The organism is Bacteroides sp. 214 (assembly GCF_010501015.1).
Lineage (GTDB): Bacteria > Bacteroidota > Bacteroidia > Bacteroidales > Bacteroidaceae > Bacteroides.
On the sequence record NZ_QVML01000019.1, the window covers coordinates 57,672 to 115,342 of the forward strand.

A 57,671-nucleotide genomic window follows, 5' to 3' on the forward strand; every position below is an offset into this window, starting at 1 on the left:
TTACTGCATTAGTTTTGCATTCTTTTTAAAGAAGACTTTACTTTTTAAGGATTTTAACCATCTCACGTGCTGCTTTAGTGGGTGCTCCGGGTGCTCCGAGGGCATCTGCCATGTGACTGTATTCTTGCAACATGGAGGCACGATAATCTTCTTCGCGAAGAATACGGGTTAACTCTTGTCGCACATTCTCTACTTTCATGCCATCGGCAACCAGCTCTTTTACAATTTCCTTGCCGGCAATGAGATTTACCAAAGAGATGAATTTCACTTTGAGTACCATACGACGAAGGAGAGATACAAACCACCCCATGCCTGTATAGTAACATACGATTTGTGGCACACGAAATAGCGCTGTTTCCAGTGTAGCTGTGCCCGATGTTACTAGTGCCACGTCTGCTTGTTGCAGTAATGCGTATGTCTCACCAAAGACAATATTCACCTGATGCTGTCCAATGTACTCCTTGTAATATTCCGGGTCTATTCCCGGTGCGCCTGCCAATACCAGTGTATGTGAGGTGAATTCTGCAGCCGCACGTAGCATTAAAGGCAGGTTGTCCTTAATTTCTTGTTTACGGCTACCTGCCAGTAGCGCGATGATGGGTTTCCCGTTGAGGTTATGACGGTTGGCAAATTCCTCTACTGTTTCTTTATGCGTGGCTTGAAATGCTACGACCTCATCTACCGTGGGGTTACCTACGTAGTGTATGGGATAATTGTGCTTTTTGAAAAACTCTACTTCGAAAGGAAGAATAGAGAAAAGCTCATTTACATCACGTTTAATGTTCTTTATGCGATACTCTTTCCACGCCCAAATCTTGGGAGAGATATAATAGAATACAGGTATTTGCGTTTTGGCATGCACAAATTTGGCAATGTCTAAGTTAAATCCCGGATAATCTACCAGTATTACCACATCAGGATTCCATGTGGCTATATCTGCCTTACATAACCTCATGTTTCTGAAGATAGTGCGCAGGTGTAATAATACCGGAATGAAGCCCATATAGGCAAGCTCCCGGTAGTGTTTCACTAAAGTGCCACCTATCTTTTCCATGAGGTCTCCACCGTAGAAGCGGAATTCAGCTTGCGGGTCTTCTTCTCGCAAAGCAGCCATGAGGTGTGAGGCATGAAGATCGCCCGAGGCTTCGCCAACGATGAGGTAATACTTCATAATGTGTTTACTCTGTTATGGATAATCTACTTTGTAGTTCGGAAATAAACTCATAAGCAGTTACGTCTACTGTGGTAGGTGTAATAGCTACATATCCGTTGGCAAGTGCCCAGTTGTCGCTTTTCTCGTTGACTGGTGCGTCAGGAACAAATTCGCCCGTGAGCCAGAAGTATTTATCGTCGTGTCTACGTGGACAAGATTCAAATTCGTGCATCCAACGTCCTAAAGCTTGTTCGCAAACCTTTATGCCCTTAAATTGGGGGAGCTTTGGAAAGTTTACATTTAAGCACACTCGCTTTGGTAATCCTTTTTCGAGTACCATTGATGCTATTTCGCGAATGTAGGGCTCGCAGGGAGAGAAGTCGGCGTCGCAATCATGATCACAGAGTGAGAAGCCGATGGATGGGATGTAGTTTAAACAACCTTCGATAGCTACACCCATAGTACCCGAGTAATGCACATTCGTTCCTGAGTTATCACCGTGGTTGATACCGCCAACAACTAAATCGGGTGTGCGGTTTAATACTGTGTTTCGCGCCAGCTTCACGCAGTCGCTCGGTGTTCCCGAACAGGCGTAAATAGTTAGCCCTGGCTCTTGTTTAACTAGCCGGTAGTGTACAGGAACGGTAGGGGTAAGAGCACAGCCCGAACCAGATCGGGGTGAATCGGGAGCCATAACTACAACTTCGCCCAGCGGACGCAGATATTTGATAAGTTCGTTGATTCCTTTGGCGGTAAAACCGTCGTCGTTTGAAATGAGAATGAGAGGTTTGTTATTATTCATTTTTATATTGTTTATTTACTGTTCTTAATTCCATACTAGAAGATGTCTACGCTTGGAGTTGCGCTGTCGTTTCCAAATAGAAGAATAGTGCCATACCTATCATTATAAGCCCAAGTACTCCGTAGAATAATCGTGCTCTGCCTCTTCCTACATTGCGCACTATCATCTGTGCATTGCGAGCGGTAAAGAACCAGTTCCAGTTTAGTAGTGCTGCCAGTAAGGCTACTACCCCAGCCAACAGAAACAGGCCTTGAACAAAATAATGTGGTGACACTATTGCAAACCTTTTATTCGTTATCGAACTGTATGAGTCGTGAGCCATCTTCTTGCTCTTCGATGGTAACTTTTACAACGTTACCCGGTAGCAGTTCCTCTACCAATTCGGGCCATTCAATGAAGCAAAGCGCACCACTATAGAAATAATCTTCATAGCCCATGTCATACACCTCTTCGAGTTTCTTGATTCGGTAAAAATCGAAATGGTAAATGAGTTCTCCCGTTTCGTCCGAACGGTATTCGTTTACAATGGCGAAAGTTGGTGAAGTTATTACATCGCTTACCCCCAATACCTCGCACACAGCTTTGATAAAGGTTGTTTTCCCAGCTCCCATCTTTCCGTAGAGTGCAAAGACCGTGTTATCGCCCATTGCTTGTATAAATTCTTTGGCGGCTTCTTGTATCCGGTCTATGGCTTGAATTTGTATTTCCATAAATGTATTTAATGCAATTAGTGAAATGTAAAGTTATTAACTATCTCGGAGTTAGTGTTGCTAGCGGAATGATCATTTCTTCCATAGAAACTCCTCCATGTTGGAAGGTGTTTGTGTAGTAACTCACGTAGTAGTTGTAATTATTAGGATAAGCGAAGAAATCGCGTCCTGTCGCAAAAATATAGTTTGTACCCATACTAAGTGGTGGAAGTTCTGCCTGTTGTGGCTTGTTTATCTCAAATACTTGCTTGGCATTATAGGTCATGTTTCGTCCTAACTTATGTCGCAAACTAGTATTGAGGTCTTTAGTACCCACCACCTTGATAGGATTATCTACTTTGATACTACCATGATCGGTAGTTATGACTACTTTATATTTTTTCTCTGCCAGTATCTTTAATAGTTCCTTCAGTGGCGAGTGTCTGAACCACGATAATGCCAGACTACGATAGGCAGCTTCGTTGGTGGTTAGTTCCCGAATCATTTTACTCTCCGTACGGGCATGAGACAGCATGTCAATGAAGTTGAAAACAATCACGTTCAAATCGTGTTGATACAGCCGGTCGAGTTGTCCTAATAGTCGTTCGCCACTTGCTATATCATTTATTTTGGTGTATGTGAAACTGTCTTTACGTCTGTACCTGTCGATGTGAGTACCTACAAGTGGTGATTCGTTAATGTTCTTTCCTTCTTCCTCTTCTTCGTCCACCCAAAGGTCGGGAAACATTTCAGCAATTTTGTTAGGCATCAGTCCCGAGAAAATAGCGTTGCGTGCATACTGCGTAGTCGTAGGTAGAATACTGTAGTACAATTCCTCTTCTACAGTGAACCATGTAGCTATCTCTTTCTCTATCGCTTTCCATTGGTCGTAGCGGAAGTTGTCTACTACAATGAAGAACACTTTTTCTTTTTTATCAAGTAGCGGGAACACCGCGTGTTTTATTAAATCAGGGCTCATCAACGGACGGTTTTCTTTGTTATCCATCCAGTCGAGGTAGTTTCGTTTAATGAACTTGATAAACGCTGCATTTGCCTCTGTTTTCTGCATAGAAAGGAGTTCGTTCATGGAGCTTTCGCTCTCTTCCAGCTCTAATTCCCAATATACCAAGCGGCGATACACTTCTATCCAGTCGTTGAAGGTCAGTGAGTCGTTAATCTGCATTCCTATCTTACCAAAATTCTGTTGATAGCTGGTTTGGGTTGTTTCGGTAACAATTTCTTTGCGGTGCAAATTCTTTTTGATGGATAACAGTATTTGGTTCGGGTTGACAGGCTTTATCAGATAATCGGCTATTTTTGAACCGATAGCCTGATTCATAATGTCTTCTTCCTCGCTTTTGGTAATCATCACCACCGGGACAGTTGGGTTAATTTCCTTTATCATGGAGAGTGTTTGCAACCCACTCAACCCCGGCATGTTTTCATCTAAGAAAATAAGGTCGAAGGAGATATTTTTGCAGCAATCCAATGCATCACGACCGTTGCTCACGGTAGTGACTTTGTAGCCTTTGCTCTCTAAAAATATAATATGCGGACGAAGCAATTCTATTTCATCGTCTACCCAAAGAATATGCCCTAATGCTGTTTTATTCATCGAATTCTATATAATCTAAATTCAAAAGTTCTTCATAATCAGAGGCGAGCTGCTCTTGATAGAACATGTCGTATTCCTCAAAGCTATAGTATTTCATCAATAATTCGTAGTTCTCTTCAGAAATAATAACAGCCCGCATGTTTTTTAACAATTCGGCAATGCTTGCGTTAGCATATAGCTGTCGTTGATATTGTCGTGCTTCGTCTATGCTCATAAACGATCGTACTTGCAACATGCCGATACCACGTTCGTGTACAAAAGAGAGTTCAAAGTTCTTCACGATGAAATTGGAGAAGTTGTAGCGTGCTACTTCATACAACAGTTCGTTCTCATTGACTGTTCCTGTTTCGTATGCTAAGATAAATAACGAAGGTACTTGCTTATCTGCACTGAACGCTGATATTAGCGAGTCTCTTACTTGTTCATCCTGTGCTACTGTTTGCCGTCGTTCCCAAATTGAACCAAACGAACCCGTACCACCGGAAAGCGAACGACCTTCTTGTACTCCTTTTAATATATAAGCTGCCAATTCTGTAATTTCATTTTCGGGATAGTTTTGTACTAACTCTTTTAGCTCGGTCAGGAAGTCTGCTTGATTACCTTCTTGCAGTTGTGTAACTGCGTGTAGGAACATGAACTTCGGGCGATGCTTGCCTAACGGATATTTAGTGCGCGATATTTCGTTGTTTGCCGCTACCAACCGGTAATCTCCTTGTTGATACGCTGTATAGGTGTTGGCATAAAGCGAGTCCTCCAAGTGCTTGCCGTGCATAGCGTTGTATCTATATTCGGGGTCGCTCAACAATAAGGCGTACTTACTATCAGGGAATAACGCAATGAGTTCATCCTTGTATCGTTCGGATTCTGTAGGTTTCTCCCAACGGGCATAAAGCAAGTAAAGATTGTAATAGACGTAGTCCATCTCGGGATAGTCGGGGAAGTCTTGTATCAAACGCATCAAAGTACGCTCCGACAACGCAAACTCATCCAATTTATCTTTATACAACAATCCCAGTCCATAGAGCGCGTCGGAGAGTATCTTGTTTGATTCTGTCATTGCCTCTTCTGTTAGTGGTATTTGGCTGAGGTAGAACTCTATCTCGTTTTCCTCACCTCCGGCAGCCACAACATCCTCAGAGGAAGTGGCCACAGTGGTACTGTCGGTTGGGTTGGTGGTGGAGGCTACGGTAAGTGAGTCTTCTTGTTCGCTATAATCCACTTCAAAATCATCTAACGCCACTACGGTTTTGTTTTTTCTCCGCCAGTTATCTTCCAGTTTACGTTGCCCCCACTTTCGTTGAAAATCGGTTTTCCCTTGCGATACCAATTGCTGATTGTAGAAGTACCATTTAGTTTCTCCCATAGTTCCGGGTGTGCTAATGGGTGTGGCAGAGGGTAGATTATTCATCATATCGGCTGTTTTCTGTAGCCGTTCTTCTGCTTTACGCGCTTCTTCTTCCCGACGGGCTATCTCTTCTATAACACGCTCTACGGCTGCTATTCGCTCTGGCTCGCTCAGGGTAGCGAGGTGTTGCAGGCTATCTTGCAGGTGTATAGCAGTGGTGTAAGTAACCAGTTCATCCAGTACTTCGGAGCGTTTGTTTACTGTTTTATAGTCGGGGTGATCTTTCTCTATTAGGCTAATGGCGTCGGCATAGGCTTGTTGTGCTCCCACATAATCTTTCTGCACCCAGCATAGGTTACCCAACTTTAGTTGCAGTATTCCTTTTTCCACTCCGTTTCGTGTAGACTTTTCTACTCCTTCTTTGTATTCAACGAGGGCTTTCACGGTGTCTTTACGTGCCAGATAAATGTTGCCGAGAGCATAATGGAGTTGGTCGAGATAGGGGATGTTCTTGTAATCGCCTGCCATGCGTCGTAGTTTCTTTATTGTCTTATCTCCTTCCGAAGCCGATATTACTTCGGTCTGACGAATACGAGCGTTTAAACTAAGCTCGTACTCGGGGTTCATTTTTATCACTTTGCCATACGCCTCGAACGCGTTATTGTTTTCTTCCAGTTGCTGAAAAACCTGTCCTAATAGATAGTATTGACGTGCTTTTGCTTTTCTGTTCTTTTCTCCTTTTATTGTTTTCTGCAAATATGGGAGTGCTTCACGAAAACGCTCTTCCTCCAACAATATATTGCCGTATGTGGCTGTATAAAAAGCTATTTGTGAATCGGGTAAACTGTCGTTGTTTAGTTTGCGCATCACATCCTCCGCTTCGTAGTACCAATTAAGTTCGGTATAGCAGCGTGCTAACCAGATACCGGCTTCGGAAGTTATCTTTGGCTGACCTGCATACAACCGCATGATGTAGGAAAAAGTAGCTACTGCATCTATAAAGTCGCCCTTATGGAACTGCGCCTTTCCCATTAGCATCCATGCGTTGTGCAGAAATGGATTGAACTCTCCGCGTTTTAACCATTGTTTATACGCCTCGGTGTAGCGCGTTCCGGGTTTACGCACAGGACGGCGTTTAATGGAGTGCTGACTGATGGCTTTTTGTGACTTCTCTATAGCCCGTTCAAAGTTGCTTTTTCCTGTACCTACTGTCTTTGCATTTCCAATAGGGTAGAGTGGAATAAGACGCATATAGTTATCTTTGTTCTGCTGCTGAATGGCAAGTAATCCATCTTTGTATGCCTCGTTTCCATTAAAATAGACATTGTAGCGCGTGGTAAATGATTGGTAGAAACGACTTCCGGCTGTGTTCTTTTTAGTGGAACACCCCATAATCGTTGTCAGCAGCAACAAGAAAACAACAATATGTATTCCTTTTACTCTTTTCATATAGGTAGGTTTACTAATTGTTTTCCCAATTTGCTAATCGCATAAACTACGATTGAGAGAAAGATAATACTTGCTCCCGAAGGTATGTTCAGGTAATACGAAGCAATCAATCCGCCTACACAGCATAAACAGCCAATGCCGATGGATATCCAGATTATTTTCTTGAAGTTATTGGTGAAGAGGTTGGCTGTCATCTGAGGAATAGTTAGCAACGACATAACCAATACTATACCCACCATGCGTAAGCATCCTACAATGGTGAGCGCAATGAAGAACATTAGCATATACTCAAACCACACAACGGGAAGACCTTGCGAACGTGCAAACTCCCTGTCGAAAGCAATATAAATGATGGGGTTGATGAATACGGCAAAAAAGGCTATCAACAAAATAGAGATGACACCCAACACGAATAAGTCTGTAGTGGTGATTGTCAAAATATTGCCAAAGAGATAAGCAGATAAATCGGGTGTAAACCCCGGTGCCATAAAACTAAAGATGATACCCACTGCCATGCCGAATGCCCAAAACGTAGCTATCGCCGAATCTTCGCGCATATCGCTTCGCTTACTGAGCCACTCTACACCAAACGCGGAAAAGACCGAGAAGATTCCCGCTGTCAGAATAGGTGATACGCCCATGTATAGCCCGATGCCTACCCCGCCAAATGAAGCATGAGTAATTCCTCCGCTGATAAAGACCAATCGACGGGTAACGATGTATGTGCCTATAATACCACATGCGATGCTGGTAAGCAAAGCTCCCAGTAGCGCATGCTGGAAAAAAGCATATCGCAGTATATCCATAACTTTACTAATGTGTTTTTGTCGTTGCTGTCCGTCGTTCTCCTACGAGCAGAAAAACTTCATCTTTGATATCGTCGGGCAGACAAACACCTCTCAGTTGCAAACTTCTGACCCAGCCTGCTACTTCTACCTCCCTCATGGTGTAGAATACTTCTCTGAACGCTTCCGTTTGTTCTTCTGTATATTCATCGGGCAAAATACCGATGTATTGGTCGAGCTCTTCGTCGTCGTAATATTCTATTTGCTTGCTTACTGCAGCCAGCAGACTGTCTTTTTCGCAAGTGGAGTGCTGTCCGCAACATTCGCTATCTATTTCTACTATTTGGGGCATTTCTTTCAACTCACCACGGGCTATCTTCTTTTTCAATCGCACATGATGAATCATAGCAAAGGCAATGCCAAGCAGTAAAGCGTAAACTAATATCCACATACGTTTATTCTAATGATTCCCTGCAAAGTTAAGAAACTGTTTTGAATTTCCACAGAATAATTATTATGGGATGCTTTTGTTTTTTCTTTCGCACTCTTTTCGTCTGTTTCTTCTCTTTTTGTGGCTCAAATAGCCCGCTATTATCGCCTTAAAAAGAAAACAAACAACCAGAGAATAGCACTAAATAAAAGAACAAGCAAATTCAAAACAGTTTCTAAGATTAAAACCTTACATTTGCATCCTACGGGAGTTAAAAACATGAAACAGAACAGTCAAAGTACATACAAGTTTGGGCTGATAACTACCTCTGCGTTTGTTATCGCCAACATGATTGGTACGGGTGCGTTTACCTCTTTAGGGTTTCTGTTGTTGAATACTTCCAACTTCATAACTATCTTGCTGCTTTGGCTGCTGGGCGGTATCATCGCTCTTTGCGGAGCATTGGCATATGGAGAGTTGGGGGCAGCTATGCCACGTTCGGGTGGCGAGTATCATTACCTTAGCCAGATATACCATCCGTTTGTAGGCTTTTTGTCGGGTTGGGCTTCTTTGATTGTCGGTTTTGCCGCACCAATCGCATTGGCTTGTATGGCATTTAGCAACTATCTCTACAAAATGTTTCCCGCACTACCTTCGCCTGTGGTTATCGCTGTTTTGGTGCTTACGTTTATTACATTAATTCATGCGTATGACGTAAAAGCAGGTGGAGTGATTCAGCGATACTTTACCCTGTTTAAGGTACTTATCATACTTGCTTTCATTGTTTGCGGATTTTGCTTGTCGGATGCACAGCCCGATATTGCCCATTCGGTAAGCTCCTTTGCTTGGGATGAAGTGTTCTCTACCGGTTTTGCCGTTTCGTTGGTTTGGGTGTATTATTCGTATTCGGGCTGGAATGCTTCGGCATATATGGCAAGCGAGATTAAAAACCCGCAGCGGGTTATTCCCCGTTCACTTTGCATCAGTACCATATTGGTTACTGTTTTGTATATATTGCTCAACGCGGTGTTTCTGTTTTCTACCCCTGTTAATGCCATGAAAGGTGAAATAGAAGTTGCGTTAATCTCCGCACAACATATTTTTGGCGTTAATTTTGGTAATGTCATGGGGCTGTTGATTGCCATCTTGTTGTTGTCGAGTATTAGCTCGATGACTTTTCTCGGACCAAGGGTATCGCAGGTAATGGGCGAAGACACCTATATTCTTCGTGCTTTGTCGTATCGCTCCAAGAAAGGTACACCCTATGTGGCTATCTGGCTGCAATATGCGGTAAGCTTTTTGTTGATTATTACCGATTCGTTTGCATTGGTAACAAGATATACCGGTATCACCCTCTCACTCTTTGCGATGATAACCGTGGTGGGAGTTTTTGTACATCGCAAACGATTTCCACATGCCAGCCGACCTTACAAAACATGGGGATATCCCTTTGTTCCGCTTTTGTTTATTGTACTCATCCTTTGGTCTATTGTTTATTTAATATTCGATGATTTTGCAAAAGTGGCTACAGGCGAACAAACAACTGTATGGATGACACTGATGAGTTTGCTTACACTGTTCACCGGGGCAGTTGTCTATTTCTTGAATAAAATTGTACTAAAATATAAAGATAAAAACACGTGTATATGAAACCCAATTTCTTAATCATCTTATTGTTAACTGCTGGACTGATGATGCTTTATGCCTGTGATGCGAAGAAAAAGCCAGTATCGCCCAGTGAAGAAACTGATACAAACGAACAGATAAACGATTTGCCCGAAGAACAACTGGTAGCTAACGAAGCGCTAAACGATGCTGCCTATTTTGTGGCAGGATTACCTGTTACCAATACGCGTAGTAAACTCTATGGGCTAAGTCAAACCAGCGAATGGAAAGCGCATGCGCGCAACATGGATCAAATATGGAACTCCTTTCAACAGAATGCTCCCAAAATACTCTCTTTCACTCAAACAGAGCTGGAAGATATAAATAAACAATGCAAAACATTGTTCTATCCTTTTGGCGGACCGGATTTCCTCTTCTCCAATGCCTTCTTTCCGCAGGTAGACACTTACTTCTTAATAGGGTTGGAGCGTACCGGACAAGCTATTCGGGTTAAGCACCCTTCGGCAAAGACCTATCGCTTGTATCAGGATGCGGTTTCGGATGTGTTAAGTCTTAGTTTCTTTCAGACGCGGGATATGAATGTGGAAGAAGAAAATGATACGATAGACGGGGTAATCCCCATCATTTCTATGCTCATGGCACGCACCGACAAAGAAATTATCAGCATAGAGAACGTGCGTATTGATGAAAACGGAACGATTGTAACCTCAAATGGTGAACAAACGGGCTTGGTAGAAATGAAGTTCTTTCGCAAAGGAACCAGTAAGTTGCAACGTTTGTATTACTATGCTACCGACTTGAGCAATGATGGACTGAATAGCAACCAGCCACTTCTGAAGTATATTCGTAAACTCGACAAGAACACCACTGCTACTTTTGTAAAATCGGCTTCGTACCTCATGCACGAACCATCGTTCAGTATGGTACGCGATTTGATTCTTAGTTCCTCGAAAGCTGTGTTGCAAGATGACTCCAGTGTACCTTTTGCTGCATTTCAACCCAATTTGTGGAACATTACGTTGTACGGAACGTTTTACAAACCCGTTGCTGCATACGCACAGTATCCGCAGTTGGAGTTGCGTGATGCGTATCAACTGGGTGAGCCGAAACCGTTGAATTTCAGAATTGGGTATTCAAGACAATCCAACCTGCTGTTGGCGAGAAGAAGGTAGATTGCTTACGCTCATAACTTATTGGATTATGCTCATAACTCATTGACTTATGACTATAACTCATTGAGTTATCGTCGTAACTTATCTCTTTAACTGTGATATCTCTACTCCTGCTATCTTCAGGTCTTCCCAAAATAGAGGATACGATTTACTAACCACTTCCGGTTCTAGTATTCGCATTTGCGGAACATACATTGCTGCCGGTGCAAACGCCATCGCCATGCGGTGATCTTCGTATGTTTTAATCTCAGGGGTGGTTTGTGGTTCACATCGTTCGCCATTCCAATAGAGGATAGAGTCTTTTTCCTGATGAAGTATGTAACCAAGTTTACCCAATTCGCTGATGAGTGCACCTATACGGTCGGTCTCTTTTATCTTCAGACTTTGCAGTCCGCTGAAGTAGAACGGGATATTCTTTAAGGCACAGGTAACTACGAAAGTTTGTGCCAAATCAGGAATATCTACCAAGTCTTCTTCAAGGCGACTTACACAACTGTTGTTTTTGGTTAGTATCACTCCATCTTTCGTGAAGGATGTATCAACCCCGAGTTTGCGAAAAAGTTCAGCACCTCTTCTATCGCCCTGATAGCTGTTGGGTAACAGACCGGGCAGCGTAATTTCTGCTTCTTCGGCGAAGGCAGCCAACTGATACCAATAGGATGCAGCACTCCAATCGTTCTCTATAACATAAGAAGTAGGAGTGTAAGGTACCGGTTTAATTAAAATGTCATGCTCCGAATTCCAATCGACCACTGCTCCAAACTCTTTCATTAGCTGAATAGTGAGATTGATGTATGGTCGGGAGATAATCTCGCCTTTCAAAGATAGTTTTAACCCATTAGGCAAAACAGGAGCAATCATCAACAAGGCAGATATGTATTGCGAGCTGATGTTTCCGGGTAGGGAAATTTCGTTCTTTGTAAGCGCTTTTCCGGTGATGCGTAGCGGAGGAAATCCTTCGGACTTTATATATTCTATTTCTGCTCCCATACTACGCAATGCATTCACCAAAACATGGATAGGGCGTTGTTGCATGCGGGTTGTTCCGGTTATGGTATGTACGCCAGGGGTAATGCTAAGGTATGCCGTAAGAAATCTCATCGAGGTTCCTGCTGCCATAATGTCAATCACTTCGTGGTGACCTTGCAAGGCTTTTATCATCACTCGCGTGTCATCGCAATCGGACAAATTCTCCGGAACGAGTTTACTCTTTGCCAATGTGTTAATAATTAGCGCGCGGTTGCTGATGCTTTTAGATGCCGGAAGCTGAATCTTTGTTCGTATCCGGGTTGGGATGCTTAGCTGGTACATACTATTTTTTATATTTAACAGTATGCAAAGATACGGAATAGAGCACAAAACCCTATCTTTGCGAAAGTATTTATCCACTAAAAGAATAATTTTAATCACAAAAGCAATGGAAAAAAAGACAATTGTAGCTCGTGCGGAAGTAATCTCAGGTAAAGAATCCGCTTTTATTTTACTAGCCGAAGCATTGGTTAAAGCCACTCGCGAAGAAACAGGAAACATCAGTTATACACTTTATCAAAACCCTGCGAATCCTTCTTCATTTATTTTCTATGAAGAGTACCGAGACGACGCAGCAATTAAGAATCATGCGGACTCGCTGCATTTCAAAGCATTTGCGACGGGAATTGAAGGAATGTTGGCATCTAAATTGGTAATTGAGACGTTTTAGAATCTGTTTTGAATTTCCACAGAATAATTATTATATGATGCTTTTGTTTTTTCTTTAGCACTCTTTTCGTCTGTTTCTTCTCTTTTTCACGGCTCAAATAGCCCGCTATTATCGCCTTAAAAAGAAAACAAACAACCTGAAAATAGCACTAAACAAAAGAACAAGCAAATTCAAAACAGCTTCTTAATCTAAGAAACAGTTTCTTCAGAACACCTCAGGGTTCTGCCCTGAGGCTATTTGTTGTGGCGGTTTAGACCAATAAATGCTGTTTTACTAAATAAGCCTTCACATTCACATATCGCTGTAATCGAATGACAGTAAGTGAGTTACCTGTGAAGACCCCCTGTTTTTGCCTTCACAGGGTCTTCACGGCTAATTTTCTGACTGCTTTTGTGTTAAGAAAGCAGTCAGAAATAGTTTAAAAACAGTGAGAAATGGAGTGAAAATCAGTCAGAATAAGACAGCAAAGCACTTCTCAGCCATAGTCTCATGCGCCGTCTGCCTATGGTTCATGCACCGTCTGCCTATGGCTCATGACTCGTCTGCCTATGGCTCATGCATCGTCTGCTTATGGCTGACGGTTGGTCAGCTTATGGCTTGTCACCAACGGCTGTAAATATCACTTTATAGTTGCTTTTGCAGGTTCTTGACAGATAAAAAAAGCATGCCAACAAGTAAAATGTGATTTGCTTTTATGGATTAATTCTTAGATTTGTGTTTATGAAACACATTTTATACACCATATTACTATACATTTTCATTTTTTTCCTATCTGCATGTGCAGATCACAAAGTGAACACCCAGCTACGAGAAGCTGAGTTGTTGATTGAAAATCAGCCGGATAGTGCATTGACGTTACTGCTTTCTATAAATGATGCCAAGCAGTTGGAAGGCAAGGACCGTGCCGACTACGCATTGCTGCTCACCAAAGCAAATGATAAAAACTACATCCTCCATAATAGCGACTCGCTGATAAAAATAGCGGTAGATTATTATGCGGCGAGTAGAAATAAAGAACGAAAAGCAGAAGCTTACTTCTATCTGGGGAGTGTGTATCGAGACATGGATTTACGTCCTGAGGCAATTAAGGCTTTTCAGGAGGCCTTGCGTATAAATAACTACACCAGATGGTACATTTAGAAGTTTATATCCCATAAAATAGCCATGTGTACAGAGAAAATTATCGGAAAAGCAATTAAGAAAATACTCTTAGAATGGTTCTATTTCAATGAGCAACCTGAATCAATTGTTAGGTTATACATTGAGATAGATTCATATTTTGATATAACCTNTATCAGAGAACAAAAGGATGCTCCTATCAATGTTGTTTGTCAGCAATTTGCATATAAACCTATTGAAAAACATGTAGAATGGTTAAGCCAAAGCAGAGTAGTATCAATAAAATACTTAGCTGATTTCCAGTACATTAAGAGGGGTGTCTTGTTTGTATTCGACAATAATCATAATTTTGTTTTCTATAATGAAGGCTATGCTAACGGAGACAATGCTAAGTTTGAAATAGATGTAGACCTTAATAAAATCTTATTCCTAATAAGTGAAATGCCATGAATACAATTCAATTATTCATATTGACAAACCTATTGAATCAGAATACAAAAACATAGAAAAGGAGCGACAGCGCATGAAAAACAAGTATAGAAAAAGCTGTAAAGGTGCTCGACTATTGAATAAAATTCAGCATTTGTTGTTAACTCCTTAAATTAAATTTACAATGAAACGTATAATGCTTTTTATATTGCTAATAAGTACCTTGACCTCGTGCTATCCGCCAAGAATAATATATTCCATAAAAGATACTCAACCTTCTTGTTTGAGAGATTCGGTTGATGTACGATTAATTAAGGGCAGTACAATTACAACAGGCGGCTTGTCTCTTTTTCCAAATCTGTATTTAGAAATTTCAAACAACAAAGAGAACAGTATCTTTATCAATCAAAATTCTACTTTGGAATTGCGAACAGATTCAGCAATATTAAAATATGAAATATCTTCGGATTCTCTCGTTTATCAACTTGGCAAGAATGATAAACAACTATTGCATTTGAGTTTTCGAGCAACAGATTTTGAGCGCATTACATATAAAACGGTAGATATAGAACATAAACTTTATTTACTCTTGGATTTATACAATGACAATGGAGAAAAAATAGAGAAGTGTGTCATTTTGAAACCAACAGGAACAAAAAGGATGAAGTATGAAGAACCACCTTTTTAACTCTACCCGCCTTTGGCAATCGAAAAGGGGGGTATCCTTCCCCATTTTCATATCTTCTAAATTGTGACCTTAAAAATTTGCTGTTGGTGAAGTAAAATCATTGTTTTGCATTTATATAGATAAAGAATTATCAATCGAAAAGAGAACTTAGACTACAATATATATCAAGATTCAATGCAGTAATGGTTGAATGATTACATTTATCAATAAAACAACTAATATTATGGAACGACTATTATGCAACGTATCACTCCTTATAAGTGTGATGTTTTCTTTCTTTGAGTGTGCTATGGATTATATATATCCTGTAGAGATCTATAATAATTCTTCGCAAGATATAATTTGTAATATATGCACAGGATATCCTGAAGAATCTTTATTCCCAGATACAACTTTATCTGAATTTTTTGAATATAAAGTTTATGCTAAAAAGAGTCGTTCTATCGGTTCTAGTGTAAAGTGGAGTGATAAGTATGAATACTTACAAACAGACACACTATGTATGTTTCTGTTATCTGCTGACACATTGGAAAAATACGGTTGGGAAAAAGTTTCAAAAGAGTATATGATTTTGCAACGATACGACCTAAGTTTGGAAGACTTGCGCTTACATGATTATAAATTCTATTATCCACCTACAGTGAAGATGAAAGATATAAAAATGTTTCCGCCATACAAAAGAGAATAATCAAGGCTCAATGCAATCATCATAATATCAATTGCTGGTTGCTTCAATGTACCCGTTGGTTGAAACCAACGGTAATGGAGATGGCTTCTCAGATTATATAGATTATAACGACCCCAACCAAATGTCAATGGTAAATGCTCTAAAAATAAGCTCTAAGGTTTGGGATTATGCAGGCACTTTAGGTTATTTCTCTAGTGTTGCTATGGGAATCGGGAATCATTTATATTATAATAAGAACAAATTTAGAATTCGATGATTATGAAAAAGAGAAAAATGCTTTTATTACATCCTTTGTTAGCTTTCTTGCTTGTCATTTTATGTATTTCCTGTAAGGGAGGACAGCATGAACTCTACTTTATCAATAAATCTGAGGATGTAATATATGTTGGCTTTAATTTTACAAAAGAGTTTGCTGAAGCTGATATTATTTATGATCGTAGAGGCGGACAAACAAAAATAGAGAAAGGAGATACTTGCATCTATACTGCGTGGCCAAGTACATGGGAATCAAGGTTTAAAAGAGGCCCTTATATGCATTTTCATGTATTCCCACGAAATACTTATGATTACGATTCTGATGAAGAGGCTAGTGCAAATAAACTAATGCACTATCAATTCACTCAAGAAGATTTAGAAAAGATGAATTGGACGATTGTATATAAGCCATGAAAAAGCATAACCAGGCGCATATTTGGATTTATTATTATAACTAATGAGTTGATAGTCTAGGATAAATGCTCAACTATTGAATAGAATTCAACATTTGTTGTATTGATAAAGTAAGGTCTAATCTGCATGGTATCAATTGCCGGTTGCTTCAATGTACCTGTTGGTTGAAACCAACGGGTACATTGATAACTGATATATTTCAGGCTTTCAACAACAACATAATACGACTAACATGCAACATATAACTCTTAATTATTCAGATTGTTAAAGCTCTAATTCCATGAAAAATTGTATTTATACTATAGTGTTGTCTATTTTTTGTTTGGCTTCTTGCATTACAGCAAAGTGCCCGGGTTATGATTTGAGTGACTTCCAACAAATTTCTTTTCGAAAAGGAGATACATTGACTTATGTCTCAAATCAATTAGACACAATTCGATTAAATGTTAGTGATTTTCACACCAAAGGTCCTTATGAGTTTTCGTCTTATCCTGATTACGAATGTGATTATGACACCTACTACCAAACTGCTGTTCAGAATGGCATTTCGATAAAAGAGCATATTACCTACAATATGAGCATTAAATTTTGCGATGATAATGAATATGAGGTTACTTTTAGCGATCACACAGAAAAGAATAACTACAAAGTAGAAGTGACGGATACTCTATTAAATGGTACTATTTGTGATAAATATCTTATAAAAGACCTGTCATTTAACAGAAGAATAGATGCATGTATCAAGGTGGATTTCTGTGGTATTATTGAGTTTCATGATAAGGTTACAGATTTAACTTGGAGACAAATAAGATAGTTGCTATATTTGGTTGGAGAATTTCTCGGGGAGGATTAAGAAATAAGTAATAATTTGCACCAACTATAAGATGAATAAAAGTATTACACTATTATTGCTGTTTGCAATTATGGGGATTAAAGGATTCTCAAATTCACCCTCTGAGATATACTTTGGCAAAAAGGGATTATGGTATATTTATCTTGACTCTCGCAAAGAAGTTAAAGTAGTGGAAGTTGGAGGAATTAAATATGGCTTTTTAGATATGCTAAATAATACTGAAAGAAATGATACTATTGCTTCAAGTAAGGTTGGTTTATTGCTTCTTGAAAACGGAAACTATCGCTATATAAATAAAGAATTAAAGATAGACATCGAATTAAAGAAATATGCTTATACAGAAAAAATGGATGCCAATAGGTATAAGATATTTAGTATTGATGCTTTCACACAAATATCAGCTTTGAAAAATAGATTCAAGAATACTGATTATAAGATAAATAGTCATGAAGTACGTGCTGATTATTTGTATTATCGAGATAACTCAAAAATGCCAGAAGAGTATAAACCTTCTTATCTTATACGTTTTTATGCAGAGCTGAAGACTCTTGGAGAAGATTGTAATTCACAATAACAATGGTACTTTATAATTATTTTCTTTATATGCTTCATATTTGGAATGTGAAGTTAAACAAAAAAAGAATAGCCATGTGTACAGAGAAAATTATCGGAAAAACAATTAAGAAAATACTCTTAGAATGGTTCTATTTCAATGAGCAACCTGAATCAATTGTTAGGTTATACATTGAGATAGATTCATATTTTGATATAACCTGTTCTGAAGAGAATGTATTTATCAGAGAACAAAAGGATGCTCCTATCAATGTTGTTTGTCAGCAATTTGCATATAAACCTATTGAAAAACATGTAGAATGGTTAAGCCAAAGCAGAGTTGTATCAATAAAATACTTAGTTGATTTCCAGTACATTAAGAGGGGTGTCTTGTTTGTGTTCGACAATAATCATAATTTTGTTTTCTATAATGAAGGCTATGCTAACGGAGACAATGCTAAGTTTGAAGTAGATGTAGACCTTAATAAAATCTTATTCCTAATAAGTGAAATGCCATGAATACAAATTTATGATATAGGTAAAGTCACTAGAATGTATCGAAAAGTATGATAGTAAGGAGGTCGGTAAGTTTATCAAACGAATGGATAAATATCTATTGACTGATTGGCTAAATCTAATCGAAATAAGTAGTTATGAATTGGGATACTGATGAAATCTCTTAATAATTGAGAAATATGAGACTAATTTTAATTATATTATGCTCCTTTTTAAACCTGAATTTGCAAGGACAAGAATCTACCTTTAGAAATATCCCCAAAGATATATTGGAAGACTTAAATAAAATGGGGGTTGATGAGTCCCCTGTATTAAATGAATACGAAAGTACCTATTTTAATGCCATTTTTTATAAACCTCGGATGGATTTTGATTTTGCAGGAAAGAAAATAGGCTTTATTACAGGGAGTAGTGGAAAAACAATTGCTGATAAAAAGGATTATTTTGATATGGAACGTGAACGATTTGTTCGCAACGGAACTCCAAATATTGGTATATTGTATGTTTTTAATGACTGCCAAAAAAAACAATCAGGTGGATATGACGCTGTGATTGTGTATTGGTGCAAAATAAAACAAAAGACGGAAGATGTTGTGAAGAGATTGGCTAATTCTAATAGTAAAAAAGAGTAAACAATTAGAGCTATATTTGATTTGCCAAATAAAACAGAATAAGCCTATGATACATTTTTACGACAAGAGCAGAGAGATAGTAATGAAATTATCTGATTTTTCTTTTGACAACGAACAAGAACAAAGTATTAGGTTTTCATCAACTATTTCTTATGCCTTTTATAAAGCATCGCAAAATATAGAAAGTTATAGATTTGATCTTGAAGATCTTCTAAAAGAACTAAATTTGCTCCATGCAAATAAAATTAATTCAGTGCTGTTTAGACCAATAGAAGGACAACTTGAAATTTGCTTTAAACAACTTGAATTTGGATGTATTGCTGTATCATTAAAATTGAATTATGTAGATGTTGATAATTATACTCACAATATGTATGAATCAATGTTAATGATTAATTACGAGATAGACCAATCTTTCATTCCGGAATTAATAAATGAAATAGAGATGGTGCTGAAAAGGTAGACGAATAAACCTCTCAAAAAAGAAAGAACGATGAAAGTTAGAATCAATTTAACAAGAGAAGAGTATGATTATTTAATTAATAACCTATTAAAGAATCACAAAGAAATACTTTCTAAGTTAGAATTCTCGGATAATAAAGAAAACTCCATAAATGTTCTTTTAGAAGAGGATACTGCTTTTATAATTCGGGAATTATCTAGTGATGAAGTTGGACTTCATTTTGATAAAAATTACGAGCCAACAGAAGTGGGATGGATATTGGAACATTTCATTGATAAATTTTATTTTGATGAAAGATGAAGGATTAACATATATGAAAGAGCAAAAATATGTATTTGAGGCAGGGAACAAACCTATTCCCTGTGAAATGTATATAGAAATGTCTGTGTTTTCAGAAGAAGAAAAGCTCAATCTTTCTGAGTTAACCCAAATTCTTCAGATAAAGCCAACTGCAACGTGGCACAAAGGCGATATGATCCGTGATAATCTTTATCGTAAGGAGACCTGTTGGGAAATGCAAACGCCGCGAATGCAAACATCCAGTTTTGAAGAGGTCTTTCAATCATTCATGTCTATACTAGATGGTAAGGTGAAAACATTGGCAAAGTATGCAAAAAGAAACAGTCTTTCTGTAAAAATATACCTGGTTATAATGGTCGTAAATAATATGCCTAGTATAATTATAACGAAAGAGATAGCGGAATTTTTAACTTTATTAGATGCGACAATAGAGTTTGATATGTATTTCAAGTGATCTTGTTTAGAAAAGGACTTGAAGCAATTTAAACAGCGCCAAAAGAGAAGAAACAGAAAAGAACCGGAAGAATAGAAAAAGCAGCAAAGATGCTCAACCATTGAATAAAATTCAGCATTTTTGTATTGATAAAGTAAGGTCCAACCTGCATGGTATCAATTAATCACGTAAGCAAAGGAACATGGTGAGAAATTTTTTATTGATAACAGCGCTCTTTTTAATTTCTTCTTGCGGCAATAACCCTCGCAAGAGCAGTTTGTACGAACAAGATTTTTGTTTGTATAAACTAACTAACGACGCATTAGTGAATGAAATAGAATTATTTTACGACAGTGTGATAATTCCGCATTCTCACAAAAGAGATTTGTTCATACAAGTTACACATTATAATGACACAACAATTTATAATTTATTTCATTTTAAGCGCGCACCAATATCTGGTTCATTAATCCTTTATGCCAAGGTGCGTGAGGAAGTTGTGGCTTTTTGCTTTCTTCAAAATAGAGAGATTGCCTTTTCGAAAGAATTGCTATGGAGTTATTTTTCGGAAAGATACCCCGAAGAATACGACCATTATCAAAAATACAATGTTTCCCCTGTGCCAGGAGGGTTAGGAAAAAGTGAATATTGGGTACTTACATTTGTAGGTGGGAATTTCATTGAGAGAAGAATTTTATATTAATAATTCATTTACTATGTTTTGGACGGCGATAAAATATGTGGTGTTTTCTATAGTGCTATTTATCTTTTTTTGTAGCTGTAGGGAGTCGACCTCTTCTAATATTTCGTTTTATGAGATAAATAACGCAGAGTTAGTTCGCGAAATAAGGCTGTACTTTGACAGCGTTAAGTTGCCTGTTAGAAGTAAAGTTATGCATGTATTTATGAGAGAGTCTATTGACACTATATTCTACGAATTAAGTTACGCAATGAATGCACAAGAGTTAATGCAAACACCATTGACTGTCTATTCTCGAATAGGAGAGACACTAGTTGCTTTTTCTTATGATGGCATTAAGGAGATTAAACTATGCGATAGTATAAGATGGAAATATCTAGCCGATGTTTTCCCCGAAGAATATCATTATTTTAAAGAGCACAATAGTTATCTTCAATTTCCGATAGAACAAAAAGAAACTGTAGTGCTAGTATTTGTTGGAGGGAAGTACCAATACAAAACAAAAGGGGTAAGGTAACATTAACTGATACTTAAAAATCATGAAAAAGACATTCTCTATTCTTATGTTGCTCTTTCTGTTTCTTTCAACTTGCTTTGGTCAAGTTGAAACTACAGAACTGTCAAAAAAATCGGTACAGCGAAAGTTATTGACGGAGTATTTTCTTTGTGTATGTATCTCTGAGGCATTTAAGGACATACACATTAATGAGCATGATATATCTCAAACGGTGTACTTTGATATTCTAAGGTATAAGCCAGAGGCTTTTCAAGAAATTAAAGAATATGCCAGAGCATTTGTTGAAACAATAGAGCCTTCTCCTTTGGTAGACTTGAAATATAAAAAAGCAATCCTTCTTGAATGTATCGAAAAGTATAATAGTAAGGAGGTCGGTAAGTTTATTAAACGAATGGATAAATATCTATTGACTGATTAGCTAAATCTAATCGAAATAAGTAGTTATGAATTGGGATACTGATGACCGCAATTAGTAAATGAAATAGAGATGGTGCTGAAAGGGTAGACGACCCCTTATCTATTATATGTTACAGATCAAGTTAAATAGCATAGCCGTGTAGTCTTTATACTTGACGCGTCAAGTATAAAGACTACACGCTTCAAGTATAAAGAGTTGACGCGTCAAGTATTTGGGGCATAAATACCCCTCTCAGAAGCGTCTTAGCGCAACATTGTTTTTTGGGGAAATAAGCAAAAATGTATTTATAACAGATATGTATGGCGGTTTAGACTACTTTTGTTACTTTTGCTAAGCCTTAAACGCCTGAAAAAGTAACATTATGATAGAATCGGTCAGAAAACAGTTGGTAGAGTTAGTTAAGCAAGAAGTTATTCCCGCCATTGGATGCACGGAACCTATAGCCGTGGCGCTCTGTGTAGCTAAAGCTGCCGATGTATTGGGTAACCTACCCGATAGAATTACTGTCTATCTCAGCCCCAACATCCTAAAGAATGCCATGGGAGTAGGTATACCGGGCACAGGCATGACCGGATTACCTATTGCCATTGCTTTGGGTGCGCTTATCGGTAAGTCCGATTACTGTCTCGAAGTATTAAAAGATACTACCCCCGAGTCTGTAATACAAAGCAAACAATACATAGACGAAGGAAGAATCAATATTTCGCTGAAAGAGACTTGCGAGAAGCTATATATTGAGGTTATTTGCGAAGACGAGGCAGATAAATCGGTAGTTGTTATTTCGGGTGGTCATACCAATTTTACTTACATTGCTCGCAATGAACAGGTGCTGCTCGACAAGCAACAACAAAAAAGATGCGATGACGAACAACAACATACCGTAGAACTCTCTCTTCACGATGTGTACGAACTGGCTACCACCGCTCCGCTTCACGAAATAGAGTTTATTCTCGAAACAGCCACCATCAATAAAGCCGCCGCCGAGAAAGCTCTCGAAGGTAACTACGGACATTCGGTGGGCAGAATGTTGTGTTGCCGGTCTAAGCAAACCATTATGGGCGACTCTATCTATACCCGTATCCTTTCGTACACCTCTGCCGCTTGTGATGCCCGCATGGCAGGAGCGCTTATCCCTGTGATGAGTAACTCCGGAAGTGGAAATCAAGGTATATCCGCTACGCTTCCTGTGGTGGTTTACGCCGAAGAAACAAACAAATCACGTGAGGAGCTGATTCGTGCCCTGATGCTTAGTCATCTCACGGTTATCTACATCAAACAAAGTCTGGGTCGGCTCTCTGCCCTGTGTGGTTGTGTTGTTGCTGCTACGGGTTCAAGCTGTGGCATTACATGGCTCATGGGTGGCACGTACAAAGAAGTATCTTATGCCGTGCAGAATATGATTGCCAACCTTGCGGGTATGTTGTGCGATGGTGCTAAACCCAGTTGCGCATTGAAAGTGGCGAGTGGTGTATCTACCGCAGTGTTATCGGCAATGATGGCGATGGAAGACAGATGCGTTACTTCGGTAGAGGGTATTGTAGATAAAGATGTGGATAAGAGTATCCGGAATCTTACAGCCATAGGCTCTAAAGCCATGAACGAAACAGACAGGATGGTGTTGGAAATTATGACAAACAAATAGAATATAAACAGGCCCTCTTCATGCACTGAACCTTTTTTAACCCTAAAAAAAAGGTTGTCAAACATAATTTCTTTTAATTTGTTGTTAAATAACTGTGAAATACCATTTCTCGCAGTAAGATTTACTCTTTAATTGTATTTATAGAGGATAAAAAGAAACCAAAACGAACTAAAATGAAACGAATCATCACTCTTGCGGTACTCGCAATCTTGTCGGTAAACTGTGTATTGCTACAAGCTCAATCGTATGATAAGTTATGGAAACAGTTGGACGAGGCGCGTAGTAAGAGCCTTCCGCAAACAGCCATAAAAATAGCAGAAGATATATTTGCCAAAGCGCAAAAAGAGAAAAATGCCGGACAGATGTTTAAAGCCTATACGGCACGCACCGCTTGGCAGGAAACATTAACACCCGATAGCATCTACGTACACATTAAACAACTGGAAGAGTGGGTAAAGTCAGAAAAAAATCCTAAAACCCAAGCAATACTTCATTCTCTGTTAGCGACTGAATATGCGGACTACGCGTCGCAAAATTATTGGAGTTTGCGGCAACGAACAGCTGTTATAGACGAGCCTTCGGACGATATGCGCGAGTGGAGTGCCAATATGTTTGAGGATAAAGTGATGCAACATACCGAGGCAGCACTAAAAGACTCCCTGTTGTTGCTCAACGCCTCGTCGAAAGAATACCTTCCGTTTGTGGTTTTGGGAGATGCAAGTGAGTACTACAAGCACGATTTGTATCATTTGTTGGTATCACAGGCGGTTAAGGCGTTGAATAGCTTGCGCTATGAATATCAGTTGGCGGAAGAAAGAATAAATACAATCTATGCAAATGCGATAGATATTTATAAAAAACGCGGAAACGTAGAAGGCTGGTTGCTTGTTAGCCTGGAAAGGCTGAGAAAAGATAGCTATAACTTCGATGAGAAAGCACGAGAAGCGTATTTCAATAAACTAACCGAACTGATTGAGGCTACTAAAGATAAAGAAATATCTGCCGAGGCTTATCATAAATTGGCGCAGTTTTACCGCAGGAAGCAAGATATAGTGAAAGCAGTGGAAATACTTGACGAAACCATTGCTCGGTTCCCGAAGTATAAGCGCATTAATATGCTGAAGTCTTTGCGAAGAGAACTTACTAAGCCGGAAGTAACTTTGTGGACTTCTCGCGCTATGTATCCCAACGAGAAGGTTACTCTGAATGTAGGTCACAAAGAGCTAGATGGCTTTACACTCAATTGCTTCAAAGTAAATTTGCCGGTAACATCGGAATTGGTAAGGAACAGGAAACTTTCGACTATACTTACCAATCATGCTCAGAAAGTTAGTAGCAAGCATTATGCATTGAAACGTACCGGAGATTATAAAATTACCAATACTACATTAGATTTTGAAGCACCCGGGGTAGGGTTGTACATCATGCAGCTTGTTCCGGATGCCAAGAATATTAAAACAAACGAAAGGCTGTTCCACGTCTCCTCACTAAGATTAATAACGCATCAGTTGGTCAATAACCGTCGTTTTATAATGGCTGTATTGGATGCCGAAACCGGTCGTCCGGTGAAGGATGCCACCATACGTCTTTTTACAAACGATAAGGGCAAACATAAAGAAGCGGTGTCGCTAACCACTAATAAAGGCGGTATGGCATGGGCCGATTGTAATGATGCTCTTCGCTATTATACCATAGAGAAAGGTGATGATGTAGCTACAGAACTTCAAAACATTTCTGTAACCAGCATCCGGTTGGGAGGCGAGAAATCCGAATACCATACGGTGTTGCTTACCGACCGTTCCATTTATCGACCGGGGCAAACTGTCCTTGTAAAGGGTGTGATTTATAATAAAAACGAAAAAAACAATGCTCGTGTAATTGCCGATGATGATGATAACCTTATTCTAAAAGATAGTAACGGCAGGGTTATAAGCGAACAGAAGGTTACTACCAATGAGTTTGGCTCTTATACCGCCAGCTTTACATTACCGGCGGGCGGATTGAATGGTAGCTATTCTATTCATGCAGATAATGGCAGTACCTACTTCAGGGTTGAAGAGTATAAACGTCCTACTTTTGAGGTAACGCTCGAAAAGCCAGAACGCAGTTATCAACTCAATGACACCGTGGAGGTAGCAGGAGTAGCTAAAAGTTTTGCGGGAGTAGCTGTTCAAAACACACAGCTTAATTATAAAATGGAGCGTATGGTCTATCGGGGTTGGGGAAGACTGGGCTTCGATAACGAAATAATAGATTCGGGCAGTATGGATATAGCTGATTCGGGCGAATTTAAGATACCGGTTTGCCTTCAGGCAGATAAAACAAAAGCTATATCGGATTACTTGATGTACACCTTTACCTTATCTGTAACCGTAACCAATCAGGCAGGAGAAACCGTAACGGAAACCATTGCGTTGAATGCAGGTAATCGCTCTATGATGCTGGAGCTGGAACTTGCCGAGCGCATCAACAAGGATGATTCCATTAAGGCACTTTTCTCCGCTGTAAACCTGAGCAACAAGCCTATTGAAGTAACCGGTACGTATGAACTCTATCGCTATAGCGACTACGAAAAGCAAACGATCGAAGATAAGCCTGTATTGACCGATACATTTGTAACGAATAAAAATACAGAGCTGTTTGCTTGGCAGAGCCTTCCTTCCGGAGGCTATAAAATAATAGCAAAAGCAAACGATGAGCAAGGACGCGAAGTGGTAAAAGAGCAATCTGTGATTCTCTTCTCTTTGAAAGATACCCGTGCGCCTGTAGAGTCGAAAATGTGGTTTTACCCAATCAATACGGAATTTGATGAAGAAACACCCGCGTCATTTGTTTTTGGAACCTCCGAAGAAGATGTGTATATGTTTCGCGAAATATATACTAATAATCATAGGTTAGAATTCCATCATGGCTATTTTGACGATTCTATCGGACGCTTTGAATTACCATACAAAGAAGAATATGGAAAGGGTGTGACTGTGAATTATCACTTCATGAAAAAGGGGCAGTTTTATACGCAAAGTTTTGAACTGAAGAAGAAAGAACCGAAGAAAATACTTACTGCGAAATGGAAAGTGTTTAGAGATAAACTACGTCCGGGACAACAAGAAGAGTGGCAACTGGTACTAACCAACCCCGATAACACGCCTGCCGACGCGGAATTGCTGGCTTTAATGTACGATGCTTCGTTAGACAAGATATGGAAAAGAGATCAACAGTTACGTGTCTACTATGATCGTTCTTTGTGGAATTCTACTTGGAATTTCAATGCGCTACGGAGTAATTATTTTTATCCGGTAACTAAGAATACACGTCTTGAATATCCAAACTTGGTCTACGACCATTTCTGGACTATAAATGAAGGCAGAATCGAATTAAAATATGTGGCACCCGAATCCTCTGTTCAAATAAGAGGTATGTCTGGAGCGGTAATGAAATCTACTGCCGAAGACGCTATGTCGCGAGCAATGCCGGAAGCAGACGGGATGTTTCTTAATGTAGCTTTTGAAGAAGAAGAATTGGGCTCAGTTGATAATACAGCGGAGGCAACATCTACCCTGCGTACCAACTTCTCCGAAACCGCTTTCTTCTACCCGCAGCTACGTACCAACGAAGCCGGCGAAATTGTTATCTCCTTTACCATGCCCGAAAGCCTGACCCGTTGGAAATTCTGCGGTTACGCACATACCAAAGAGATGTTTACAGGAATGCTCGAAGGTGAAGCTGTAACCAGCAAAGAGTTTATGATTACACCCAACTTGCCACGCTTTGTGCGAGTAGGCGATAATACATCTGTGGCTACTACCGTGGCCAACCTTACGGAGGAATATATGTCGGGTAAGGTTACATTAACTCTTTTTGATCCGATAACCGAGAAGGTGATAGCTACCCAGAAACAACCATTCAGCGTAGAGAAAGGAAAAACAACCGCTGTGAGTTTCAACTTTACTGCTACCGATAAATATGATATGATAGCCTGTCGCTTAGTGGCCGAAGGAGGCAACTTTAGCGATGGTGAGCAACATCTGTTGCCCGTGTTAAGCAACAAAGAATTCATAACCGAATCTGTGGCTATGCCCATCCGTGGCAATGAAAAGAGAGAATTTTCACTCGGTCACCTCTTTAATAATAACAGCAAAACGGCAACAAATCGTAAACTCACGGTAGAGTTCTCGGGAAATCCGATGTGGTATGCTGTGCAAGCATTGCCGTCGGTTGTGCAGCCCACCAACGATAATGCCATATCGTGGGCTTCTGCTTTCTATGCCAACGAACTTGCTGCCCATATACTGAATACCACCCCCAAACTAAAAAATATGGTAGAAGTATGGAAAGCGCAAGGTGGAACGAAAGAGACCTTCCTGAGTAACCTGCAGAAGAACCAGGATGTGAAGAATATCTTACTCGAAGAATCGCCTTGGCTTATGGAAGCAACCTCCGAAAGGGAACAAATGCAACGTATAGCCACTCTCTTCGACCTGAACAATGTACAGAATAACCGTGTTAGTGCCATCAATAAGCTTAAGGAACTGCAGCTGGCAGACGGTTCGTGGACTTGGTTCAAAGGAATGAACGGCAGTTGGTATATCACTACCTACGTAGTCGAACAACTTGCTCGTTTGGAAAACCTTACAGGAAAAGCATTGGATGGCGATATGCTTACGATGAAGCAGCAAGCCTTCGGCTATTTGCACGACGAAGCAGACAAAGAGTACAAAAGGTTGCTTAAACTCGAAGAGAAAGAAGAGAAAGTCAAGGGTATATCAAATACTGCTTTGAACTATCTCTACTTAATAGCTGTCTCTGGTGCGAAAACACCCGAAAAGAATGAGGCTGCTTGTCAATACTTCCTAAGTAAGATAAGTGAGTCAATAACTACAATGTCGGTAGGAGAGAAGGCTCGCGCGGCAATTGTGCTTCATAAAAACAATAAAGCGCAAGAAACCTCCGATTTCATGGCAAGTATCAAGGAACATCTGATAAAAACGGATGAGCAGGGTATGCACTTTGCTTTCAACGATCATTTGTATGGTTGGATTAACCTGAAAATACCTACACACGTTTACGCTATGGAAGCATTTGATGTAGTAACGGGCGATGAGGCAACTATAGAAGAAATGAAACTTTGGCTTCTGAAGCAGAAACAAACGCAACAATGGAGCTCTCCCGTAGCTACTGCCAATGCCATTTATGCTTTACTGAAACGAGGAGACAGTGCGATGCTCGATAGTCGCGGAGAAGTTAATATACGCCTGAATAATAAAACGTTGAATACACTTGCTCCTGCCGATAAGTCTGTGCCGGGTATGGCATACATCAAAGAATCCTTTACCGATAAAAGTATGGTAGGTAAGCCCACCAAAGTTACGGTCGAGAAGAAAGATGCAGGTATTGCCTGGGGTGCGGTTTATGCGCAATATCAGGAAGAAATAGGTCATGTTTCTGCCTATGGTAAAGAACTGAGTGTAGAGAAGAAACTTTATGTAGAGAGGTTGGTGGATAATACTAAACAGCTCTTCCCCATAACCGAAACAACAAAACTTAGCGTGGGCGATAAAGTAATCTCCCGCATCACTATCCGCTTAGACCGGGCCATGGACTTTGTGCAATTAAAAGATCAGCGAAGTGCTTGTTTCGAACCGGAGCTAAATCTCTCGGGCTATCGCTGGGGTGCTGGTACAGGTTATTATGTAGAGGTAAAAGATGCTTCTACCAACTTCTTCTTCGATTCGCTTGTGAAGGGTGTGTATGTATTGGAATATGCCTATAGAGTAAGTCGTACAGGTAGCTATGAAGGCGGATTAGCTACGATGCAGAGTGCCTATGCACCGGAGTTTAGTGCACATTCGGGCTCAGTAAGGGTTGCAGTTGGCGAATAATTCTATATTCTTAAAAATGTATTACCTTTGCGCATATAACCAAGTAGAATTATGAAGAGAATAACCTATCTTCTGCTGGCTGTGTTTGTATCTATTACTATACAAGCCCAGCCACGCATTACATTAGATAAAGAAATTAATACTATCGGACAAATAGAGTGGAAAAAGCCGATAGAGGTAAAATACACTGTAACCAACACTGGTAATGCTCCTTTGGTATTAACCAATATCACTACGTCTTGCGCTTGCGCTGCCATAGACTGGACTAAAACTCCCATTAAACCGGGCGAGAAAGGAACAGTCAGCGCTACATTTGATGCTAAGCAGTTGGGACATTTCCATAAATCGATAGGTGTTTACAGCAATGCCCCCACAGCGCCACTTACCTATATTTACTTCACAGGCGAGGTGGTTAGGCAGGTTACCGACTTCTCCAACCTGAACTTGTTTAGCTTTGATGATATACTCATCAGTGTTAATGAAATAGAGTTCCCCGAAGTGCGGCATGGCGAAAACCCCGAAATGAAGATAACCGTAGTAAATCAATCGTCTCGTGTTTATGAACCCATATTGATGCATCTGCCTTCTTATTGCTCGGCAACGGCAGAACCGAAGACCTTATTAAAAGGAGAAAAAGGAACGATCACGCTCACGCTTCATCCAAGGGTACTCGATATGGGGCTGACACAAACATCGGTCTATCTTTCGCGCTTTGCAGGCGATAAGGTAAGCGAAGAGAACGAAATTCCCCTCTCTGTGGTGCTATTACCAAATACCTCCGACCTGACCGAAGCGCAGCTTCAAAACGCACCCGTAATCCAACTCTCCGAAGAAGAGATTGATTTCAGCAAGGAGATGGCGGGCAAAACCAAAACAACGCATACGGTTACTATAACCAATAGTGGTAAAAGTGCGCTGGAAATCAGTAAACTGCAAGTGTTCAACCCGGCGGTAGGAGTAGACTTGAAAAGCTCGATCATAGCTCCCGGTGGGAAAACAAAATTAAAGATTACGCTGCATAAGAAACATCTCGATAAGAAAAAACGGTTACGGATTCTATTAGTTACCAATGACCCTTCGCGCTCTATTGTAACTATCAATCTAAAACTCTAAAAGCACTATGGAACATCCCGAAAATAACGAAGCATACAAAGGACTTGTTGTAAACAAAGGCATAATACAACCTGCCAGTGTAAATCCGTATCTCAAGAAAATACACCGTCCGAAAAAGGTGGAACTTTCTGTTAACGACTATGTAGAAGGTATACTCAAAGGCAATGTAACGATCCTTAGCCGGGCGGTTACACTGGTAGAGAGCTTAAAGCCCGAACACCATACATTGGCACAAGAGGTAATCGAAAAATGTCTACCTCACGCCGGAAACTCTATCCGCATAGGTATAAGTGGTGTGCCGGGTGCCGGCAAAAGCACATCGATAGATGTGTTCGGGTTACATGTGTTAGAGCGTGGTGGAAAATTGGCTGTACTTGCCATTGACCCCAGTAGTGAACGAAGCAAAGGGAGTATATTGGGAGATAAAACCCGCATGGAACAACTCTCGGTGCATCCCAGCTCGTTTATCCGCCCCAGTCCGTCGGCTGGTTCTTTAGGAGGTGTGGCACGCAAAACTCGTGAAACAATTATTCTTTGCGAAGCTGCCGGCTATGATAAGATATTTGTAGAAACCGTAGGAGTGGGACAGAGCGAAACAGCGGTTCACTCCATGGTCGATTTCTTCCTGCTCATTCAACTGGCAGGAACGGGCGATGAGCTGCAAGGTATCAAGCGCGGCATCATGGAAATGGCAGATGGTATCGTTATCAACAAAGCCGATGGTAATAATATAGACAAAGCCAAGCTTGCCGCAACGCAGTTTCGCAATGCTTTGCATCTGTTTCCTGCTCCCGATTCGGGGTGGCTGCCACAGGTGCTTACCTACTCGGGCTTCTACAACCTTGGCGTAAAGGAAATATGGGATATGGTGTACAACTATGTGGATTTTGTAAAAGCCAACGGATATTTTGACTATCGTCGCAACCAACAAAGCAAGTATTGGATGTACGAAACCATCAATGAGCAACTCAAAGATAGTTTCTATAACAATGAGAAAATAGGAAGCATGCTGGAACAAAAAGAACAACAAGTGCTGAAGGCAGAGCTAACCTCATTTGTTGCAGCAAAGAACTTACTCGATACTTATTTTGAAGAGCTAAGAAAGAGATCCACGTAACGCTGAGTCTAATTAAAAAACATTGAATCATGGAAAAGCAGGCAAGCTACATCAAACGTATAGAGATTGATAATCTCTGGCAACAGTTTAACATCGTGTGGGAACTTCGTCCTGATGTAAATATCTTATCCGGTATTAATGGAGTGGGCAAGACGACTATCCTTAATCATTCGGTGAGATATCTGCAAGAGCTTTCGGGAGAGGTGAAAAACGACAGAAAGAACGGTGTACGTGTACTATTTGATGACCCGGAAGCTACTTATATTCCCTATGATGTGATTCTTAGTTACGACAAACCGTTGATGTGGGCTGATATTACAAGCCGAATACCCGGTAGCCATGTGAAGTCGGAACTCGACTGGCAGCTCTATCTGTTGCAACGAAAGTATCTGGACTATCAGGTAAATATAGGCAATCAGATGATTGAACTGCTCAATAGTGCCGAGCCGGAGAATAGGGAAAAAGCTGCCGAACTCTCCGTTCCTAAACGGAAGTTTCAGGATATGGTAGACAGTCTCTTCAGTTATACCGCCAAAACAATAGACCGCAAACGGAATGATATAGCCTTCTTTCAGCATGGCGACCTGCTCTTCCCGGACAAACTCTCGTCGGGCGAGAAACAGATGTTGCTCATTCTGCTTACCGTACTGGTGCGCAATAACGAACATTGTGTGCTCTTTATGGACGAACCCGAGGCTTCTCTGCATATAGAGTGGCAACAAAGACTCATCGCCATGATACGAGAACTGAATCCGAATGCGCAGATTATTTTGACCACTCATTCGCCTGCGCTTATTATGGAAGGATGGCTCGATACGGTAACTGAAGTAAGTGACATTGCAACCCTTATTCAGCAATAAAAACTTGGCTGACGTATGGCAAAAAGATTGCAAGATAACATCACTTCCAAGTACTTTGACGCGGCTCAGAAACTATACTCACGCAAAGCCCGCAGAAAGATTATTGCCTATGTAGAGAGTTATGAAGATGTGGCATTCTGGCGCTCTTTGTTTGCTACGTTCGAAACGGATGAGTGTTACTTTCAGGTGATGCTTCCTTCTAAACAATCGTTGTCGAAAGGTAAGAAGATGGTGCTGCTCAATACGCTGGATACCGAAAACTTGGGTAAGAGCCTGGTGGCGTGTGTAGATAGCGATTTCGATTTCTTGTTGCAGGATACGACCAATACTTCGAGGAAGATAAATAGAAATAAGTATATATTCCAAACCTACGCGTATGCCATTGAAAACTATCAATGCTATGCCGAAAGTTTGCACGGTGTTTGTGTGCAGGCTACGCTCAATGATAAATACCTGATAGACATTCAGAAATTTATCACGCGTTATTCGCAGACGGTTTACCCGTTGTTCTTGTGGATGGTTTGGTTTTATCGCAAGCACGATACATACAGCTTTCCGCTATACGATTTTAATAAATGGACTCACCTGAAGGGTTTCCGGCTGAATAAACCATACGAAAGTCTGGATGATGTGCAGCGCCGTGTGTTAACTAAAGTAACCGAGCTTGAGAAGAAGTACCCCGATGATGCTGCTAAGGTGATAGAACTGGGCAAAGAATTGATTGATCTGGGAGTAACCCCCGATACCACCTACCTTTATATACAAGGGCATCATCTGAAAGACAACGTGGTCATGAAGATTTTGATACCTATCTGCACCGTATTACGCCGACAGCGTGAAGAAGAAATAAAGCGACTTGCAGGACATCAGGAACAGTATCATAATGAACTGACCTCGTACCAGAATAGCCAGATGCGTTTGGATGCGGTACTCAAAAAGAACGATAATTATAAAGGGCTCTACCTCTACCTGTGGCTGAGCAAAGATATACGCGCATTTCTGAGTGAAGTAAATGCACAAATGTAAAAACCTAAAAAGAATAAGAAAGAATGAACAATGTGATTGAAAAACTGAATGAACTGTTAACCTCTTTAGGTATAGGTACTTCCACTGTAGATGGATTGGATAGATTTATTGTACTACTCGTTGTTATCGGGTTGGCTTTCCTTGTACAGAAGCTGGCTAAAAACACCATTATGCGTGCTATTAGCAAGCTGGTGAAAAAGACAAAAGCTACGTGGGACGATATTATATTCGACTCCAATGTGATGAAGAAATTCTTTGTGCTTATTACGCCAATAATCGTTTATTTGTTTGCTCCGGCTATCTATCAGGGCGAATCGTTGGACTTGGTACTGCGCATCTGTATGGCGTTTATCATTATCATGGTGGCACGCCTTGTTGCCTCTTTCCTCGGGGCACTTTATAATGTGTATAGTACACAAGAGAAATACAAAGACCGTCCGCTGAAAGGATTGTTGCAAACGGTGCAGATTGTTCTTTACTTCATTGCTGCGATTTTGATGCTTGCCACGCTGATGGAAAAGTCTGCGCTTGGTCTGCTCACGGGGTTAGGTGCATCGGCGGCAGTGCTGATGTTGGTGTTCCAGGATAGTATATTGGGCTTTGTGTCGGGAATTCAACTTTCGGCTAATAATATGCTACGGGTGGGCGACTGGATTGAAGTGCCCAAGTATGGCGTAGATGGCGATGTGCTCGAAGTAACGCTCAATACTGTAAAGGTACAGAACTGGGATAAAACAATTGTAACCATTCCACCTACTTTATTAATGAAAGAGTCGTTCAAGAACTGGCGTGGTATGCAAGAGTCGGGTGGGCGACGAGTGAAGCGTTCTGTTTTCATTGATATGAACTCGGTGCATTTCTGTACGCAAGAGATGTTGGATCGTTTCAACAAAATACAAATGGTTTCGGATTATATAGATGAGAAAGAAAAGGCATTGGCAAGCTACAACAAAGAGTATGATATCGACAATTCAGTTGTGGTAAATGGTCGCCGCCAAACCAACTTAGGTATCTTTCGTGCTTACTTGGTGAACTATCTCAAGAATCACCCATCCGTAAATCACGACATGACCTGCATGGTGCGTCAGTTGCAGCCTACCGAAATGGGTATGCCTTTGGAGCTTTACTTCTTTACCGCTACCACAGCGTGGGCAGAGTACGAAGGAATCCAAGCAGATATCTTCGACCACATTCTGGCATCGGTTACTTACTTCGACCTGAATGTGTTCCAGAACCCAGCAGGAAGAGATCTGCGTGGATTAAAGAACTAATTACTTCGCATGTGGATCCCATGCCCAGCTATCTGTGCGGAATGGATAAACCGGTAATTCGCGGGTACCTGCCAGGTTTCCCGGCAAGAAATTACGGAATCCATACCGCACAGCTACGGGTTGCGGAACCTCCTCACACGATACGATAACCATCTTTTCGCCGGTAACAATGGCTTGTGCAGGGTAGAATATGCGGTCTTCTCCTGCCATCTCAAAACCTACGATGCCGTCCATGCGGTTGAAACCGTTGCGCGCGTAGTCAAAAGAGAGATAAGCTTTTCCTTCCTTCAGTTCCATAGAACGATACACTGGCCCTCTATCTTCTATTCCTTGTATTGTATATGTATTGACTAGCGCCATGTAAGCAAGGCGTTCGCCCACTTGTGTCTTGTTGCGGGGGTGGATGTTGTTTGCTTCGTACGGTTCTACAAGGTCGTTAGTCGAAACCATTCCGCTGGCGGGGATGAGTGCTTGCGCTTTGAACTGTGCTTCGCGCAAGAAAGCACCCTGCTCGCCCCAACCGTAGTTGTAGGGAGCTATTTCTACATAGTAAAAAGGTAAATCGCCCAGTTTCCACTCGCTGCGCCACAGCTCCACCATTTCTGCAAGGCGTTGTGCATACGTGTCGTGCTTCCCTACGTTGGATTCGCCCTGATACCACAAAAATCCTTTGATGGTATAGTTTTGCAACGGTTTAAGCATGGCGTTGTACATAATCATAGGTCTGAACCATACGTGTTCATGTTTCATTTCCTCTACAAGGTTAATGTCGGGGTAGGTTTTCAGCTTCCATTCGGGTAGCCAACCTTCTACGCGGGATCCTCCCCAGCTACAGTTGATGATGCCAACGGGCACGTTCAACGTTTGCTCCAGTGTAAGCGCAAAATGACAAGCGGTGGCACTGCAATGAGGCACCTCTTGTGGGTTGCTCACCTTCCACTTACCATAGCAATTCTCTTGCGGAGTATCGGCTTCTCTATGTTCAATATTGACAAAACGTAATCCTTTGTAGTTGCCTGCTTGTGCGATGGTTTTGTTGGCATCCATAATCGGGTTGTTCCAGAATCCATGCAACGGCATTTCCATGTTGGACTGTCCGGAGCAGAACCACACCTCCCCGATGAGTATGTTGTTGATGGTGGTGGCAAATGTTCCGTCTGATAGCTCGATACTTTGCGGATGATAAGAGCCTGCGGGCGTATTAAGATGCAACGACCACTTGCCATTGGCATCGGCTTGTGTGGTTACAGTTGTTTCTGTCCAAGAGGCTTTGGCGGTGATGGTAACTTTTGGGGTAGCTTTTCCCCACAGTTTGACGTTGCTTTGTTGTTGTAACACCATGTTGTCGCCAATGATTTCGGGCAATTCAATACCTGCTTGTGCATTGATAACTGCCGATAGAATTAGGATAATCCCAAGATATAGATGCTTTTTCATATGTTATTTTGTTAATGTGGTTCGTGCTAAATTACCCCATTCGCGTAGCTCGTTCTCTTTCCAGGGACCTTCGGAAGAGGCGGTTGCTTCAATCATTGAGCAGGTTTCGTCTTTGTCCGATACCGACCACATAGCCCAACTGATACTATTTTGCGTCATCCAGTTAGTCCACGTGTTCCACGAATCGTAATCTATCGGGCCATCTCCCGATGCTTCCATAGCGGCACATTCCGATACAAGGAGTGGCAATCCTTTGGAAAGCGCATAGTTGCCTCGTTCAATAAGTTCTGTCTTATGAGTGGCGGCGTAGAAGTGAAGGGTGTACATCAGATTCTTAAATCCTGTAATGGGGTCATCGGCGGCTAAGTGTATGTCTTGATCCCAGTGTGGTGTACCTACCAATATAATATTATCGGGTTCGATAGCGCGGATAGTGCGGATAACCTCTATGGAGTACTCTTTCACTGCTTCCCATGAGTCGTCTACCGGCTCGTTGAATATTTCGTAAATGATATTGGGTACTCCTTTGTACTTGGTTACCATAAAGTGGAAGAACTCTTTTGCTTCCGATAAACGGATGGTGTGGCTATGCCAGTCTAAAATAACATAAATGCCATTGGCTATGGCTGCGTCGATAACTGCTGTGGCACATTTTATGCCTGCTTCGGGATTGTCGATGTAAGATTTTTTAAGTTCTATACCCACCGAAGCCCGCACCATGTCGCACTTCCACTCATGGGTAAAAGTAGCTACACTTCCTGCGTTATAAAATCGCGGATGCGTGTTGTGCCAGCCATAGCTTACTCCTTTAAATAGTACCGGCTCTCCTTTTTCGTTGACAAGAGAGGTGCCTTGTACAGAAAGCTTTCCGTTTTTCTCTACGATGGTTTGCAGAGTATTCTCCTTACGGTTGCACGACGCGAAGCAAATGCTTGTAACGAGCAATAAATAAATCAATGTGAATCGCATGGTAATTTGATGTTATGTTTCTGCGAATATAAATTAAATAACAGCGTACTCGTTTCCTTACATGTTGTTTGTACTATAAAAAGTTAAGAAAGTATCAGCGAGTTGCTTATACTTCCATTCCTTTGTTTTATATTTGTGCGAACCTAAATGAAAACACATGTCTACACCTACATCTGATATTATCCGCGAAATTACTCCGCTTTCGGACAAAGATTGCTTTTATATCGCCGAGCGTTACAAAACCCAGTTTACTTATCCTATTCATAGCCACATGGAATATGAGTTGAACTTTACAGAGAAAGCTGCAGGAGTAAGGCGTATTGTGGGAGATTCTGTCGAGATTATTGGCGAGTACGACTTGGTGCTTATCACCGGGCAACAGTTGGAACACGTGTGGGAACAACATGAATGTACATCGGGCGAGATTCGTGAAATCACCATACAGTTCTCTTCCGAGCTGTTCTTCAAAAGTTTTATGCACAAGAACCAGTTCGACACCATACAACGTATGATTGAACGCGCGAAAAAAGGAATTTCGTTCCCACTCTCTGCTATCATGAAGGTGTACTCCATGCTCGATACCCTGGCTGCCGAAAAGCGTGGTTTCTATGCGGTGATTAAATTTCTTACTATTCTGTACGAGCTCTCGCTGTGCGAAGATGCCCGTACGCTTTCCACCTCTTTTTTGCAAAGATAGGCGCACACTCAGATAGCAGGCGCGTGCAAAAGGTGCAAGATTACATCAACCAGCACTATAAAGAAGAAATTCGCCTCAATACGTTGGCCGATTTGGTGGGTATGACCCCTGTTTCCTTTAGTCGTTTCTTTAAGCTGCGCACGGGTAAGAGCCTCACCGACTACATCATTGACATTCGCTTGGGCTTTGCGGCACGTTTGCTGGTAGACTCTACCATGTCTATTGCCGAAATCTGCTACGAATGTGGCTTTAATAATCTCTCCAACTTTAACCGGATATTCCGTAAGAAAAAAGAGTGCTCTCCGAAAGAGTTCAGAGAGAACTACAAGAAAAAGAAGAAGGTTATCTGATGCACTCCTATTTGTCAGCCTATGGCTCGTGCCCCCTCAGCCATAGGCTCACGTCTTGTCGTCCATAGTCTCATGCTCCTTCATCCATAGTCTGACGACTCGTCCGCTTATGGCTCACAACCGTTCCGCCTATGGCGCGTTTAAGCTGTAAATTAGGGCTTTGGAATTGCTTAATTGTGCAAGTATTAGATAAAATAATACTGGATTGCCAGTTCGTTTAGTAGTATTTTTGCATCGAATCTTAAAAACGAAAAGTATGAGTAAACACATCTTTTTACTTGCTGCTCTGATAGTATGCCTCTTCTCGTGTACCGAAAAAAGTACATCTACCTTTATTAAAATAGAGAATGGACAATTCATCAAGAACGGAAAACCTTATTATTATGTAGGAACAAACTTCTGGTATGGCGCTATTCTTGGTTCTACCGGCGAAGGAGGAAATCGAGAACGCCTCCATCAGGAGCTTGATTTCCTGAAGAGTATCGGTGCTGATAACTTGCGTGTGCTTGTTGGCTCGGATGGCAATCGTGGTATTACTGCCAAAGTAGAACCAACCCTGCAAATAGCTCCGGGTGTGTACAATGATACTATTTTAGCCGGACTAGACTACCTCTTGGTAGAAATGAAGAAGCGCGATATGCTGGCGGTGCTCTACCTTAATAACTCATGGGAGTGGAGTGGGGGCTACTCGCAATACCTCGAATGGGCAGGCTATGGCAAAGCACCTGTTCCTGCGGTAGATGGCTGGCCTGCCTACATGGAGTATGTACAGCAGTTTCCTCAGTCGGGCACTGCACAAGCTTTGTTTACCCAGTATGTTGAGGATATCATAACCCGCACCAATCGCTTCAGTAGTGTAAAGTATACCGAAGACCCCACTATCATGTCGTGGCAAATAGGTAACGAGCCACGTGCCTTCTCTGACGATAATAAAGAAGCTTTCGCACACTGGATGGCAAAGACTGCCGCACAGATTCGGTCTTTGGATAAGAACCATTTAATATCTTCGGGTAGCGAAGGTAAGCATGGCTGTGAGCAAGATATGGAACTCTTTGAACACATCCATGCCGATGCTAACATCGATTATCTTAACTTTCATATATGGCCTTACAATTGGAGTTGGGCAAAACAAGATAGCCTGCAAGAACACCTGTCAGTGGCTATAGAGAATACCCAAAAATATATCAACGAACACTTAACCGTGGCTGCCAAGTATGGCAAGCCGGCTGTATTGGAAGAGTTTGGCTACCCGCGCGATAACTTCGCCTTCGCTAAGACTTCTACTACTCGCGCGCGCGATACTTATTATAAGTTCATCTTCGACCACATTGCCGAAGAGGCTGCGAAAGGCGGACTATTGGCAGGAGCCAACTTCTGGGCATGGGGTGGATTGGCAACACCTTCATCCGACCATGTTTTCTGGCAGAAGGGAGATGACTATACTGGAGACCCTGCACAAGAAGAGCAAGGGTTAAACTCCGTTTTTGCCACAGACGATAGTACTATCGCTGTCATTCGCCAGGCCAATCAAACCTTCAACCGATAAATAAACCCTTAAAACAATAGTATATGATGAAGAACAAAACAACAATTGCATTTGTGCTTCTCTTTTTGTTGCCTTGCTTCGTCAAAGCACAGAAGTGGGAAGGACTTGCCAACACACCCGCTATGGGATGGAACAGTTGGAATAAATTTGCCTGTAACATCGACGAAAACTTAATTAAGGAAATAGCCGATGCGATGGTTGAGCAAGGACTACTCGACGCAGGCTATCAGTATGTAAATATTGACGATTGCTGGCATGGCGAACGCGATTCGCTTGGCTTTATCCAAGCAGACCCGGTACGTTTTGCCTCGGGTATTAAGCCTCTTGCCGACTATGTACACAGCAAAGGACTGAAACTGGGTATCTATTCGGATGCCGGACGTGCTACTTGTGGCTGCAGACCGGGTAGCTTTGGACACGAATATCAAGATGCTTTGCAATATGCCAAGTGGGGTGTCGACTATCTTAAATACGACTGGTGCGAAACCGAAGATATTAATCCCATTGGGGCATATACGCTGATGCGCGATGCGCTTCGCAAGGCAGGTCGTCCCATCTATTTTAGTATGTGCGAGTGGGGAAACAATAAGCCATGGCTTTGGGCATCCGAAGTAGGACACTCGTGGCGAACCACAGGCGATATATTCAATAGCTTCGACGGAATAGACGACCACGGCGACTGGAAAGCGTTCGGTGTGATGCAAATACTGGATATGCAAGAGGGATTGCGCAAATATGCAGGCCCCGGACATTGGAACGACCCCGATATGTTGGAGGTAGGAAACGGACAAACCGTAAACGAAGACCGTGCTCACTTCACCATGTGGTGTATGCTGGCAGCTCCACTTATTCTGGGTAATGATATTCGCAGTATGTCGCAAGAAACAAAAGATATAATCCTTAATAAAGAAGTTATCGCCATAGACCAAGACCCGCTTGGCGTGCAAGGCTTAAAGTTTGCTGCCGAAGATGGTTTGGAATTCTGGTTTAAGCCACTTGCCGGAGATGATTGGGCATTTTGCATCCTCAACCGTTCGCTCGAAGATAAAACATATACTATCGACTGGCAGAAATTCAACCTGACTGACGAAGAGGTTTCTAAACGCTCCACTTCTTTTGATAGTGTAGAGTACACTCTGAAGAACCTTTGGGAAAAGAATCCAAAGAAAGCAAACGTGGGAACTACTAAAAAAGCAAAAAGCGTAACCATACCTGCTCATGATGTGATACTTTATAGATTGACACCAAAGACAAAAAAATAGGGAAGTAGGATGCAAACTGTAAGTTAATGCTACAATCATACCGCTTAATGATAAAAAAGTACTTGTATTAACTTATCTATACAACTATTTTTGTTTTGTCAATAATTGATAAACAAAGTTATAAATCTAGTAAATATTATTTATGAAAAACATTACGTTGTTTTTAATGGCACTTCTTATGAGTTGCCAAGTAATGGCACAACAGAGGAATGTTACCGGTACCGTAACCGACGGTGCTGATAATTTACCAATGATTGGCGCTAATGTAATTGTAAAAGGAACCACGAATGGTGTCATAACCGGTATCGATGGTAAGTTTAGCCTAAATCTTCCAAACGAGAATGCTGTTCTTGTTTTTACCTCTATTGGGTATAAAAAACAGGAGGTTGTGGTACGACAAGGTCAAACTGTTCTAAATGTGGTTATGTACGAAGACTCTGAACTACTCGATGAAGTTGTAGTAGTGGGTTATGGTACTATGAAGAAGAGCGACCTCTCGGGTGCCTCGGTATCTGTGGGCGAAGACAAGATTAAGGGATCTATTATTACCAATCTCGACCAGGCTTTACAAGGTCGCGCGGCTGGGGTAACATCTGTTATGACTTCGGGTGCTCCCGGATCATCTGTTTCTATTCGTGTGCGTGGGCAGGCTACGGTTAATTCCAATGCCGAACCATTGTATGTAATTGATGGCGTTATCTTCCAGGGAGGCAGCAGCAGCGGTCATAGTGTTGGATTGGGCGATGCACTGGGAAATGGAACAGCAACTTCTATTTCGCCGATGTCTACACTTAACCCAAGCGATATTGTATCTATGGAAATCCTTAAAGATGCTTCTGCTACAGCTATTTATGGTGCACAAGGTGCCAACGGTGTAGTATTGATTACGACCAAACGTGGTAAGAGTGGTGAAGCAAAATTCTCTTATGAAGGAATGTTTGGTGTACAAAACCAAGCTGTTCGCCTGAAGATGATGAACCTCGCCGAATATGCCGTTTATAACTCTGCTATAGCAGCCACTACAGGCGGACAAGATGGTAACCCTGAATATCAGGATCCTTCTTTATTAGGTAAAGGTACCGATTGGCAGGATGCTATTTTCCGCAATGCACTGATGCAACAACACACTGTTTCGGCACAAGGTGGTGTAGAAAAAGTACAATATTACGTTTCGGGTGCTTATATGAATCAAGACGGAACATTGAGAGGTTCGGAGTTTGAACGTTATTCATTCCGTTCCAATTTGGATGCTCAGCTAAAATCTTGGTTGAAGTTAGGAATGAACCTGATGTACTCGAATACACACGAAAGATTGACCAGAGCTGATGGTGAAGCGGGTGTCTTGACCTATTCATTGCTTACTCCTCCCGATATACCGGTATATGATGTGTATGGCAATTATGCTACTACCGTTCGCGAAGGATATATCCGTATGAATCCTATCGCGTTGGCCGATTTGGATGAGAACTTCTTAACCCGTGAAAAACTAAACGGAAACTTCTTCCTGGATGTTACACCTATTAAGAATTTAACATGGCATGCCGAATTTGGTATTGATATTAGCAATTCAAAAGCCGAACGTTGGAGACCTACCTACGATTTTGGTCCCGGTGTATCCAGAGATACCAACTCCAGTGCTATACAAAACAATAAAAGTACATACTGGCAACTTAAAAACTATATTACCTATACTGGCAACTTTGGTAAGCATGGTTATTCACTGATGGCCGGACAAGAAGCGTGGGAATCGTCGTGGGAATACATTAGTGTTACCGGTTCGAAACTACCCGATAACTCAATAAAGAATCCTGCTTTGGGCGACAAAACAGCGGCAACTATCGGCAGTGGATTTGCTAGTTCGGCAATGGCTTCTTTCTTCGGACGTGCTACTTATAATTATGACGACCGTTATTTGGCTACATACACATATCGTTATGATGGTTCGTCGAACTTTGGACCAGAAAACCGCTGGGCAGGCTTCCACGCGTTTGCAGGTTCGTGGCGTTTTAGCAACGAAAAATTCTTTGAATCATTAAGAAGCGTAATCAATAATGGTAAGTTCCGTTTTGGATGGGGACAAACCGGTAATTCGAATATTGGTGGCTTTGCTTGGGGTGCTTCTATCTCGGTTATGCCTTCGGCTTTAGGATCGGGTTATCGTCAAAGTAATATTGCTAACCCATATGTGAAATGGGAAACACAAGAGCAATGGAATCTGGGGCTAGATCTTGGTTTGTTTAATGATCGTGTTAACCTGACAGTTGATTTCTATGACAAAACATCCAAAGATATGTTGATGGATCTTCAGCTGCCTTCTTATATGGGTACACGTGGTAATGGCTCTTCGGCATTGGCTGCACCAAAAGGAAACTATGGTACAATCAATAATAAAGGGTTTGAAATATCTGTGAATACACGTAACCTGACTGGTAAGTTTGAGTGGGATACAGAATTCCAAATGTCATTCAATAAGAACAAACTGGTAGCACTCGACGGTACAGCAGCATCGGCAATCGAAGGATATGGACAATGGAATGATGTGGTAAGTCGCTCGGAAATAGGACAATCTCTATACACATTCTATGGATATATTGCGGATGGAATTTTCCAAAGCAAAGAAGATATTGAAACACATTTGTGGGGCGAAATACCATCAAATGGACGATATGATAGATATAGCACCGTGTTTGTAGGGGATGTGAAGTTCAGAGACCTCAATAACGATGGTATTATAGATGATAGAGATAAAACAAGTATTGGCTCGCCACTGCCTAAGTTTACGTATGGTATGACCAATACATTCCGCTACAAGAACATAGACGTATCTATCTTCTTGCATGGTAGTTACGGAAATAAAGTGATGAACTACTTAGCACGCGACCTAACTGCTATGGGTTACTGGAGTAATCAATTACAGAAAGCTATGGGTTATGCTGATCTGGCTCCAATTGATGAAACAATTCAATATCCATTAACAAAATACGATGCTAAGGGCGAAGCTTACAAAATAAACAACTGGTTTGAAGATGTGGATAATGTGAAATTGACTAATCCCAACACGAAGATGTCTCGTGCAGGTCGTGGATTACCATACAAAAATAATGCTACAAGTACACGCTATATAGAAGATGGTTCGTACCTGCGTATCAAGAATATAACAATAGGTTATACGCTGCCTTCTAAGCTTACACGTAAGTACAAGATTGACAATGTGCGCATTTATGCCAACATTCAAAACTTGCACACCTTTACAGATTATTCAGGATATGACCCCGAAATCGGTCTGAACCCGCAAAGTGCCAATGTATTTGGTTTGGATTATGGACGCTATCCTTCACCGAGAGTTTATTCATTCGGTCTAAATTTGTCATTCTAACGCAACAAATACAATAGAGATATGAAAAATAAGAATATTTTTAAAACCTTGCTGTTTGCTACCATAATAGGACTTGGGACTACTTCGTGCGAAGATTTCTTAGACCGTCCTGCTGAAGATGCTTATACCATCACATCCTTCTATCAGACGGATGAACAATGTTTGCAAGCTGTTAATCCCATCTATAACTCTCCATGGCATGACTTTACCCGTGGATTCTTGGCCATTGGCGATATTCAAGCCGGTAACTCCTATTGGGAACACGATTGTTTATTCTTCAGATTAAGTTCCAGCAACGAAGAGTTGGCAGGCATGTCGGCATCACTCTGGTCGGTAAATGCTCATTGCAACAGTGTGATTCAAAACATAAATATGTATGCAGGACCAAATACTACCGAGGCTGTACGTAATATGGCTAAAGGCGAAGCACTTACACTCAAAGCATTAGCTTATTTCTATATGGTTCGTATATGGGGACCTGTTCCTATTGTTCATGATAACTCGGCAGAAATTGCAGCCGGTAATTATAACAATGTATATAAAGCTACTGAGGCTAATGTATATGACTACATCATTATGACGCTGGAGCAAGCTATCGAATGGCTTCCTGCAAAGGCAAAAGAGCCTGGCCGCATTGATAAATATTCAGCTTACGGATTGTTGGCTAAGGTTTATTTAACTAAGTCAGGTCTTGGACAAAAGAATACCCGTAACCAAAGCGACTTAGACAAAGCGGCCGAATACGCAAGTAAAGTAATCAATGAGAGTGGTAAAGTATTGATGGAAAACTACGAAGACATATTCAGACTAAGGAACAATACAGCCGACGAAAGTCTTATTGCCTGGCGTTGGGTAGTTGCAGCACCTTGGACAGCTTCGAACCCGATGCAAGAAGACCTTACATTCCAGGGATTAAGCGGATTAGGTGGCTGGGGAAGCTGGAGAGGTATCTCTGTAGACTTGATGGATGCTTTCGGAGAAGACCCAACCAAATTAACTCGTAACAATAACGATAAACGTCGTAAAGCTACCATGATGATGTACGGTGATAAGTACGAATACTTCTGGAGAGATAAGGGAGGCTTTGATTGGACGGATTACCAAAAGAACGTTCTTAAAGAATTCCATAGCTCAACCGGAGGCAACTGGGTAAAACACCTCTTTGGAAACAGTGCCGACCACGAAGCTGAGGGTGGAGGTGCTGTTACCGAATCTATGAAGAGCAGTTTAGCTACTCATGTACTACGTTTGGGCGATATATACCTGGTGTACGCAGAAGCAATCTTAGGAAATAGTGCCAGCACTAGCGATGCAAAAGCCTTAGAAGCTTTCAATGCCATAAGAAAACGTGCCGGAGTATCAGAGAAAACATCCATTACCTTTGAAGATATATTCAAAGAACGTCGCCTTGAACTGGCATGTGAAGGAGATAACTGGTACGACTTTGTACGCTTAAGCTATTACAACATGGATGATGCGTTGAACAGACTGAAAAAACAACGCAGGAAGAACTACATTGGTATAACAGGTTATTATATGGAAGATGATCCAACGATAACTGTTGATGGAAGCGGAGTGCCATCGGTACGCTATAATGATGAACAAGCCGATTTGAACATAACTCCGGAAAAGATGTTTGCACCATTCCCAGATGTGGACTTAGCAATGAATCCTAATCTGAGGGGAGAGCCTGTGGAATATGATTTAAGTGGTTATACCTATTAATCAATAGCTAATTGAAACTCAATATGAAAAAGTATAAAAAATCAAATATAACCAAATTATTGGTGTTGTGTGTGTTGCTCACCGGAGCGCTGATCGGATGCGAAAGCGTTGACGATGGCAAATACGATATGACAAGTGGTTTACCACAAGTGCATTACGTACGTCTTACAGATCCTGCAGTTGCCGACTCGTTGATAGTGGAAGCCTTTATGGAACAAAACATTTGTTTGATAGGCGAGAACCTCAGAAGCATACAGGAGATATATTTCAATGACCAGCAAGTAACTCTGAATCAGAATTTTATTACCGACAAGACGTTGATTCTAAATATTCCGAAGAATATCCCTGAAACTGTTACGAATAAAATGTATATGATAACAGCAAAGAAAGATACGGTGAAATATGATTTCAGAGTATTGGTACCTGCTCCGGCAGTGAGAAGTATGAAATGCGAGCATGTCCCAGCAGGAGAAATTGCTGTGATACGTGGAGATTATCTCATCGATGACCCGAATATTCCACTGGAAGTAACTTTTGCCGGTAACGCAAAAGCAAAGGTTATAAGTGCTGCTAAAACAGAAATACAGGTAATTGTACCCGAAGGTGCACTGGAAGGAACTGTAACGGTAAAATCCCTATACGGAGTGGGACGCTCTACGTTTATGTTCCGTGACACCCGTGGAATGATTACCGGATTTGAAGACTCGGAAAACAATGGAACAGGGTTCGTTGCCGGTTGGGGACGTCCTGCTAAAATAGAAGAAGACCCGGAACTTGCGGTTATGGGTAAATACGTAAGAATGGAAGGTGATGTTAAGCCCTCTGACGAAGAAGATTCTTGGGCATCTGGTGGTAATAACTTTACCATAAATATATGGAGTTGCGACAATCCAGACAATCCTAACAAAGGAATACCAAATCCGATGTTTTCCAGCGATCCGGCAACCTCTATATTCAAGTGCGAAGTTCGTGTACTGGAAGCATGGAGCGCATCGCCTATGATTTTTACTTTTGCTAAGGCAGATGATAACGAAGGATGGTTGTGGGCAGATACTACTCAGCCACGTGCATTCTGGGCTCCTTGGACAACAACAGGTTCGTATCTTTCCGAAGGTTGGGTAACTGTTTCTATTCCACTCTCCGAATTCAAATACAATGGAGCAGGCGAAGATGTAGGTGTCTCTAAAGAATTTGGCCAGTTGGGCATAGCTATACACAATCGTGGCGGAAAATCTTATATTGGAACGCCTTGTACTCCTGTTATTCTTGTTGATAATGTACGCGTAGTGCCAAGTGAATAATTAAAAAACGAAATGATTATGAATAAAATATTAAATATGTCACGACTCTCTATGATGTGTTTGATGCTGCTTTCTATCTGCATCTTCACAGCGTGTGATAATGATGACGATAGCGGTAAAAGCAACAAGATTGTTTTGAACTCTTTCGGACCTTCTCCGGCTTTGCGTGGAGGCGAATTGAGATTCATTGGTGCTAACTTAGATAAGGTTAAAGCAGTAATTATTCCGGGAACTGCTGCCATAACAACGATTACGGTAGTAGACGAACGCGAAATAAAAGTAACTATTCCTCAGGATGCAACCGAAGGGTATGTCGTTTTAGAAACTCCTCAAGGAGAAATACAAACAGAAACAATCCTTAGATATGAAGAACCCATCGTGGTTACAAGTATTAGTGCCGATTTGAAAAAGGCAGGTGATGTATTGACCATTGAGGGCGATTATCTGAACCTGATTAAAGAGGTTATTTTCTTCGATAATGTAGCCGTAACAGACTTTACTGCAACGCGTAAGAAAATAGAAGTAGTGATTCCTGTAGCAGCGCAGACTGGAAAAATCAGAGTTTCCAATGGTGCGGAAATTCCTATCGAAGTGTACTCCGAAAAGGATGCGAAGATTGTAGCAGCTACGGTGACAGCCATCGCTCCCGAAACAGTGAAACCAGGAGAAACTGTAACAATAACAGGAACAGACTTGGATTTGATTGGCTCATTGATATTTGCCGGTGCGGTAATCGCTGAATTTGAGGAACCAAATGTGAATGAAGACAACACAGAACTAACAGTGGTAGTACCTTTCGAGGCACAGGATGGCGCAGTAACCGTTATTGCAAAATCGGGTATTGAATATCCTTTGGAAACAGCATTAACAATGGTTGTTCCAAGCAACTTGAAAGCAACTCCCGATAGTGGGCTTAAACCGGGCGATATCATCACCATAACCGGAGAAGATTTGGACTTGGTAACAGACATCAATTTCCCCAATATCGCAGACGCGGTGAAACCCATCTCGCAGAGTGCTACCGAAATAAAAGTAGCTGTGCCTGTAATGTTGCCTATCAAACCCGAAAAAGAAGGCGATGAAGAAATAATACCCGAAGATGCACGAAGTGGAGACATTGTGTTGAATATGGCAAATGGAAAAACAGCAACAGTGGCATATACGGTATTACAGCCCTCTGTTACTGCTTACAATCCATCGCCCGTTATGGCAGGTAGCGAGTTGACGATAACAGGTACCAATATGGATTTAGTATTATCTGTTACCTTCAAAGGCGAACAAACAGTGGAGGTTACTACTGCTACAGAATCTATGTTGACGGTTAAGGTTCCGGCAGTAGGTGCCGAGTCTGGCGTTATATTCCTTAATATGAAGAATGGAGAGTCGGTAGAATGTGCACCTCTTGATATTATAGCTCCTTCTTTCTGCTTTATTCCTGAGTTGCCAAGTGCAGCTGTTCCGGTTGAAGAACTTCTGGTGCTGGAAGTAGTAAATGAAGATAAACTAACCCAAGTAAACATGAGAGGTGGTCCAACTCAATATTTATTGAAAGGTACAACTTTATATGTTCTTATTCCGAGTGCTGCAAATGGTGCTACTGATTTGACCTTGATTTCATCGAATGGCGAAGTTACTTATACTATTCAGGTATTAGGTGCAGGGGTACAAGAAACACCCGTTTTTGAAGGCTTTATCGATATGTTCGAAAATGAATGGTCGGCAGTAGGGATACCAATAGCTAATTTTGGAACCATGTCACCGGGCGATAGATTAAGAGTTTACTTCACAGGTCTTGGAGAAGACCCAGAGTATCAGTTATGGTATGGTGACTGGAGTGGCAAATTTGCGGAAAGTAAATTCTCTGCTGCATTCATTGATGTAGTGTTAACGGCAGAAATGATACAGAGTATGATGAACCCGGCTTGGGGATCAGACGCTATGCTTATACAAGGAAAACATTGTATCGTTTACAAAATAGCTATACGCGCAGGTACTGAACCAACAGAAAGTGTGGTATTTGGAAATGAAATTGTATTGGCGGGATGGAATAATCAATCAATACCTCTTGCCAATTTCGGAACGCCAGCTCCCGGTACTACGATAAGATTCTATCTGAAAAATGTGGGATCAAATAATGCGATGCAAATTTTCCCTGGCGATTGGGGTAGCCAATTAGTAACAGAGCATACGTTCTACGATGTAGATGCACTGAAAATACCTGCAGGAGGTCCGCTTTATCTTGATGTCGATTTAACAGCAGAGATGATACAACGAATCTTGAATCCTGCTTGGGGCTCAGACGGTATGATCATTCAAGGTGATGATGTTACAATCTCAAAAATAACGATGCTTAAGTATTAATTTTATAAGGTAACTACTGTTGTAGGATAACAAAACAAAGTGTAATTGGATAGGGATAGCCTCGGAAGGAAGTCGTGAGTGATATGCTTATAACCTTCCGGGGCTTTTTGAATTTCAAAATCCCTTTTTCTAAGGTTTTTATACAGATTTATCTTTTGTGAGCCATAAGCAGACGAGCCATAAGCCATAGGCTGACGGAGCATGAAACTATGGATGAAAAGGCATGAGGCTATGGCTGACAACCGATGAAACTATGGCAAAATAAATCCAAAAATTACTGTGAAGAACCTGTGAAATAAAAAAAAGCCAACGAATATCATTCATATGAATATAAATAAGAATACTCTCTTTTTATCTTTCTTGTTGCTATTACTTGCTAGCTGTGGGAAAGACAACCCGGATTCTCCTCAGGAAGATACAACAGTGGAGATCATAACTTCCGTACCACAAAAAGCTACAACGGTAAACCCTGCAATAACTACTACTGCCGAACTGATTCTTAATAGAGAACTAATAGCCGTAAACAAAAATAACATTACCTTAAACGGTAAAATAGTGTCCGAGGTTACTTTTAACGGCGATAAGTTAACCATATCATTACCCACGCTCGTGGCACAAACCAACTACTCACTTGAAATAAAAGCCAACGCACTGAGAATGGAACCGGGCGTTTTCAATAGCGAGATATTGAAACTGGATTTTCGTACAAGCGAATACCCTAAAGCAACTATTACCCCCAACTTAGTGCTTAAAAACCCTTCGGCTCAGGCAAAGAAACTATATCAATACCTCATAGAAACGTATCAAAAGAAGACTATTTCGGGTATGATGGCAAATGTGGCTTGGAACAATACCGAGTCCGAGCGCGTGTATGCCCTTACGGGAAAGTATCCTGCTTTGAACTGTTATGACTACATACATCTTGCATGGTCGCCAGCCAATTGGATAGACTACGGAGACATAACACCGGTTAAATCTTGGTGGACAGCAGGTGGAATCGTATCGATTGGTTGGCACTGGAATGTACCAACGGCAGAAGGGGTAACAGACCCGAGTCAAGCTACTTGCACACCCGAAAAGACTACTTTCCGTGCTAAGAATGCACTAACCGAAGGTACGTGGGAAAATACAATTATGAAAGCCGACTTGGCCAAAATAACAACCTACTTAAAACTGTTGCAAGCCGAAGGTATTCCTGTACTATGGCGTCCGCTGCACGAAGCTGCCGGTAATACATACGAATATACAGGTGGAACAGCTTGGTTCTGGTGGGGGTACGATGGTACCGAAACCTACAAACAGTTGTGGCAATATATGTTCAATTACTTCGAGAAAGAAGGACTGAACAATTTGATTTGGGTGTGGACAACACAAACAAAAGATAACGCTTTCTATCCCGGAGATGCTTATGTAGATATTATCGGACGCGATTTGTATAACCAATCTGCATCCAATTGCGCCTTGCAATACAACATCATAGTACCCAATTATCCAACCAAGTTGGTTGCACTCTCGGAGTGTGGTACGGTAGGACTTATTTCCGAACAATGGGCGGCTGGTGCTTACTGGTCGTGGTTCATGCCGTGGTATGATAATGCTGATGCAACGAGCACACATGCTGATGACAAATGGTGGAAAGACGCCATGAATCAGCCATTTGTGATATCTCGCGACCAGTTACCCAACCTGAAATAAACGCATAATGAAGATGAAGAGATTGAATTGTTTATTCCTTTTGTTTGCTTGCTGTGCAGCGCTCATGGCACAAGAAAATCGTCGTATCGACCTAAGTGGATATTGGAAACTCTTTATCGATACGCAACAAAAATATTCGGTAGAACAGGTGGCAGCAGTTCCCTATAATGATACCATAGTGCTGCCTGCCACACTGGATGAAGCTCAAAAAGGTGAACGTGTAACTTGGCAGAATACTGGCAGACTATCGCGCAAATATTCTTTTGCAGGTAGGGCATGGTATCAAAAGGAGATAATCATCCCGCAATCGTGGGAAGGAGAAGTGAAGCTGTTACACTTGGAGCGTACGAAAGTAACGCACGTTTGGGTAGACGAACATTATGTAGGCAATTCACTCTTAATAGCCTCTTCGCAACAATACGATCTTACACCTTGGCTTTCGACAGGTGTACATCAATTAACCATACTTGTAGACAATGGCGCAACTTGTGGCTTACCCGAAGCTGTTTACTCCTCTCATCAGTGGAGTGATGAAACACAAACAAATTGGAATGGTATTGTTGGACAGTTGTTTGTCGCAGCCAAACCGGCAGTAGATGTAAGTAAGCTGCAAGCCTATAGCCACGTGAAAGAACGCTCGGTTGAGCTTAGAACAACCATCTATAATACCCTGGATGAACCCGTTGAAGTGGCGGTTGCTATTTATGGAGTACTCTTTAACTCTGCAGAGACACATGCTCCTGCTCCTCAAGATATAAAGGTAACGGTTCCTCCCGGTGGTGGCGAATTTGTGTTTAACTATGCATTGGGAGCAGAAGCGAAGTTATGGAATGAGTATACACCCAATCTGTATCGCATTCAGGTGGAACTCTCCGCAAGCGGAGTGAGGCGTACAAAACATGCTGTAACGGTAGGTCTGCGTCAATTTGTAACACAAGGTAGGCACCTCACTATGAATGGTACCCGTGTGTTCCTGCGCGGTAAGCATGATGGTTGTGTCTTTCCGCTTACAGGATATGCTCCTACAAATGTAGCCGACTGGATGCGCTATTTCGATATTCTGCGTACATACGGTTTTAACCATGTACGTTTCCATTCGTGGTGCCCACTCGAAGCTGCTTTTGAGGCAGCCGATCTGAAAGGTTTTTATCTGCAAGCCGAACTTCCCTTATGGGGTGCGGTAGAAGAAAATCCGGATGCTCCGATAAACACCTTCTTGATTCGCGAGGGAAAAGGGATTATGGATTGTTTTGGCAACCATGCTTCCTTCGTAGGGTTTGCTACCGGAAACGAATTATGGGGTAGCATCGAAGGAATGAAAGGTATAACAAGAACACTTCGTGCGTATGATGGCAGGCATCTTTATGCGTTAGGTTCTAATTTTAATTTGGGCTGGTTGGGCGAGCAAGGCGACGAAGACTTTATCGTGGCTTGTCGGGTAGGAGGACAAAACGATGCTTCGTTTGAGCCACATGTACGTAGCTCTTTCTCATTTACAGATGCAATAGACGGCGGATTGCTCAATGCTACTTATCCTAATACAAGAATGAATTTTGATACGGGCGTGTCAAACACAAACAAACCTGTCATAGGACACGAAACGGGGCAGTTTCAAGTCTATCCCAACTCGTGCGAATTGAAGAAATATACCGGTGTGCTTTATCCTCATAATCTGATAAGCTTTGTAGAACGAACCAACCGGAAACATGGAATAGCTAAGAGCGAGCAATTCTTCAGAGCCAGTGGTGCATTGAGTCTATTATGCTACAAGGCCGATGTGGAGATGAGCCTGCGTACAGAAGAGTTATCGGGTTACCAAATGCTCGATATACAAGATTTTCCGGGACAAGGTACTGCACTGGTGGGTATGCTCGATTCATTTATGGATAGTAAAGGGCTAACTACTCCCGAGGAGTTTACTGCTTTTAATGCTGAGGTAGTGCCGTTATGGTTGGCTTCTTCATATACATGGTACAATGATGAAACACTTTCGGGCGAGGTGAAACTCTTCAACTATCCCGAACATGCACTGACTGATGCTGTAGTTGAGTGGAAACTATGCGAACGAGTAAGTGGGGTGGTTCGCCAAAGTGGTTCACTTGCTGCTACAAACCTCTCTCGAGGTTTGGCAAGAATAGGAGATTTGCAGCTTGCATTATCTGGTTATGTTCATCCTGTTGCATTGCAACTGGAACTTCGTGTCAGTGGAACAAACTATGCCAATACCTATCCACTATGGGTTTACCCGCGCAAAGCCTCCGTAAAGAAACCGGCGGATGTAACTCTTTTTACCTCCGTAACTCCCAAGCTCTATAAACATTTGGTGGCAGGTAAAAAGGCTTTGTTGATTCCCACGGCCCATGCATATCCCAATCAAACGGTGGGTGGACTTTTTACGAGCGACTATTGGAATTACTCCATGTTTAAGACTATCTCTGAGAATGCAAAGAAACCGGTTTCGCCTGGTACGTTGGGCTATTTAATAGCCGATGAACATCCGTTGTTTCACCTTTTCCCTACGTCGACACATAGCGATTGGCAATGGTGGGCACCGGCGCGTCATGCCTCTCCATTAATTATGGATAACCTTGATAGTGAGGTTGGTATGATTGTAGAAGGTATTGATAATGTAGAACGAAATCATAAGCTGGGCTTGCTCTTTGAGTGTAAAGTAGGCAAAGGAAAACTACTGGTTTGCATGGCAGATGTGTTGAGTGGTAGCGCTTATAAAGAATGTAATCAGCTTTTGAAAGCAATGTATCAGTATTTGGGCTCTGAGGCGTTTAATCCGCAGTTAGAACTCACTGTCGAAGAAATAAACCTCCTTTTTACAGGTACTGCGGGCACTCCTAAGATTGAGGGCGTACGCAATGTGTCTTATTAGGGGATAATATTGTTTTTGGATAAAATTGTATTTGTCTGAGATAGCTAGTATGTATACTTTTGTTTTGTAAATTAATATGTAATGGTAGCATGAAAAAAGTATTAGTAATTATGATAACAGCAACCCTATTTGCTTGTTCTTCCGATAAGAACCGGAGCGAAATTTATAAGGATGCTTCCGCACCGATTGAACAGCGTGTGGAGGATCTTCTTAGTAGAATGACCCTTGAAGAAAAAGTAGGGCAGATGAATCAATTTGTAGGTGTGGAGCATGTAAAAGCAAATACAGCTACGATGGCCGAAGAGGAGTTGAAAAATAACACCGCTAATGCCTTTTATCCCGGATTTACGGAAAAAGATGTGGAACATTGGACGGAAGAGGGACTCATAGGCTCATTCCTCCACGTGATAACGCTCGAAGAAGCTAACTACCTGCAAACGCTTGCTATGAAGAGCCGGCTACAGATACCTGTTATATTTGGTATAGACGCTATTCACGGCAATGCACATGCACCCGACAACACGGTCTATCCGACCAATATAGGTTTGGCTTGTTCGTTCGATTTGGATATGGCCTATAAAATAGCACGGCAAACAGCGAAAGAGATGCGTGCCATGAATATGCACTGGACGTTTAATCCGAACATCGAAGTTGCGCGTGACCCACGCTGGGGACGTGTAGGAGAAACCTATGGTGAAGACCCTTATCTGGTAACGCTCATGGGTGTGGAAACTGTAAAAGGATATCAGGGAGACCTGAACACAGAAAATGATGTACTTGCCTGTATCAAACATTTTGTGGGCGGAAGTCAGCCTATTAATGGTACTAACGGTTCGCCTACCGACCTATCGGAACGTACCCTTCGCGAAGTGTTCTTTCCTCCGTTCAAGGCGGGAGTAGAAGCGGGAGCATTATCGCTAATGACGGCTCATAATGAACTAAATGCTATTCCATGTCATAGCAACGAGTGGATTATAGAAGATGTGTTGCGCGGCGAGTGGAAGTTTCCCGGTTTTGTGGTGAGCGATTGGATGGATATAGAACATTTGTACGACCTGCATGCTACTGCCGAAAATCTCAAAGAAGCATTCTATCAATCTATCATGGCGGGTATGGATATGCACATGCACGGCATTCATTGGAATGAACTGGTTACAGAACTTGTAAAGGAAGGCAGAATCACCGAGAAACGGATTGATGAATCGGTACGCCGTATCCTGGAGCTTAAATTCCGTTTGGGGCTATTCGAAAAGCCTTTTGCCGATGAAGCTACCACTATGGATGTGCGCTTGTGCGACGAACATCGTACTACTGCTTTGGAGTCTGCCCGCAACAGCATTGTACTCTTAAAGAATGAGGGGGTATTACCATTAACATCCTCCAAATATAAACGTGTGATGGTTACCGGTATCAATGCCAACGATATGAATGTGTTGGGCGATTGGAGTACTATTCAGAAAGACGAAAACGTAACGACTATCCTTGAAGGCCTGCAACAAATTGCACCAGATACTCACTTCGACTTTGTAGACCAAGGTTGGGATCCACGCAATATGAACCCGGCAAAAGTAGCCGAGGCTGCAGCCAGAGCTAAACAGACCGATCTCAATATTGTAGTTGCTGGTGAGTATATGATGCGCTTCCGTTGGAGCGACCGCACCGATGGCGAAGATACAGACCGTTCGGATATTGACTTGGTTGGTTTGCAGAATGAATTGATACAGAAGGTTGCCGCTTCGGGTAAACCTACCATTTTAATCCTCGTCAACGGAAGGCAGCTTGGCGTAGAGTGGGCTGCCGATAATCTTCCTGCTATTATTGAAGCATGGGCACCGGGTATGTATGCCGGACAGGCAATTGCCGAAATTCTTTACGGTCAAGTAAACCCGTCGGCAAAGTTGGCTGTAACCATTCCACGGAGTGTAGGGCAAACGCAAATGATTTACAATCATAAGCCATCACAATATTTCCATCCCTATGCAGTGAAACCCAGTACGCCTCTATGGGTGTTTGGACACGGATTGTCGTACACTAACTATACATATAGTGACTTGCGCCTCTCTGCTACCGAGATAGCTAAAGATGGTAAGGTAACAGCTACCGTGAAGGTAACCAATAGTGGAAACCGGGATGGTGTAGAGATTGTACAACTCTATCTGCGCGACCGCTTCAGTAGTGTTACCCGTCCGGTTAAGGAACTGAAGGACTTTGCCCGTGTGCCATTGAAAGCAGGCGAAACAAAAGAGTTAAGCTTTGAAATAACACCAGATAAGTTGGCCTTCTATGACAAGCAGATGAACTGGATTGTAGAACCGGGAGAGTTTATTGTTATGCTGGGGGCTTCATCTGCTGACGAGGCATTGTTGAAAGAGAGTTTCTGGGTAAAATAAATAAGATATGAACATGAGAGTATATATAGTAATAAGTCTGTTTAGCGTGTTACTCTCTTCGTGTGGAGGAGGTAGTAAGAAAGAAACGGTTACAGAAAAGACGAAGCGTACACCGGAAACGGAAGCCTTGCTGGTAAGCTTGAAGCAAATGCCAGGGTATGGAATTATGTTCGGCCAACACGATGCTCCGGTTTATGGTATTGGTTGGCAGGGCGATGAGAATCGTAGTGATGTGAAAAGTGTTTGTGGAGACTATCCTGCGGTAATGTCGTTCGACTTAGGACACATTGAACTTGGTAAAGAAAACAATCTGGATAATGTTAGTTTTGATAGAATACGTCGTGAGATAATAGCACAGTACAATCGCGGAGGAGTTATTACTATAAGTTGGCATGTTGATAACCCGGCAACAGGTGGGAACTCGTGGGATGTAAGTGATAGTACTACCGTCGCTTCGCTATTGTTCGATGGAATGAACCATGTGAAGCTTTTGCGCTGGTTGGATTGTGTAGCCAACTTTATGAACTCTCTGCAAACAGAAGAGGGGGTAAAGGTGCCTGTTATTTTCCGCCCGTGGCACGAGCACACAGGAAGTTGGTTCTGGTGGGGAGAGCAACTTTGCACCACCGCAGACTACAAAGCCTTATGGCGTCTGACCTACGATTATTTATGCGAGAAAGGTGTTGATAATCTGCTTTATGCTTATTCTCCCGGAGTTGAACCCGGCTCAGTGGATGAATATCTCGCACGTTATCCCGGTGATGATATTGTCGATTTGGTGGGCTTTGACTGCTATGTGTACAATGAAAACGATTACCTCAGGCAGATGACCACGATGCTTAAAATAGTAACCGAAGTAGCAACCCAACACAACAAGGCGATGGCAGTAACCGAAACAGGTTACGAAACTATTCCTGATTCTGTGTGGTGGACACAAACACTGCTTCCTTTATTAACCGATTATCCTGTGAGTTATGTCTTGGTATGGCGTAATGCTTACAATCGCGACAATCATTACTATGCTCCCT

Annotated in this window: 46 protein-coding genes and 1 pseudogene (1 of these 47 only partly in view); 36 read left to right on the top strand and 11 right to left on the bottom strand. The window is 41.6% G+C overall.

The annotated features are described in order from the left end of the window. Window positions 1-37 precede the first annotated feature (37 nt). From lpxB to D0T50_RS12165, 8 genes are read right to left on the bottom strand one after another with little or no spacing between them, the layout of a single operon-like run. Window positions 38-1,171, bottom strand: coding sequence for a lipid-A-disaccharide synthase (gene lpxB / locus D0T50_RS12130; protein ID WP_163223793.1), 1,134 nt, complete (start codon window positions 1,169-1,171; stop codon window positions 38-40). Between the two features lie 7 nt (window positions 1,172-1,178). Further along, a complete protein-coding gene (gene surE / locus D0T50_RS12135) occupies window positions 1,179-1,955 on the bottom strand; it encodes a 5'/3'-nucleotidase SurE (RefSeq protein ID WP_163223794.1) in 777 nt (258 codons plus the stop codon). 46 nt (window positions 1,956-2,001) lie between these two features. Then, entirely contained in the window at window positions 2,002-2,229 is a 228-nt protein-coding gene (locus D0T50_RS12140; protein WP_163223795.1) for an immunity 17 family protein, read from the bottom strand. A 13-nt stretch (window positions 2,230-2,242) separates the two neighbouring features. Further along, a complete protein-coding gene (gene tsaE, locus D0T50_RS12145; RefSeq protein WP_163223796.1) occupies window positions 2,243-2,665 on the bottom strand; it encodes a tRNA (adenosine(37)-N6)-threonylcarbamoyltransferase complex ATPase subunit type 1 TsaE in 423 nt (140 codons plus the stop codon). Window positions 2,666-2,705: 40 nt separating this feature from the next. Next, window positions 2,706-4,259: a bifunctional response regulator/alkaline phosphatase family protein gene (locus tag D0T50_RS12150; protein WP_163223797.1), complete on the bottom strand. Its 1,554-nt coding sequence runs from the start codon at window positions 4,257-4,259 to the stop codon at window positions 2,706-2,708. Beyond that, window positions 4,252-7,053 (bottom strand): tetratricopeptide repeat protein, encoded by a 2,802-nt coding sequence (locus tag D0T50_RS12155; RefSeq protein WP_163223798.1) that lies wholly within the window; start codon window positions 7,051-7,053, stop codon window positions 4,252-4,254. The genes D0T50_RS12150 and D0T50_RS12155 overlap by 8 nt, the downstream gene beginning before the upstream one ends. Continuing rightward, window positions 7,050-7,859, bottom strand: a complete 810-nt coding sequence (locus tag D0T50_RS12160; RefSeq protein WP_163223799.1) for a metal ABC transporter permease — start codon at window positions 7,857-7,859, stop codon at window positions 7,050-7,052. The genes D0T50_RS12155 and D0T50_RS12160 overlap by 4 nt, the downstream gene beginning before the upstream one ends. 7 nt (window positions 7,860-7,866) lie before the next feature. Continuing rightward, window positions 7,867-8,289, bottom strand: a complete 423-nt coding sequence (locus D0T50_RS12165) for a phospholipase (RefSeq protein WP_163223800.1) — start codon at window positions 8,287-8,289, stop codon at window positions 7,867-7,869. 258 nt (window positions 8,290-8,547) lie between these two features. Between D0T50_RS12165 and D0T50_RS12170 the strand changes: the two genes are divergently transcribed. Next, complete coding sequence (locus D0T50_RS12170) at window positions 8,548-9,918, top strand: APC family permease (protein WP_163223801.1); 1,371 nt, start codon at window positions 8,548-8,550, stop codon at window positions 9,916-9,918. Continuing rightward, complete coding sequence (locus D0T50_RS12175; RefSeq protein ID WP_163223802.1) at window positions 9,915-11,066, top strand: hypothetical protein; 1,152 nt, start codon at window positions 9,915-9,917, stop codon at window positions 11,064-11,066. The genes D0T50_RS12170 and D0T50_RS12175 overlap by 4 nt, the downstream gene beginning before the upstream one ends. A gap of 81 nt (window positions 11,067-11,147) precedes the next feature. On the opposite strand, the gene D0T50_RS12180 is transcribed toward D0T50_RS12175, so the two are convergent. After that, entirely contained in the window at window positions 11,148-12,377 is a 1,230-nt protein-coding gene (locus D0T50_RS12180; protein ID WP_163223803.1) for a 3-phosphoshikimate 1-carboxyvinyltransferase, read from the bottom strand. Between the two features lie 106 nt (window positions 12,378-12,483). On the opposite strand from D0T50_RS12180, the gene D0T50_RS12185 reads away from it, so the two are divergent. The 23 genes from D0T50_RS12185 (at window position 12,484) to D0T50_RS12295 (ending at window position 34,650) form a co-directional block, all read left to right on the top strand. Next, on the top strand, window positions 12,484-12,765 hold the full coding sequence (locus D0T50_RS12185) for a putative quinol monooxygenase (protein ID WP_163223804.1): 282 nt from the start codon (window positions 12,484-12,486) through the stop codon (window positions 12,763-12,765). 720 nt (window positions 12,766-13,485) lie between these two features. Then, a complete protein-coding gene (locus tag D0T50_RS12190) occupies window positions 13,486-13,905 on the top strand; it encodes a tetratricopeptide repeat protein (RefSeq protein WP_163223805.1) in 420 nt (139 codons plus the stop codon). Window positions 13,906-13,929: 24 nt separating this feature from the next. Beyond that, complete coding sequence (locus D0T50_RS12195) at window positions 13,930-14,334, top strand: hypothetical protein (RefSeq protein WP_163223806.1); 405 nt, start codon at window positions 13,930-13,932, stop codon at window positions 14,332-14,334. A gap of 163 nt (window positions 14,335-14,497) precedes the next feature. Beyond that, window positions 14,498-15,001, top strand: coding sequence for a hypothetical protein (locus D0T50_RS12200; RefSeq protein ID WP_163223807.1), 504 nt, complete (start codon window positions 14,498-14,500; stop codon window positions 14,999-15,001). 223 nt (window positions 15,002-15,224) lie between these two features. Further along, window positions 15,225-15,689, top strand: coding sequence for a hypothetical protein (locus D0T50_RS12205; RefSeq protein ID WP_163223808.1), 465 nt, complete (start codon window positions 15,225-15,227; stop codon window positions 15,687-15,689). Window positions 15,690-15,947: 258 nt separating this feature from the next. Then, entirely contained in the window at window positions 15,948-16,358 is a 411-nt protein-coding gene (locus D0T50_RS12210) for a hypothetical protein (protein ID WP_163223809.1), read from the top strand. A 280-nt stretch (window positions 16,359-16,638) separates the two neighbouring features. Continuing rightward, window positions 16,639-17,172 (top strand): hypothetical protein, encoded by a 534-nt coding sequence (locus tag D0T50_RS12215; protein ID WP_163223810.1) that lies wholly within the window; start codon window positions 16,639-16,641, stop codon window positions 17,170-17,172. A gap of 70 nt (window positions 17,173-17,242) precedes the next feature. After that, window positions 17,243-17,785, top strand: coding sequence for a hypothetical protein (locus D0T50_RS12220; RefSeq protein WP_163223811.1), 543 nt, complete (start codon window positions 17,243-17,245; stop codon window positions 17,783-17,785). 74 nt (window positions 17,786-17,859) lie between these two features. Next, the gene (locus D0T50_RS12225) at window positions 17,860-18,282 is read left to right on the top strand and encodes a hypothetical protein (protein WP_163223812.1); all 423 of its coding nucleotides are present in this window, start codon (window positions 17,860-17,862) and stop codon (window positions 18,280-18,282) included. 176 nt (window positions 18,283-18,458) lie between these two features. Then, window positions 18,459-18,911 (top strand): hypothetical protein, encoded by a 453-nt coding sequence (locus D0T50_RS12230; protein WP_163223813.1) that lies wholly within the window; start codon window positions 18,459-18,461, stop codon window positions 18,909-18,911. 46 nt (window positions 18,912-18,957) lie between these two features. After that, window positions 18,958-19,374 (top strand): hypothetical protein, encoded by a 417-nt coding sequence (locus D0T50_RS12235; protein WP_163223814.1) that lies wholly within the window; start codon window positions 18,958-18,960, stop codon window positions 19,372-19,374. Between the two features lie 30 nt (window positions 19,375-19,404). Then, on the top strand, window positions 19,405-19,674 hold the full coding sequence (locus D0T50_RS12240) for a hypothetical protein (RefSeq protein ID WP_163223815.1): 270 nt from the start codon (window positions 19,405-19,407) through the stop codon (window positions 19,672-19,674). Next, window positions 19,664-20,128, top strand: a complete 465-nt coding sequence (locus tag D0T50_RS12245) for a DUF4279 domain-containing protein (protein WP_163223816.1) — start codon at window positions 19,664-19,666, stop codon at window positions 20,126-20,128. The genes D0T50_RS12240 and D0T50_RS12245 overlap by 11 nt, the downstream gene beginning before the upstream one ends. A gap of 181 nt (window positions 20,129-20,309) precedes the next feature. Next, the gene (locus D0T50_RS12250; RefSeq protein ID WP_163223817.1) at window positions 20,310-20,810 is read left to right on the top strand and encodes a hypothetical protein; all 501 of its coding nucleotides are present in this window, start codon (window positions 20,310-20,312) and stop codon (window positions 20,808-20,810) included. A 202-nt stretch (window positions 20,811-21,012) separates the two neighbouring features. After that, on the top strand, window positions 21,013-21,324 hold the full coding sequence (locus tag D0T50_RS12255) for a hypothetical protein (RefSeq protein WP_163223818.1): 312 nt from the start codon (window positions 21,013-21,015) through the stop codon (window positions 21,322-21,324). 22 nt (window positions 21,325-21,346) lie between these two features. Beyond that, on the top strand, window positions 21,347-21,742 hold the full coding sequence (locus D0T50_RS12260) for a hypothetical protein (RefSeq protein WP_163223819.1): 396 nt from the start codon (window positions 21,347-21,349) through the stop codon (window positions 21,740-21,742). Window positions 21,743-22,103: 361 nt separating this feature from the next. After that, a complete protein-coding gene (locus tag D0T50_RS12265) occupies window positions 22,104-23,384 on the top strand; it encodes a serine dehydratase subunit alpha family protein (RefSeq protein WP_163223820.1) in 1,281 nt (426 codons plus the stop codon). 173 nt (window positions 23,385-23,557) lie between these two features. Continuing rightward, window positions 23,558-29,263 (top strand): alpha-2-macroglobulin family protein, encoded by a 5,706-nt coding sequence (locus D0T50_RS12270; protein ID WP_163223821.1) that lies wholly within the window; start codon window positions 23,558-23,560, stop codon window positions 29,261-29,263. Window positions 29,264-29,314: 51 nt separating this feature from the next. After that, entirely contained in the window at window positions 29,315-30,376 is a 1,062-nt protein-coding gene (locus D0T50_RS12275; protein ID WP_163223822.1) for a DUF1573 domain-containing protein, read from the top strand. A gap of 7 nt (window positions 30,377-30,383) precedes the next feature. Further along, window positions 30,384-31,493, top strand: coding sequence for a methylmalonyl Co-A mutase-associated GTPase MeaB (gene meaB / locus D0T50_RS12280; protein ID WP_163223823.1), 1,110 nt, complete (start codon window positions 30,384-30,386; stop codon window positions 31,491-31,493). Between the two features lie 29 nt (window positions 31,494-31,522). Continuing rightward, a complete protein-coding gene (locus tag D0T50_RS12285; RefSeq protein ID WP_163223824.1) occupies window positions 31,523-32,353 on the top strand; it encodes an AAA family ATPase in 831 nt (276 codons plus the stop codon). A gap of 15 nt (window positions 32,354-32,368) precedes the next feature. Continuing rightward, window positions 32,369-33,379, top strand: coding sequence for a DUF4435 domain-containing protein (locus D0T50_RS12290; protein WP_163223825.1), 1,011 nt, complete (start codon window positions 32,369-32,371; stop codon window positions 33,377-33,379). A 23-nt stretch (window positions 33,380-33,402) separates the two neighbouring features. Next, the gene (locus D0T50_RS12295) at window positions 33,403-34,650 is read left to right on the top strand and encodes a mechanosensitive ion channel family protein (protein WP_163223826.1); all 1,248 of its coding nucleotides are present in this window, start codon (window positions 33,403-33,405) and stop codon (window positions 34,648-34,650) included. On the opposite strand, the gene D0T50_RS12300 is transcribed toward D0T50_RS12295, so the two are convergent. Both D0T50_RS12300 and D0T50_RS12305 read right to left on the bottom strand, forming a co-directional pair. Further along, window positions 34,651-36,087 (bottom strand): sialate O-acetylesterase, encoded by a 1,437-nt coding sequence (locus D0T50_RS12300; protein ID WP_163223827.1) that lies wholly within the window; start codon window positions 36,085-36,087, stop codon window positions 34,651-34,653. A 3-nt stretch (window positions 36,088-36,090) separates the two neighbouring features. After that, a complete protein-coding gene (locus D0T50_RS12305) occupies window positions 36,091-37,056 on the bottom strand; it encodes a glycoside hydrolase family 5 protein (RefSeq protein ID WP_163223828.1) in 966 nt (321 codons plus the stop codon). Window positions 37,057-37,213: 157 nt separating this feature from the next. Here D0T50_RS12305 and D0T50_RS12310 point away from each other — a divergent pair. The 11 genes and pseudogenes from D0T50_RS12310 to D0T50_RS12360 all read left to right on the top strand — a co-directional run. Further along, a pseudogene (locus tag D0T50_RS12310) lies at window positions 37,214-38,103 on the top strand (AraC family transcriptional regulator). Between the two features lie 256 nt (window positions 38,104-38,359). Next, the gene (locus D0T50_RS12315) at window positions 38,360-39,649 is read left to right on the top strand and encodes a beta-galactosidase (RefSeq protein ID WP_163223829.1); all 1,290 of its coding nucleotides are present in this window, start codon (window positions 38,360-38,362) and stop codon (window positions 39,647-39,649) included. 26 nt (window positions 39,650-39,675) lie between these two features. After that, window positions 39,676-40,911 (top strand): glycoside hydrolase family 27 protein, encoded by a 1,236-nt coding sequence (locus D0T50_RS12320; RefSeq protein ID WP_163223846.1) that lies wholly within the window; start codon window positions 39,676-39,678, stop codon window positions 40,909-40,911. 142 nt (window positions 40,912-41,053) lie between these two features. Next, entirely contained in the window at window positions 41,054-44,287 is a 3,234-nt protein-coding gene (locus D0T50_RS12325) for a TonB-dependent receptor (protein WP_163223830.1), read from the top strand. Between the two features lie 21 nt (window positions 44,288-44,308). Beyond that, window positions 44,309-46,012, top strand: coding sequence for a RagB/SusD family nutrient uptake outer membrane protein (locus D0T50_RS12330; protein ID WP_163223831.1), 1,704 nt, complete (start codon window positions 44,309-44,311; stop codon window positions 46,010-46,012). Between the two features lie 23 nt (window positions 46,013-46,035). Next, a complete protein-coding gene (locus tag D0T50_RS12335) occupies window positions 46,036-47,313 on the top strand; it encodes a glycan-binding surface protein (RefSeq protein WP_163223832.1) in 1,278 nt (425 codons plus the stop codon). Between the two features lie 18 nt (window positions 47,314-47,331). After that, window positions 47,332-49,674 carry an IPT/TIG domain-containing protein gene (locus D0T50_RS12340; protein ID WP_163223833.1) on the top strand — a complete coding sequence of 781 codons (2,343 nt, stop codon included), beginning with the start codon at window positions 47,332-47,334 and terminating at the stop codon, window positions 49,672-49,674. A gap of 324 nt (window positions 49,675-49,998) precedes the next feature. Next, on the top strand, window positions 49,999-51,369 hold the full coding sequence (locus D0T50_RS12345) for a glycosyl hydrolase (RefSeq protein ID WP_203558241.1): 1,371 nt from the start codon (window positions 49,999-50,001) through the stop codon (window positions 51,367-51,369). A gap of 13 nt (window positions 51,370-51,382) precedes the next feature. Continuing rightward, window positions 51,383-54,253, top strand: coding sequence for a sugar-binding domain-containing protein (locus D0T50_RS12350; protein ID WP_163223834.1), 2,871 nt, complete (start codon window positions 51,383-51,385; stop codon window positions 54,251-54,253). A gap of 89 nt (window positions 54,254-54,342) precedes the next feature. Beyond that, window positions 54,343-56,643, top strand: a complete 2,301-nt coding sequence (locus D0T50_RS12355) for a glycoside hydrolase family 3 N-terminal domain-containing protein (protein ID WP_163223835.1) — start codon at window positions 54,343-54,345, stop codon at window positions 56,641-56,643. Between the two features lie 7 nt (window positions 56,644-56,650). Continuing rightward, window positions 56,651-57,671: the 5' portion of a glycosyl hydrolase gene (locus tag D0T50_RS12360; RefSeq protein WP_163223836.1), read on the top strand. The gene runs 107 nt beyond the window's last position; only the first 1,021 of its 1,128 coding nucleotides appear in the window; it begins with the start codon at window positions 56,651-56,653; its stop codon lies off the right edge, out of view.

What these genes read in the sequence shown, in the direction of transcription:
- lpxB (WP_163223793.1), bottom strand. Translation starts at nt 1,171, where the DNA reads ATGAAGTATTACCTCATCGTTGGCGAAGCCTCGGGCGATCTTCATGCC.
- surE (WP_163223794.1), bottom strand. Translation starts at nt 1,955, where the DNA reads ATGAATAATAACAAACCTCTCATTCTCATTTCAAACGACGACGGTTTT.
- tsaE (WP_163223796.1), bottom strand. Translation starts at nt 2,665, where the DNA reads ATGGAAATACAAATTCAAGCCATAGACCGGATACAAGAAGCCGCCAAA.
- D0T50_RS12150 (WP_163223797.1), bottom strand. Translation starts at nt 4,259, where the DNA reads ATGAATAAAACAGCATTAGGGCATATTCTTTGGGTAGACGATGAAATA.
- D0T50_RS12155 (WP_163223798.1), bottom strand. Translation starts at nt 7,053, where the DNA reads ATGAAAAGAGTAAAAGGAATACATATTGTTGTTTTCTTGTTGCTGCTG.
- D0T50_RS12160 (WP_163223799.1), bottom strand. Translation starts at nt 7,859, where the DNA reads ATGGATATACTGCGATATGCTTTTTTCCAGCATGCGCTACTGGGAGCT.
- D0T50_RS12165 (WP_163223800.1), bottom strand. Translation starts at nt 8,289, where the DNA reads ATGTGGATATTAGTTTACGCTTTACTGCTTGGCATTGCCTTTGCTATG.
- D0T50_RS12170 (WP_163223801.1), top strand. Translation starts at nt 8,548, where the DNA reads ATGAAACAGAACAGTCAAAGTACATACAAGTTTGGGCTGATAACTACC.
- D0T50_RS12175 (WP_163223802.1), top strand. Translation starts at nt 9,915, where the DNA reads ATGAAACCCAATTTCTTAATCATCTTATTGTTAACTGCTGGACTGATG.
- D0T50_RS12180 (WP_163223803.1), bottom strand. Translation starts at nt 12,377, where the DNA reads ATGTACCAGCTAAGCATCCCAACCCGGATACGAACAAAGATTCAGCTT.
- D0T50_RS12185 (WP_163223804.1), top strand. Translation starts at nt 12,484, where the DNA reads ATGGAAAAAAAGACAATTGTAGCTCGTGCGGAAGTAATCTCAGGTAAA.
- D0T50_RS12190 (WP_163223805.1), top strand. Translation starts at nt 13,486, where the DNA reads ATGAAACACATTTTATACACCATATTACTATACATTTTCATTTTTTTC.
- D0T50_RS12200 (WP_163223807.1), top strand. Translation starts at nt 14,498, where the DNA reads ATGAAACGTATAATGCTTTTTATATTGCTAATAAGTACCTTGACCTCG.
- D0T50_RS12205 (WP_163223808.1), top strand. Translation starts at nt 15,225, where the DNA reads ATGGAACGACTATTATGCAACGTATCACTCCTTATAAGTGTGATGTTT.
- D0T50_RS12210 (WP_163223809.1), top strand. Translation starts at nt 15,948, where the DNA reads ATGAAAAAGAGAAAAATGCTTTTATTACATCCTTTGTTAGCTTTCTTG.
- D0T50_RS12215 (WP_163223810.1), top strand. Translation starts at nt 16,639, where the DNA reads ATGAAAAATTGTATTTATACTATAGTGTTGTCTATTTTTTGTTTGGCT.
- D0T50_RS12220 (WP_163223811.1), top strand. Translation starts at nt 17,243, where the DNA reads ATGAATAAAAGTATTACACTATTATTGCTGTTTGCAATTATGGGGATT.
- D0T50_RS12225 (WP_163223812.1), top strand. Translation starts at nt 17,860, where the DNA reads ATGTGTACAGAGAAAATTATCGGAAAAACAATTAAGAAAATACTCTTA.
- D0T50_RS12230 (WP_163223813.1), top strand. Translation starts at nt 18,459, where the DNA reads ATGAGACTAATTTTAATTATATTATGCTCCTTTTTAAACCTGAATTTG.
- D0T50_RS12235 (WP_163223814.1), top strand. Translation starts at nt 18,958, where the DNA reads ATGATACATTTTTACGACAAGAGCAGAGAGATAGTAATGAAATTATCT.
- D0T50_RS12240 (WP_163223815.1), top strand. Translation starts at nt 19,405, where the DNA reads ATGAAAGTTAGAATCAATTTAACAAGAGAAGAGTATGATTATTTAATT.
- D0T50_RS12245 (WP_163223816.1), top strand. Translation starts at nt 19,664, where the DNA reads ATGAAAGATGAAGGATTAACATATATGAAAGAGCAAAAATATGTATTT.
- D0T50_RS12250 (WP_163223817.1), top strand. Translation starts at nt 20,310, where the DNA reads ATGGTGAGAAATTTTTTATTGATAACAGCGCTCTTTTTAATTTCTTCT.
- D0T50_RS12255 (WP_163223818.1), top strand. Translation starts at nt 21,013, where the DNA reads ATGAGAGAGTCTATTGACACTATATTCTACGAATTAAGTTACGCAATG.
- D0T50_RS12260 (WP_163223819.1), top strand. Translation starts at nt 21,347, where the DNA reads ATGAAAAAGACATTCTCTATTCTTATGTTGCTCTTTCTGTTTCTTTCA.
- D0T50_RS12265 (WP_163223820.1), top strand. Translation starts at nt 22,104, where the DNA reads ATGATAGAATCGGTCAGAAAACAGTTGGTAGAGTTAGTTAAGCAAGAA.
- D0T50_RS12270 (WP_163223821.1), top strand. Translation starts at nt 23,558, where the DNA reads ATGAAACGAATCATCACTCTTGCGGTACTCGCAATCTTGTCGGTAAAC.
- D0T50_RS12275 (WP_163223822.1), top strand. Translation starts at nt 29,315, where the DNA reads ATGAAGAGAATAACCTATCTTCTGCTGGCTGTGTTTGTATCTATTACT.
- meaB (WP_163223823.1), top strand. Translation starts at nt 30,384, where the DNA reads ATGGAACATCCCGAAAATAACGAAGCATACAAAGGACTTGTTGTAAAC.
- D0T50_RS12285 (WP_163223824.1), top strand. Translation starts at nt 31,523, where the DNA reads ATGGAAAAGCAGGCAAGCTACATCAAACGTATAGAGATTGATAATCTC.
- D0T50_RS12290 (WP_163223825.1), top strand. Translation starts at nt 32,369, where the DNA reads ATGGCAAAAAGATTGCAAGATAACATCACTTCCAAGTACTTTGACGCG.
- D0T50_RS12295 (WP_163223826.1), top strand. Translation starts at nt 33,403, where the DNA reads ATGAACAATGTGATTGAAAAACTGAATGAACTGTTAACCTCTTTAGGT.
- D0T50_RS12300 (WP_163223827.1), bottom strand. Translation starts at nt 36,087, where the DNA reads ATGAAAAAGCATCTATATCTTGGGATTATCCTAATTCTATCGGCAGTT.
- D0T50_RS12305 (WP_163223828.1), bottom strand. Translation starts at nt 37,056, where the DNA reads ATGCGATTCACATTGATTTATTTATTGCTCGTTACAAGCATTTGCTTC.
- D0T50_RS12315 (WP_163223829.1), top strand. Translation starts at nt 38,360, where the DNA reads ATGAGTAAACACATCTTTTTACTTGCTGCTCTGATAGTATGCCTCTTC.
- D0T50_RS12320 (WP_163223846.1), top strand. Translation starts at nt 39,676, where the DNA reads ATGAAGAACAAAACAACAATTGCATTTGTGCTTCTCTTTTTGTTGCCT.
- D0T50_RS12325 (WP_163223830.1), top strand. Translation starts at nt 41,054, where the DNA reads ATGAAAAACATTACGTTGTTTTTAATGGCACTTCTTATGAGTTGCCAA.
- D0T50_RS12330 (WP_163223831.1), top strand. Translation starts at nt 44,309, where the DNA reads ATGAAAAATAAGAATATTTTTAAAACCTTGCTGTTTGCTACCATAATA.
- D0T50_RS12335 (WP_163223832.1), top strand. Translation starts at nt 46,036, where the DNA reads ATGAAAAAGTATAAAAAATCAAATATAACCAAATTATTGGTGTTGTGT.
- D0T50_RS12340 (WP_163223833.1), top strand. Translation starts at nt 47,332, where the DNA reads ATGAATAAAATATTAAATATGTCACGACTCTCTATGATGTGTTTGATG.
- D0T50_RS12345 (WP_203558241.1), top strand. Translation starts at nt 49,999, where the DNA reads ATGAATATAAATAAGAATACTCTCTTTTTATCTTTCTTGTTGCTATTA.
- D0T50_RS12350 (WP_163223834.1), top strand. Translation starts at nt 51,383, where the DNA reads ATGAAGAGATTGAATTGTTTATTCCTTTTGTTTGCTTGCTGTGCAGCG.
- D0T50_RS12355 (WP_163223835.1), top strand. Translation starts at nt 54,343, where the DNA reads ATGAAAAAAGTATTAGTAATTATGATAACAGCAACCCTATTTGCTTGT.